Source organism: Duganella sp. GW821-FHT07G03, from assembly GCF_059418605.1.
Window position 1 is genome coordinate 1 of the sequence record NZ_JBWKQE010000002.1, and the last position, 54966, is coordinate 54966.

53 protein-coding genes and 1 tRNA gene (1 of these 54 only partly in view) are annotated in these 54966 nt (G+C 66.5%); 28 read left to right on the forward strand and 26 right to left on the reverse strand.

Translation table 11 applies throughout. The features are described 5' to 3' along the window. Positions 1-83: 83 nt before the first annotated feature. Positions 84-635, reverse strand: coding sequence for a carboxymuconolactone decarboxylase family protein (locus AC07OK_RS03805; RefSeq protein ID WP_494689031.1), 552 nt, complete (start codon positions 633-635; stop codon positions 84-86). A 119-nt stretch (positions 636-754) separates the two neighbouring features. On the opposite strand from AC07OK_RS03805, the gene AC07OK_RS03810 reads away from it, so the two are divergent. Next, positions 755-2086: an aspartate aminotransferase family protein gene (locus AC07OK_RS03810; protein WP_494689032.1), complete on the forward strand. Its 1332-nt coding sequence runs from the start codon at positions 755-757 to the stop codon at positions 2084-2086. Positions 2087-2103: 17 nt separating this feature from the next. On the opposite strand, the gene AC07OK_RS03815 is transcribed toward AC07OK_RS03810, so the two are convergent. The 4 genes from AC07OK_RS03815 to AC07OK_RS03830 are packed head-to-tail and all read right to left on the reverse strand — an operon-like array spanning position 2104 to position 6656. Then, complete coding sequence (locus AC07OK_RS03815) at positions 2104-2958, reverse strand: fumarylacetoacetate hydrolase family protein (protein ID WP_494689033.1); 855 nt, start codon at positions 2956-2958, stop codon at positions 2104-2106. Positions 2959-3010: 52 nt separating this feature from the next. Beyond that, complete coding sequence (locus AC07OK_RS03820; protein WP_494689034.1) at positions 3011-3892, reverse strand: 2OG-Fe(II) oxygenase; 882 nt, start codon at positions 3890-3892, stop codon at positions 3011-3013. Further along, positions 3889-5163: an MFS transporter gene (locus tag AC07OK_RS03825; protein WP_494689035.1), complete on the reverse strand. Its 1275-nt coding sequence runs from the start codon at positions 5161-5163 to the stop codon at positions 3889-3891. The genes AC07OK_RS03820 and AC07OK_RS03825 overlap by 4 nt, the downstream gene beginning before the upstream one ends. A gap of 8 nt (positions 5164-5171) precedes the next feature. After that, a complete protein-coding gene (locus AC07OK_RS03830) occupies positions 5172-6656 on the reverse strand; it encodes a KamA family radical SAM protein (protein WP_494689036.1) in 1485 nt (494 codons plus the stop codon). A gap of 230 nt (positions 6657-6886) precedes the next feature. Here AC07OK_RS03830 and AC07OK_RS03835 point away from each other — a divergent pair, with 230 nt between their 5' ends. Continuing rightward, positions 6887-7360: a cache domain-containing protein gene (locus AC07OK_RS03835; protein WP_494689037.1), complete on the forward strand. Its 474-nt coding sequence runs from the start codon at positions 6887-6889 to the stop codon at positions 7358-7360. A 28-nt stretch (positions 7361-7388) separates the two neighbouring features. Next, complete coding sequence (locus AC07OK_RS03840; RefSeq protein WP_494689038.1) at positions 7389-9047, forward strand: methyl-accepting chemotaxis protein; 1659 nt, start codon at positions 7389-7391, stop codon at positions 9045-9047. Here the strand turns inward: AC07OK_RS03840 and AC07OK_RS03845 are convergent. Beyond that, positions 8952-9521, reverse strand: a complete 570-nt coding sequence (locus AC07OK_RS03845) for a DNA-3-methyladenine glycosylase (RefSeq protein ID WP_494689039.1) — start codon at positions 9519-9521, stop codon at positions 8952-8954. The two genes, AC07OK_RS03840 and AC07OK_RS03845, sit on opposite strands and share 96 nt — an antisense overlap. A 229-nt stretch (positions 9522-9750) precedes the next feature. Here AC07OK_RS03845 and AC07OK_RS03850 point away from each other — a divergent pair, with 229 nt between their 5' ends. The 4 genes from AC07OK_RS03850 to AC07OK_RS03865 all read left to right on the forward strand — a co-directional run bounded on the left by AC07OK_RS03850 (position 9751) and on the right by AC07OK_RS03865 (position 15866). Then, positions 9751-10617, forward strand: coding sequence for an HDOD domain-containing protein (locus AC07OK_RS03850; protein ID WP_494689040.1), 867 nt, complete (start codon positions 9751-9753; stop codon positions 10615-10617). Between the two features lie 7 nt (positions 10618-10624). After that, a complete protein-coding gene (locus AC07OK_RS03855) occupies positions 10625-11842 on the forward strand; it encodes a DUF2863 family protein (RefSeq protein ID WP_494689041.1) in 1218 nt (405 codons plus the stop codon). Between the two features lie 122 nt (positions 11843-11964). Beyond that, entirely contained in the window at positions 11965-13149 is a 1185-nt protein-coding gene (locus AC07OK_RS03860; RefSeq protein WP_494689042.1) for a tetratricopeptide repeat protein, read from the forward strand. A gap of 125 nt (positions 13150-13274) precedes the next feature. Continuing rightward, positions 13275-15866, forward strand: a complete 2592-nt coding sequence (locus AC07OK_RS03865; RefSeq protein ID WP_494689043.1) for a BACON domain-containing protein — start codon at positions 13275-13277, stop codon at positions 15864-15866. Positions 15867-15872: 6 nt separating this feature from the next. Here AC07OK_RS03865 and AC07OK_RS03870 read toward each other — a convergent pair whose 3' ends face one another. After that, positions 15873-16250, reverse strand: coding sequence for a Rossmann-fold NAD(P)-binding domain-containing protein (locus AC07OK_RS03870; RefSeq protein WP_494689044.1), 378 nt, complete (start codon positions 16248-16250; stop codon positions 15873-15875). 109 nt (positions 16251-16359) lie between these two features. On the opposite strand from AC07OK_RS03870, the gene AC07OK_RS03875 reads away from it, so the two are divergent. The 5 genes from AC07OK_RS03875 to AC07OK_RS03895 are packed head-to-tail and all read left to right on the forward strand — an operon-like array spanning position 16360 to position 19127. Beyond that, the gene (locus AC07OK_RS03875) at positions 16360-17046 is read left to right on the forward strand and encodes a GNAT family N-acetyltransferase (protein ID WP_494689045.1); all 687 of its coding nucleotides are present in this window, start codon (positions 16360-16362) and stop codon (positions 17044-17046) included. A gap of 1 nt (position 17047) precedes the next feature. Then, positions 17048-17599, forward strand: a complete 552-nt coding sequence (locus AC07OK_RS03880; protein WP_494689046.1) for a cysteine hydrolase family protein — start codon at positions 17048-17050, stop codon at positions 17597-17599. A gap of 2 nt (positions 17600-17601) precedes the next feature. Further along, complete coding sequence (locus AC07OK_RS03885) at positions 17602-18342, forward strand: metallophosphoesterase family protein (protein WP_494689047.1); 741 nt, start codon at positions 17602-17604, stop codon at positions 18340-18342. A gap of 54 nt (positions 18343-18396) precedes the next feature. Then, a complete protein-coding gene (locus AC07OK_RS03890; RefSeq protein ID WP_494689048.1) occupies positions 18397-18699 on the forward strand; it encodes a CopG family ribbon-helix-helix protein in 303 nt (100 codons plus the stop codon). Next, positions 18696-19127, forward strand: a complete 432-nt coding sequence (locus tag AC07OK_RS03895) for a TA system VapC family ribonuclease toxin (protein WP_494689049.1) — start codon at positions 18696-18698, stop codon at positions 19125-19127. Before AC07OK_RS03890 ends, AC07OK_RS03895 begins: the two co-directional genes overlap by 4 nt. A 101-nt stretch (positions 19128-19228) precedes the next feature. Here the strand turns inward: AC07OK_RS03895 and AC07OK_RS03900 are convergent, their stop codons facing one another. Both AC07OK_RS03900 and AC07OK_RS03905 read right to left on the reverse strand, forming a co-directional pair. Further along, positions 19229-19729: a DNA-deoxyinosine glycosylase gene (locus tag AC07OK_RS03900; protein ID WP_494689376.1), complete on the reverse strand. Its 501-nt coding sequence runs from the start codon at positions 19727-19729 to the stop codon at positions 19229-19231. A 10-nt stretch (positions 19730-19739) separates the two neighbouring features. Continuing rightward, a complete protein-coding gene (locus AC07OK_RS03905) occupies positions 19740-20765 on the reverse strand; it encodes an alpha/beta hydrolase (RefSeq protein WP_494689050.1) in 1026 nt (341 codons plus the stop codon). 119 nt (positions 20766-20884) lie between these two features. Here AC07OK_RS03905 and AC07OK_RS03910 point away from each other — a divergent pair, with 119 nt between their 5' ends. After that, positions 20885-21322 carry an Mpo1 family 2-hydroxy fatty acid dioxygenase gene (locus AC07OK_RS03910; RefSeq protein WP_494689051.1) on the forward strand — a complete coding sequence of 146 codons (438 nt, stop codon included), beginning with the start codon at positions 20885-20887 and terminating at the stop codon, positions 21320-21322. Here the strand turns inward: AC07OK_RS03910 and AC07OK_RS03915 are convergent. Continuing rightward, positions 21319-21456, reverse strand: coding sequence for a hypothetical protein (locus AC07OK_RS03915; protein ID WP_494689052.1), 138 nt, complete (start codon positions 21454-21456; stop codon positions 21319-21321). The two genes, AC07OK_RS03910 and AC07OK_RS03915, sit on opposite strands and share 4 nt — an antisense overlap. 159 nt (positions 21457-21615) lie before the next feature. Here AC07OK_RS03915 and AC07OK_RS03920 point away from each other — a divergent pair, with 159 nt between their 5' ends. The 3 genes from AC07OK_RS03920 (at position 21616) to AC07OK_RS03930 (ending at position 23270) form a co-directional block, all read left to right on the forward strand. Continuing rightward, positions 21616-22536, forward strand: a complete 921-nt coding sequence (locus tag AC07OK_RS03920) for a DMT family transporter (RefSeq protein WP_494689053.1) — start codon at positions 21616-21618, stop codon at positions 22534-22536. Next, positions 22536-23027 (forward strand): GNAT family N-acetyltransferase, encoded by a 492-nt coding sequence (locus AC07OK_RS03925; protein WP_494689054.1) that lies wholly within the window; start codon positions 22536-22538, stop codon positions 23025-23027. Before AC07OK_RS03920 ends, AC07OK_RS03925 begins: the two co-directional genes overlap by 1 nt. Positions 23028-23093: 66 nt before the next feature. After that, the gene (locus AC07OK_RS03930) at positions 23094-23270 is read left to right on the forward strand and encodes a hypothetical protein (RefSeq protein WP_217946056.1); all 177 of its coding nucleotides are present in this window, start codon (positions 23094-23096) and stop codon (positions 23268-23270) included. Here the strand turns inward: AC07OK_RS03930 and AC07OK_RS03935 are convergent. The 8 genes from AC07OK_RS03935 to hutU all read right to left on the reverse strand — a co-directional run bounded on the left by AC07OK_RS03935 (position 23256) and on the right by hutU (position 34829). Next, positions 23256-24806: a glycine betaine ABC transporter substrate-binding protein gene (locus tag AC07OK_RS03935; protein ID WP_494689055.1), complete on the reverse strand. Its 1551-nt coding sequence runs from the start codon at positions 24804-24806 to the stop codon at positions 23256-23258. The genes AC07OK_RS03930 and AC07OK_RS03935 overlap by 15 nt on opposite strands. Positions 24807-24845: 39 nt before the next feature. Then, positions 24846-27512, reverse strand: coding sequence for a zinc-dependent metalloprotease (locus AC07OK_RS03940; RefSeq protein ID WP_494689056.1), 2667 nt, complete (start codon positions 27510-27512; stop codon positions 24846-24848). An 84-nt stretch (positions 27513-27596) separates the two neighbouring features. Further along, entirely contained in the window at positions 27597-28808 is a 1212-nt protein-coding gene (gene hutI / locus AC07OK_RS03945; RefSeq protein WP_494689057.1) for an imidazolonepropionase, read from the reverse strand. 14 nt (positions 28809-28822) lie between these two features. Next, positions 28823-29398, reverse strand: a complete 576-nt coding sequence (locus tag AC07OK_RS03950) for a HutD/Ves family protein (protein WP_494689058.1) — start codon at positions 29396-29398, stop codon at positions 28823-28825. Next, on the reverse strand, positions 29395-30771 hold the full coding sequence (locus tag AC07OK_RS03955) for a formimidoylglutamate deiminase (protein WP_494689059.1): 1377 nt from the start codon (positions 30769-30771) through the stop codon (positions 29395-29397). The genes AC07OK_RS03950 and AC07OK_RS03955 overlap by 4 nt, the downstream gene beginning before the upstream one ends. Next, positions 30768-31556, reverse strand: a complete 789-nt coding sequence (gene hutG, locus AC07OK_RS03960; RefSeq protein ID WP_494689060.1) for an N-formylglutamate deformylase — start codon at positions 31554-31556, stop codon at positions 30768-30770. The genes AC07OK_RS03955 and hutG overlap by 4 nt, the downstream gene beginning before the upstream one ends. An 11-nt stretch (positions 31557-31567) precedes the next feature. Then, complete coding sequence (gene hutH / locus AC07OK_RS03965) at positions 31568-33112, reverse strand: histidine ammonia-lyase (protein ID WP_494689061.1); 1545 nt, start codon at positions 33110-33112, stop codon at positions 31568-31570. Positions 33113-33125: 13 nt separating this feature from the next. Continuing rightward, positions 33126-34829, reverse strand: a complete 1704-nt coding sequence (gene hutU / locus AC07OK_RS03970; protein ID WP_494689062.1) for a urocanate hydratase — start codon at positions 34827-34829, stop codon at positions 33126-33128. A gap of 299 nt (positions 34830-35128) precedes the next feature. Here hutU and AC07OK_RS03975 point away from each other — a divergent pair, with 299 nt between their 5' ends. After that, the gene (locus AC07OK_RS03975; protein WP_494689063.1) at positions 35129-35353 is read left to right on the forward strand and encodes a TA system antitoxin ParD family protein; all 225 of its coding nucleotides are present in this window, start codon (positions 35129-35131) and stop codon (positions 35351-35353) included. Then, on the forward strand, positions 35350-35646 hold the full coding sequence (locus AC07OK_RS03980; protein ID WP_494689064.1) for a type II toxin-antitoxin system RelE/ParE family toxin: 297 nt from the start codon (positions 35350-35352) through the stop codon (positions 35644-35646). Before AC07OK_RS03975 ends, AC07OK_RS03980 begins: the two co-directional genes overlap by 4 nt. A 13-nt stretch (positions 35647-35659) precedes the next feature. On the opposite strand, the gene AC07OK_RS03985 is transcribed toward AC07OK_RS03980, so the two are convergent. The 3 genes from AC07OK_RS03985 to AC07OK_RS03995 are packed head-to-tail and all read right to left on the reverse strand — an operon-like array spanning position 35660 to position 39045. Then, entirely contained in the window at positions 35660-37354 is a 1695-nt protein-coding gene (locus AC07OK_RS03985) for an amidohydrolase (RefSeq protein WP_494689065.1), read from the reverse strand. A 60-nt stretch (positions 37355-37414) separates the two neighbouring features. Then, on the reverse strand, positions 37415-38578 hold the full coding sequence (locus AC07OK_RS03990) for a hypothetical protein (RefSeq protein WP_494689066.1): 1164 nt from the start codon (positions 38576-38578) through the stop codon (positions 37415-37417). Positions 38579-38613: 35 nt separating this feature from the next. Beyond that, entirely contained in the window at positions 38614-39045 is a 432-nt protein-coding gene (locus tag AC07OK_RS03995) for a type 2 periplasmic-binding domain-containing protein (RefSeq protein WP_494689067.1), read from the reverse strand. A 201-nt stretch (positions 39046-39246) separates the two neighbouring features. On the opposite strand from AC07OK_RS03995, the gene msbA reads away from it, so the two are divergent. Beyond that, positions 39247-41073 carry a lipid A export permease/ATP-binding protein MsbA gene (gene msbA, locus AC07OK_RS04000; RefSeq protein ID WP_494689068.1) on the forward strand — a complete coding sequence of 609 codons (1827 nt, stop codon included), beginning with the start codon at positions 39247-39249 and terminating at the stop codon, positions 41071-41073. Here msbA and AC07OK_RS04005 read toward each other — a convergent pair. After that, positions 41058-41960: a 2OG-Fe(II) oxygenase gene (locus AC07OK_RS04005; protein ID WP_494689069.1), complete on the reverse strand. Its 903-nt coding sequence runs from the start codon at positions 41958-41960 to the stop codon at positions 41058-41060. The genes msbA and AC07OK_RS04005 overlap by 16 nt on opposite strands. Positions 41961-41968: 8 nt before the next feature. Continuing rightward, the gene (gene ada / locus AC07OK_RS04010; RefSeq protein WP_494689070.1) at positions 41969-43075 is read right to left on the reverse strand and encodes a bifunctional DNA-binding transcriptional regulator/O6-methylguanine-DNA methyltransferase Ada; all 1107 of its coding nucleotides are present in this window, start codon (positions 43073-43075) and stop codon (positions 41969-41971) included. A 149-nt stretch (positions 43076-43224) separates the two neighbouring features. Between ada and hutC the strand changes: the two genes are divergently transcribed. The 7 genes from hutC (at position 43225) to AC07OK_RS04045 (ending at position 53084) form a co-directional block, all read left to right on the forward strand. Then, positions 43225-43947, forward strand: coding sequence for a histidine utilization transcriptional repressor HutC (gene hutC / locus AC07OK_RS04015; protein ID WP_020701017.1), 723 nt, complete (start codon positions 43225-43227; stop codon positions 43945-43947). A 104-nt stretch (positions 43948-44051) separates the two neighbouring features. Next, positions 44052-48338, forward strand: a complete 4287-nt coding sequence (locus AC07OK_RS04020; RefSeq protein WP_494689071.1) for a PAS domain S-box protein — start codon at positions 44052-44054, stop codon at positions 48336-48338. A gap of 9 nt (positions 48339-48347) precedes the next feature. Beyond that, the gene (locus tag AC07OK_RS04025; RefSeq protein WP_494689072.1) at positions 48348-48764 is read left to right on the forward strand and encodes a response regulator; all 417 of its coding nucleotides are present in this window, start codon (positions 48348-48350) and stop codon (positions 48762-48764) included. A gap of 219 nt (positions 48765-48983) precedes the next feature. Continuing rightward, complete coding sequence (gene trxA / locus AC07OK_RS04030; protein ID WP_020701014.1) at positions 48984-49310, forward strand: thioredoxin TrxA; 327 nt, start codon at positions 48984-48986, stop codon at positions 49308-49310. A 120-nt stretch (positions 49311-49430) separates the two neighbouring features. Next, complete coding sequence (gene rho / locus AC07OK_RS04035; protein ID WP_026334025.1) at positions 49431-50693, forward strand: transcription termination factor Rho; 1263 nt, start codon at positions 49431-49433, stop codon at positions 50691-50693. Between the two features lie 282 nt (positions 50694-50975). After that, positions 50976-51245: a type B 50S ribosomal protein L31 gene (locus tag AC07OK_RS04040; protein ID WP_116991849.1), complete on the forward strand. Its 270-nt coding sequence runs from the start codon at positions 50976-50978 to the stop codon at positions 51243-51245. Positions 51246-51359: 114 nt separating this feature from the next. Beyond that, entirely contained in the window at positions 51360-53084 is a 1725-nt protein-coding gene (locus AC07OK_RS04045; protein WP_494689073.1) for an ArnT family glycosyltransferase, read from the forward strand. A gap of 139 nt (positions 53085-53223) precedes the next feature. Here the strand turns inward: AC07OK_RS04045 and AC07OK_RS04050 are convergent, their stop codons facing one another. The 3 genes from AC07OK_RS04050 to AC07OK_RS04060 form a co-directional block, all read right to left on the reverse strand. Further along, positions 53224-53637, reverse strand: coding sequence for a hypothetical protein (locus AC07OK_RS04050; RefSeq protein ID WP_494689074.1), 414 nt, complete (start codon positions 53635-53637; stop codon positions 53224-53226). A 62-nt stretch (positions 53638-53699) separates the two neighbouring features. Continuing rightward, positions 53700-54083: a gel scht gene (locus AC07OK_RS04055; RefSeq protein ID WP_494689075.1), complete on the reverse strand. Its 384-nt coding sequence runs from the start codon at positions 54081-54083 to the stop codon at positions 53700-53702. A gap of 27 nt (positions 54084-54110) precedes the next feature. After that, complete coding sequence (locus AC07OK_RS04060) at positions 54111-54383, reverse strand: hypothetical protein (protein ID WP_494689076.1); 273 nt, start codon at positions 54381-54383, stop codon at positions 54111-54113. A 32-nt stretch (positions 54384-54415) separates the two neighbouring features. Between AC07OK_RS04060 and AC07OK_RS04065 the strand changes: the two genes are divergently transcribed. Together AC07OK_RS04065 and AC07OK_RS04070 are read left to right on the forward strand one after the other, a co-directional pair. Then, a tRNA-Leu gene (locus tag AC07OK_RS04065) sits at positions 54416-54500 on the forward strand. Positions 54501-54794: 294 nt separating this feature from the next. Further along, on the forward strand, positions 54795-54966 hold the 5' end (the start) of the coding sequence (locus AC07OK_RS04070) for a choice-of-anchor J domain-containing protein (RefSeq protein ID WP_494689077.1). It continues 539 nt past the right edge of the window; only the first 172 of its 711 coding nucleotides appear in the window; its start codon is at positions 54795-54797; the stop codon falls past the right edge of the window.

A 54966-nucleotide genomic window follows, 5' to 3' on the forward strand; every position in this document is an offset into this window, starting at 1 on the left:
ACCATCGCTCTTGGCGAGCTGAGATCGTTAATCGCTATCTTCAAAATTTGAGGGGAAGGTTCAGGACTTGACCCCCGGTTTATTTACGGCAGCGGCGCGGCCGGCGACGCCGGCACCGCCGTCTGCGCGGCGTTCATCACCATCGCCAGGAAGGTGTAGTAGCCGTTGATCCCCATCAGGTCCACCACCCCGTGCTCGCCGAAGGCCGCCAGCGCCGCCGCATAGGTCGCGTCGTCGACCCGCTGCCGCTGGTGCAGCTGGATGCAGAAGTCGTGCACCAGCGCCTCGTCGGCCGCCATGCCGTCCGGCCGCCGGCGCGCCGCCACCGCCGCGATCACCTCGTCTGACATGCCGTACTGGCGCGCGATCGGCTCGTGGATCGCCCACTCCACCTGCTGGCTCCACTGGCGCGCCGTCACCAGGATCGCCAACTCCGTCAGCCGCGTGCCGATCGCGCTGCGGTAGCGCAGGTACTCGCCCATGCGCTGCGCCGCCGCCATCAGCTCCGGGCTGCGGATCAGCGGCACGAACGGCCCGTACAAGGCCCCGCGCGGCCCGTCGATCACGGCCTGCGCCGCCACCTGCTGGGCCGCGCTCATGTCGGCAAACGGAATAGCTTCCAATCGGTCGGTCATCGTTGTCACTCCTGCTGGCGTCCTGGTCAATTATTCGCACATGGTGCGGGATAGATCAACAGAACACAAGCCGATCGCGGCTATCGTCTGCTCTTCGTCACCCTGACCGAAAGGACGCCATGAGCCACATCATCCACCGCAACCTGCGCCGCGCGCCGCCGCTGGCCATCGGCGCCGCCGGCCTGACCGTGCGCGACAGCCAGGGCCGCAGCTATCTCGACGCCAGCGGCGGCGCCGCCGTCTCCTCGCTGGGCCACGCCCATCCCGACGTGCTGGCCGCCATGCACGCCCAGGTCGACCGCATTGCCTACGCCCACACCGCCTTCTTCAGCTGCGACGCCGCCGAGGAACTGGCCAGCCGCCTGGCCAACGACGCCCCCGGCGACCTCGATCACGTCTACCTGGTCTCGGGCGGCTCGGAAGCGATGGAGACCGCCCTCAAGCTGGCGCGCCAGTACTGGGTCGAAGCGGGCCAGCCGCAGCGCGGCATGTTCATCGCCCGCCGCCAGAGCTACCACGGCAACACGCTGGGCGCGCTGGCCATCGGTGGCAACGAGTGGCGCCGCCGCCCGTTCGAGTCGATGCTGATGGCGGTGCCGCGCGTCGCCCCCTGCTACGAATACCGCGACCGCGCCGACGGCCAGAGCACCGAGGACTACACCGCCGCCCTGCTGGCCGAAGTGGAGGCGACCATCGTCGAACACGGCCCCGAGCACATCATCGGCTTCGTCGCCGAGACGGTGGTCGGCGCCACCGCCGGCGCCGTGCCGCCCACGCCCGGCTACTTCCGCGGCGTGCGCAAGCTGTGCGACAAGTACGGCATCCTGCTGATCCTCGATGAAGTCATGTGCGGCATGGGCCGCACCGGCACGCTGTACGCGTTCGAACAGGAAGGCGTGCTGCCTGACCTGGTGGTGCTGGGCAAGGGCCTGGGCGCCGGCTACCAGCCGATCGGCGCGGTGCTGGCGCGCCAGCACGTGGTGCGGCGCCTGCGCGACGGCAGCGGCGCCTTCCAGCACGGCCACACCTACATGGGGCATCCGGTGGCCGCCGCCGCCGCGCTGGCGGTGCAGAAGGTGATACAAAGGGATAGTTTGCTGGGCGCCGTCACGGTGCGCGGCGCCGCCTTCCGCCGCATGCTGCGCGAGGCGTTCGGCAACCACCCGCACGTGGGCGACATCCGCGGGCGCGGCATGCTGCTGGCGCTGGAGCTGGTGCGCGACCGCGTCAGCAAGGAGCCCTTCGATCCGACCTGCCAGCTGCACGCGGCGGTCAAGGAGCAGGCCATGGCGCTGGGACTGATGGTGTATCCGATGGGCGGCACCATCGACGGCCGGCGCGGCGACCATATCCTGCTGGCGCCGCCGTTCATCGCCACCGAGGCCGAGCTGGCGGAGATCACCAGCCGGCTGGCCGACGCCCTGGCGCGGGCGCTGGCCAGCGCGACTTAGACTTAGCTACGCCGCGATTATTTCGACGCCGTCCAGGCGACGACGTCCTGCTGCTGCTCGCCCAGGCCGGCGATGCCCAGCCGCAGGACGTCGCCCTTCTTCAGGAAGCGCTGCGGCTTGCGCCCCTGACCCACGCCCGGCGGCGTGCCGGTGGCGATCACGTCGCCCGGCTCCAGGGTCATGAACTTCGACAGGTAGCTGACGATCTGCGCCACCGAGAAGATCATGGTGTCGGTGCAGCCGGTCTGCATGCGCTTGCCGTTCAGTTCCAGGTACAGGTCCAGCTGCTGCACGTCGTAGATGTCTTCCTGCGTCACCAGCCACGGGCCGACCGGGCCGAAGGTGTCGCAGCCCTTGCCCTTGTCCCATTGCGGGCCGCGCTCGAGCTGGAACGAGCGCTCCGACAGGTCGTTGACCACGCAATAGCCGGCCACGTACTTCAGCGCGTCCTCCTCGCTGACGTACTGCGCGCGCGAGCCGATCACCACGCCCAGCTCCACTTCCCAGTCGGTCTTCTTCGAGCCTTGCGGCAGCATCACCGGATCGTCCGGACCGGACAGGCAGGAAATCGCCTTCATGAAGACGATCGGCTCCTTCGGGATCGGCATGCCCGCTTCGGCCGCGTGGTCCGAATAATTGAGGCCGATGCCGATGAATTTGCCGACGCGCGCGAGCGGCACGCCGTAGCGCGGATTGCCGCGCACCAGCGGCAGCGAGGCTTGCGGGATCTTTTCCAGCTTGCGCAGCGCCTTCGGCGCCAGCTGCGCCGCGTCGATGTCGGCGATCACGCCGGACAGGTCGCGCAGCTTGCCTTCGTCATCGATCAGGCCTGGTTTCTCTTTGCCGGGACGGCCGTAACGAACGAGTCTCATAGGGTTCCTAGGTTAAAAACAGTGGGCAATGTCTATGCCGATGCCCGCCATTCTAACCGTAGCGCCCTTGCCGCAGCCATTTGTTGGCGATGATCTTGGTGCCGCTGACCACCGGCGCGCCGCCGTGCAAGGTCTGCTTGTCCGGCTGGTGGTTGTCGTCGGTGTTGAGGAACCACAGCGCGTTGCCCTTCTTCGGATACACCTCCAGCCCCAGGCCGGGGAACACCGTGCCGCCGCCCTGCTCCACATCGCTCAGGTACAGGATGAAGGTGGCCAGCCGCTGGCCGCCGCGCGCCAGGTGGCTGCGATGGCCGCTGCTGTCCGGGTCCAGCCAGTCGTAGTGCGGCCGGTACTCCTGCGTCACGCCGTACTTCTGCAGCTGGAACGGTTCGCTGCACTCGGGCGGCCAGTGCGCCAGCGCCGCCAGCCGCTGCTCGATGCGCTCGGCCACCTCGGCCTCGCCGCGCTGGATGAAGGCCATCTCGCTGGTGCGGCCCTCGTGCACCACGCTGGCGCCGTCGGCCTCGCCGGTGACGGTGGAACGGGTGTAGCGGGTGCCGCAATGGGCGACGATGGCGTCGCACTCTTCGTCGCTGAGCACATTCCCCAGCAGGATGATCTGCGGCTGCTTCAGCACGAACAACACCTCCACCGTGCGGTCCGGCGCGGCGACCAGGTTGCGTTCCAGGTCAATATAGGGCATCTGCTGCGGCGCCACGAACACGCTGGCCTGCGGCGCCGGCGCGTGGTCGGCCGCCGCGCGCAGCGCCAGCGCCTCGTCGATGGCGGCGCGCGCCACCGCCATGCTGTGCTGGCCGGAGGCCGCCATGCTGTTGGCCATGTCCAGCGGATTGCAGGCGCGCGCCAGGTTTTGCATGATCCAGTCCTGCCATGCGGCCGGCAGGGAGACAAAGACGTTGCTTGCTGTAGTCATCGCGCGATCGGTGGGCTGGTTGCCGGGCTGCCGGATTGGTGGTCGATTTTACCGGATTGCGCGCCCGCGCCCCAGCGCCGGCGCGCGAATAACAACAGTCCGCGCAACTGCAACAGCACCAGCACCGCGAACGCCACCTGGTAGGCCTGCGCCGGATAGTGCTGCAAAAAGTCCGGCCGCCAGCAGCCGACCACCAGCCCGAAGCCCGCCTGCACCGCGAACGCGCCCAGGAAGATCAGCAGGTTGAGGCAGGTGGCGCCGCGCCCCGTCAGCGCGGGCGGCAGGCTTTGCGCGACGATCGCATACTCGATGCCGGTCACCGTGCCCACCAGCGTGAAGACCACCGACAGCAGCTGGTAGCTGGGCGCCCAGTTGCACACAAAGCCCAGCTGCACCGCGATGAACAGCGCCACCCCGGCCGCCGCCACGCTGATCGGCGCCACGCCGCGCCGCCCGGCCCACTCGGTGAGCATGCCCACCGCGATGGCGCCGAAGATCACCGCCGCCATGCCCAGGTACAGCAGGTAGGTCACCGCCGCCTCGGAGTAGCCGGCGACGTCGCTCAGCCAGCGGCTGATCCACAAGCCCTGGATGCCGAAGAACACCATGTGCGGCACCAGCACCAGCTGCGCCACTTCGCGGAAGGCCGGATGCCCCAGCACCTCGCGCAGCACCGCCAGCCCGGCCGGCCGCGCCGCCGCAGCCGACGGCGCGGCCGGCGCCAGCAGCCGTATCAGCAGCGCCAGCGCGGCCGCCGCCGCGGCGAAACCGACGAACAGGCCGCGCCAGTCGGTGTAGTGCAGCGCCAGCCGCACCGGCAAGGTGGCCGACGCCGCCCCCAGCCCGCCGGCCGCGATCAGATAGCCCTGCACCGATGGCAGCCGCGCCGGCGCCACCCAGGTCGACACCGCCTTCACCGCCGACATGAAGCAGCCGCCCAGGCCCAGCCCGATCAGCGCGCGCGCCGCCAGCAGCTGGGCGAAATCGCGGCCGCCGGAGAAGGCCAGCGCGCCCAGCGCCGCCAGCAGCAGCATCGGCGGCTGCACCCGCGCCGGCCCCCAGCGGTCCAGCGCCATGCCGACCGGCAGCTGCACCAGCGCGAACGCCAGGAAGAAGGCGCTGGTCAGCAGGCCAAGCTGGGCGGGGCTCAGCGCCAGCGCCGCCATCAGCTGCGGCGCCAGCGTCGCGTTGACGGTGCGGATCAGGCTCGACAGATAGTGGCCCAGCGCGAACGGCAGGAACACCAGCACGAACACCGCGCGGCCGGACATGGCGCCGCCTACGCCGGACTGTGGGCGCCGCAGCCGGCCGCGCTGGCCACGGCCGCGCCAGCGCCGCCGGTACCACGCTGCGCCTCGTCCTGGCGCGCCGTGATCAACGGGATCACCTTGCGCTGGCCCGGCGGCTCGGCGCCGTATTCGCTGCGGCTGCCGCCCTCCTCCTCGAAGAAGAACTTGTCCTTGCCGAAGGCCGGCTTGAGTTCGTCCATCCAGGTCGCCTTCGGATCGAACTTGGCATAGAACGGCTTGCGCACCCAGTCGGCGTTGCGGGCCTGCAGGAACTGCAGCGCGAACACCTTCTCGCCGCCGATGTTGACGATACCGTCGATCACCACCTTGCCGGGGAAGGCGCTCATCGACGGCCCGCGCACCGTGCGCGACAGGCCCGACACCATCTGGTAGGCCTGCTGGAAGATCTCGTGCGCGCGCGCCAGCGGCAGCTGGAAATACTCGCGCGGCCCGGTGTCGCGCTCGACGAACATATAGTAGGGGATGGCCCCCAGCCGCACGCCGGTCTGCCACAGCTCGGCCCAGCTGCGCGGGTCTTCGTTGATGTGGCGGATCAGCGGCCCCTGCATGCGCAAGGTGGCGCCGGTGCCGACGATGCGCTTGACCGCCTGCTGGGCGATGGCCGGCCGCAGCTCCACCGCGTGGTTGTAGTGGCCCATGATGGCCATGTTCTTGCCGCTGCCGACCACCCGCTCGAACAGGCGCAGCAGGTCGTCGGCGTCGCGGTCGGTGACGAAGCGCTGCGGCCAGTACGCCACCGACTTGGTGCCGATGCGGATGTTCTGGATGTGCGCCAGGTCCGGCGCCAGCAGCGGCTCGATATACGCCTCCAGCGAGCGGGTGTTCATGATCAGCGGATCGCCGCCGGTGATCAAGACATCGGTCACCTCGGGATGCAGGCGCAGGTAGTCGGCCAGCTGGTGCGACTCCTTGGCGTCGAACTTCATGTCGTCCATGCCGACGAACTGCGGCCAGCGGAAGCAGAAGGTGCAGTAGGCGTGGCAGGTCTGGCCGGCGCTGGGGAAGAACAGCACTGTCTCCTTGTACTTGTGCTGCAAGCCCTTGAGCGGGGCGTCGTTCACGCGCGGCACGTTGTGCGTCATCTGCCCGGCCGGATGGGGATTCATGCGCAGGCGGATGCGCCGCACCAGCTCGGTCAGCGCCGGCTGGTTGGCGCGGCCCAGCACCAGCTCGCGCAGCTGGGCGTAGTCGTCCGGCGCCAGCATGTCGCGGTGCGGGAAGGTCAGGCGGAAGATCGGATCGTCCGGGATGTTGCTCCAGTCGATCAGCTGCTCCAGCACGTACTCGTTGGTGCGGAACGGCAGCACGTGCGACACCACCTGCACCGCTTCCTGCAAATCGGGCGTGAGCCATTCCCATTGGCGGGAATGGGGGATGGTCTGGCGGATGAAGGGCTTGAACTTGGGCGCCTGGGCGGCGGCGCTGTTCCAGGAGGCTATCGGAGTGGAGGTCATCGCAGGTTCCTATCGCAATAAAAGGGGGGGGCGGAAACTGCATGCTAGGCCCCTCGCCGGAATGGCGATTGCCGTAAATCAACTGACGTACGGAAATACATTTTTCCTTGACGCCGGCCGCGTGCAAAATTGCCACACGGCCAGACCTTGCGGCAACGCAATTCCCGTCCTGTGCGCCGGCGTAAAGTTCATGGGAGCAAGCCTCCCCGCCCCCACCACAAGGAACCGCCATGAAACAGACCGCCATGCTGGCCGCCATCGCCACGATAGCCGCGCTTGCCGCCCCCCTGCTGCCGGCCCCGGCCTTCGCCGCCGAGCCCACCGAAAAAGACGCCATCGCCATCGTGGAAAAAGGCGCCGCCTTCCTCAAGGCCCACGGCAAGGACGAGTTGATCAAGAAAGTGGCGGCCAAGGACCCGGACTTCGTGCAGGGTTCGCTGTACGTCGACCTGCGCGACCTCAACAGCGGCATCGTGCTGGCCCATCCGTTCAACCCCTCCATCGTCGGCAAGGACCTGACCGACGTGCCCGACGCCAGCGGCAAGAAATACCGCCGCGAGATCATCGAGCTGGCCGCCAAGAAAGGCCACGGCTGGGTCGACTACCAGTACAAGAATCCCGGCAGCGGCAAGATCGAACCCAAGACCACCTACGTCATGCGGGTCGGCGACGTGGTGCTGGAAGCGGGCATCTATAGAAAATAACGGCGAAAAATAACGGCGGGAGAGCACCATGCTGAGCAAACTGCGTATCGGTCCCAAACTGCTGCTGGCGCCCGGCCTGGTGCTGTTGCTGCTGATCGTCACGGCGGGCGCCGCCTACTACGGCATGGTGCGCCAGAACGCCTCGCTGGAAAACCTGGTGCAGGTGCGCGCCGCCCGCCTGCGCACCGCCGCCGACGTCACCGGCGAAACCCGCTACGCCCACGCCCATATCTACCAGCTGCTGGCCTGGGTCAACGGCAGTTTTTCCCAGCCACGGCTGGACGCGCTGGCCAGGCAGATCAAGGCCGGCCACGCCGCCATCGAGACCGAGCTGCGCCAGCTCGACGCGCTGGCGGCGGCCGACGACAACGCCGCCGAGCGCAAGATCGTCGAGCAGACGCTGCAATCGCTGGCCGCCTACCGCAAGGCCGTGCGCGACACCATGGAGATGGCCAGCATCGACCAGAGCATCGCCACCAACGCCATGGCCCACGGCGAAAAGCAATTCCTGGCGCTGAACGAACAGCTGGCGCAGCTGTCGGCGCTGGAGAAAGCCCTCAGCGAGCAGGCCTACGCGCGTGCGCGCGCCGAGTTCCACACCCTGGGCACCAGCATGGCGCTGATGGTGCTGCTGTCGATCGCGCTGTCGCTGGGGGTGACGATGGCGGTGCGCGGCGCCATGCTGCACGATATCCGCGCCATCGCCGACGTGGTGGTGGCGCTGGCCGCCGGCCGCCTGGTGGCCGGGCGCGGCGACAACCGCGGCCGCGACGAGATCGCCGACACCGCCCGCATGCTGGACCACACCATGCACAACCTGACCCAGACGTTGACCGCCATCCTGGCGGCGGTGCAGGCGATCGATTGCGCCGCCCATGAAATCGCCAGCGGCAACCTCGACCTGTCGAGCCGCACCGAGATGCAGGCCGGCTCGCTGGAGGAAACCGCCAGCGCCATGGCCAGCCTGACCCGCGCGGTGCAGGACAACGCCGCCGGCGCCCAGCAAGCCTGCCAGCTGGCGGCCGGCGCCGCCGACCTGGCCCAGCACGGCGGCGCCGCGGTGCGCCAGGCGGTGCAGACCATGGCCTCGATCCGCGCCAGCTCGCGCCAGATCGTCGACATCATCGGCGTGATCGACAGCATCTCCTTCCAGACCAACATCCTGGCGCTCAACGCCGCCGTCGAAGCGGCGCGCGCCGGCGAGCAGGGCCGCGGCTTCGCCGTGGTGGCCAGCGAGGTGCGCACCCTGGCGCACCGCTCGGCCGCCGCCGCCAAGGAAATCAAGGCGCTGATCGCGGCCTCGGTGGCCACCATCGACAGCGGCAGCGCCTCGGTGCACCAGGCCGGCGAGCGGATGGAGGCCATCGTCGCCTCGGTGCAGCAGGTCAACGAGGTGATCGCCCGCATCAGCAAGGCCAGCGCCGAGCAGGCCCAGGGCATCGCCGAGGTCAACCAGGCGGTCGGCCAGATGGACGATGTGACGCAGCAGAACGCCGCGCTGGTCGAGCAGGCCGCCGCCGCCGCCGCCAGCCTGCAGGAGCAGGCGGTGCAGCTGTCGCAGGCGGTGTCGGTGTTCAAGGTGGAGCCGCCGTCAGCGCATGGGCTTGCTCAAAAAACGCGAGCCGGCCAGGCCGAAGCGCCACGGCAGCTCCATCGCCTTGCTAATGCCGATGCGCGGGCCGGCTAGCACGTCGACCACGCCCCGCTCGGGCGCCAGCAGCACGAACGGCGCCGCGTCCAGCGTCAGGTTGTTGTGGGCGCGCGTGACGCCCAGCGCCTGGCACAGCCGCCCCGGCCCGGCGCACAGCAAGCGCTCGTCGTCCAGCCCGCGCCGTTCGCGCATCTGCGCCAGTCCCGCCAGCGGCTCCAGCGCGCGGATCAGCACGCCGGCGCCGTGGCCCTCCTCGCGGCAGACAAAATTCAGGCACCAGTGCAAGCCGTGCGAGCGGTAGACATAGCTGCGCCCCGGCGGCCCGAACATGGAAAAATTGCGCGGCGTCGGACCGTTGAAGCTGTGCGCGGCCGGCTCGCTGCGGTCGTAGGCCTCGGCCTCGACGATGCGCCCGCCGACGCCGTCCACCAGCAAGGTGACGCCGATCAAGCGCCGCGCCACCTCGGCCGAGGGCGCGCTGAAATCGATGTCAGCCAGATAGTTGTCCATGGCCGTATTGTAAATGCCCGTCCAGCCGAAAACACATAACAAATGATTATCGAATCGCCGCAATTAGCCGACATTAGCGACAAAATATGGCGGCCCCGGCAGAAATTCAGGATAAATTCACGCCCGCCGCGCGCGCTTGCGGCGATAATCGGGGTAAGCATGCCCAGCATGAGTAAGCGCTCCTGGTTTATAGTGCTGTATTGCATCGCCCACATCCCTGAAGAATACAATGACGACAGTTGCAGCCCCAGCCATGCCAGTTGAAAACGCGGTGGAAGAAGCGCTGATGCGCTCCATCCGTATTCCACCACGGCCCAGCCTGCTCGTCGACCTGCAGCGCGAGCTGGCCCAGTCCGACCCGTCGCCGCGCCGCATCGCCCGCATCATCGGCAACGACGTCGGCATGTCCGGCGCCCTGCTCAAGCTGGCCAACTCGCCCTTCTTCGGCGCCGCGCGCAAGGCCAAATCGGTCGAGCAAGGCATCAATTTCCTCGGCATCAACCAATGCGCGGCGCTGCTGACCGGGCTGCTGGCGCGCCAGGCCATCGACGGCAAGGACGCCGACCTGACGGCGTTCTGGGAAATCTCGGCGCGCCGCGCCCAGGCCGTGGTGTTCTTCTCGCGCAAGCTGCGCATCGCCCCGCCGGACATCGCCCACACCTTCGGCCTGTTCTGCGACATCGGCGTGCCGCTGTTGATGAACCGCTTCGCCGACTACGCCGCCACCTACGCCGACGCCTGCGACGACGCCGAACAAGCCTTCACCGTCATCGAGGACAAGCGCTACAGCACCAACCACGCCGCCATCGGCTGCCTGCTGGCGCGCAACTGGGGGCTGTCGCCGGACGTCTCCTGGGCCATCCTGCTGCACCACGACTACCGCGTGCTGGACGACCCGGCCACCGACGACGCCGTGCGCTCGCTGGTGGCGCTGGCGCTGCTGGCGGAAAAAGGCATCGCCCGCTTCCACGGCAGCAACCTGTCCTACGAATGGGAAAAAGGCGGCGACCAGGCCTGCCGCCACCTCGGCCTGTCCGAGGATGAAACCGCCGACCTGCTCGACGAACTGCACGAAGCCTTCCACACCGAACGATAAATAAAACATGCCAAAAAATAAGCGCCCGCAACCGCGCAAATCCGCGAACTCCCCGGAACTGAAAGACGAACAACAAACCACCGAATTGTGCGCCCTGGCGCTGGACCTGGCCGACGGCGAGTTCAACAATGACATCGTGGCCGACAGCACCCGCGCCGAGCTGGCCCAGAAGGCGCTGGACTTCCAGCGCCTGCTGCGCAAGCTGCTCAACCAGAGCAAGGACGAGGTGCTGTACGGCGCCATCGAGCTGGCGCGCGACGAATCGCGCGACGGCTACCGCTACCTGCGCAACGCCGTCGAGGAAGGCGCCGCCAGCCTGACGCTGCGCCGCGAAGGCGCGCCCGAGATGGAGATCGACGCCTTCGCCATTCCGGTGTTCGTCCACAGCCAGGGCGGGCTCGATCCGGCGTTCGACTTCCAGGACGGCGCCGCCTACGAAGCCCTGCTCGCCAGCTTCACCGACGCCGGCCTGGAAAGCCCCAAGGCCAAGGTGGTGCTGGTCAGCCACGCCTATGACCTGGAGGAATTCGAACGGGTCAGCTACGGCCAGCTGCACACCATGGTGCGCGAGGCGGCGCAGTCGCTGACCGAGAAAAAGATCAGCGCCGCGCCGGCGCTGGAGCGCAGCATGGCGGCCGGCTGGTCGGCCACCGGCTTCGGCGCCGACGACACCGCGGTCGAGCTGCGCTTCCTGCTCGGCTTCGCGCTGAAGCGCGCCGACGACACCTTCTACAAGGTGCCGGCCGGCGACAAGGCGGCCGACGCCTACTTCGCCCAGCGCGCCGAGCGCTACCAGCAATGGACCGCGCAGCACGCGCCGCTGGTGGCGCGCTGCCTGGGCCGCGGCCGCGGCGACGGCGCGTTGCGCCTGAACTTCTTGTACCAGGACCTGTTCTTCGGCGCCCGCGAACAGGGCCAGTCCGAGTACGCGATGCTGCAACTGCTGTCGGCGCTCAACCAGGCCATCGGCGGCCGCGCGCCGGCCGCACTGAACGCCGTCATCGCGCCGTCCGACGTCGACGACGAGATGGTGCTGCGGGTCCAGCTGCGCGACGGCGAGGCCGTGCTGGCCAGCGGCGACAAGCCGCTCGACCTCGGCGCCGACCTGGAACTGGAGGTCGACGACCTGCGCGACGCCCTGGCCAGCATCGGCGTCAGCGCGGTGCAGGTGGCGCTGCGCTTCGACGCCGACGGCCAGCCGCTGGAGCTACGCCCGCTGGCTTAAGCCGGCCGCAAATTCCCGTTTGACATCGCCCCACGAGCCGAGGATACTTTCCTCAAGCGGAACACAGAGTCCGCTGCCTGGTGCGGCGCCGGCTTGTGCTCCGCAGCAAAGGGAGACTCGTCATGAAAGCTTGGGCCCTGACCTTGAGCGCCGCGCTGCTGTGCGGCTGCGCCGGGCCGTCGCTGACGCCGCGTGCGGCCGCGCCGGTGGTATTCCACGACCAACTGTTCCAGCCGCCGGCGGCGCCGGTCGACACCAGCCACGTGTTTGCCGTCAGCCCGGCGATGCGCGACTACCTGAACCACCAGATCGGCCACAGCCTGACGCGCAAAGATCCCCGCCGCGAGCTGTTCGACGCCCTCTACCGCAAGGACAAGCTGCAACTCGAATACGATTCGGCCATGACGCGCGACGCCGCGCAAACCTTCGAGGCGCGCGCCGGCAACTGCCTGTCGCTGGCCATCATGACGGCCGCGCTGGCGCACGAGCTCAACCTGGTGGTGCAGTTCCAGCAGGTCGAGGTCGAGGAAAGCTGGAGCCGCGCCGGCAACCTGTATTTCGCCAGCAACCACGTCAACCTGGCGCTGGGCCGGCCGCGCCTGACCCATGGCGAGGTCTACAGCGTTGACATGTCGAGCGCGCTGACGGTGGACTTCATCCCCATCCCGCCCAAGGCGCGCGAAAATACCCGGCCGCTGGAAGAGCGCACCATCATCGCCATGTACCTGAACAACCGCGCGGCCGAGCTGCTCTCGCATGACCAGCTGGACGAGGCTTACTGGACGGCCCGCAAGGCGGTCGAGCAGGATCCGGGCTTCCTTAACGCCTACAACACGCTGGCCGTGGTCTACCAGCACCACGGCAACCTGGCCGAGGCCGAGCTGGCGCTGCGCTACGCCTTGTCGCAGGCGCCCGACAACACCATCTACCTGTCCAACCTGGTGCAGGCGCTGGCCGCCCAGCCCGGCCCGGACCAGCAGGCCGAGGCGGCCAGGCTGCGCATCCGCCTGGCCCAGCTCGAACCCGACCCGCCCTTCCATTTCTTCAACCTGGGCCAGGCCGCCATGCAGGCCGGCGACTACCGCCGCGCGCGCGACCTGTTCGCGCGCGAGGTGGAGCGGGTGCCGGACTACCACGAGTTCCACTTCTGGCTGGCGCTGGCCAATTACCAGCTGGGCAATCTGCGCGAAGCCGACGCCCACATGGCCACGGCGCTGGCCAACAGCACTACGCGCGGCGACCACGACCTGTATTCGGCCAAGCTGGACCGCATCCGCGCCTATGAGGCGCACGCGGCGGGCAAATAGGCGCGCGCGATGGTATTCTGGCCGGGGCGCGGCAGTGCGCGCGTACGACGCTTGACACATAGTTGCAAATACGCAACAATTGTAAAATGTGTAAATCAAGCTGTGCTTACCCCAAGGATACCGCCATGCTGAGACCCAGGTCCGTCTACCTCCTGCCATTGTTGCTGGCCGCCCTGCTGACCGGATGCGGCGGCGGTGGTGGTGGTGGTGGTGGCGGCAGCGCCGATCCTTCCACCCCGGCCGTCTCCCCCGCCCTCAGCTTCAATCCCGACACCGTCCGCGCCAGCCTCAGCGCCGGCACCTCGACCACCCTCAACGTCATCGCCAGCGTGACCCGGCCGGCCGACTTCGCCAATGCCGCCAGCGTGCTCGCCAGCGTGGTCGACAGCAATGGCGTGCTGCTGCCCAACGCCCAGCTGATACGCGACAGCGACACCCAGTACCACGCCGTGCTGCAAACCGCGCCGTCGCTGGCGGCCGGCACCTACACCGGCAGCTTCACGGTGCGCCTGTGCCGCGACAGCGGCTGCGCCACGCAATTCCCCGGTTCGCCGATGCAGCTGCCCTACAGCTTGCAGGTGGTGGCGGTCGGCCAGCTGGCCTTCAGCGCCACGCCGGCCGTCGCGCTCGGCGCCACCGCCCACATCGGCGCCGCCGCGCCGGCCGCGATCAACGTCGCCATCAGCAGCGAAGGCCGCAGCTGGACCGCCAGCAGCGGCGCCGCCTGGCTCAAGCCGGGCGCCGCGGCCGGCAGCGGCAACGGCACGCTCAGCGTCGCCTTCGATGCCAGCGGCCTGGCCGTGGGCGACTACCGCACCACGCTGACCATCAGCGCCAGCGACGGCCAGAGCGCCGTCCTGCCGGCCACGCTGTCGGTCCAGCCCAGCGGCCTGGTCACCGCCGGCAGCGTCACCTTCAACGCCATCAACGGCGCCCCGGTGCCGAACCAGGTGATCGCGCTCGACACCGACGACCAGCGCAGCGCCAGCTGGAGCGCCCTGGCCAACGCCGCCTGGCTGCGCGTCTCGCCCACCAGCGGCACCACGCCGGGCACCGCGGTGCTGACGGTCGATCCCACCGTCGGCACGCTGGCCAGCGCCAGCTACAGCGGCAGCGTCACGCTCAGCGCCGCCGGCCAGGCCAGCCGCAACCTGCCGGTCACGCTCAGCCTGAGCCCGGCCACCCTGAGCGCATCGCTCAACAGCATCACCCTGGGCGGCGCCTACGGCCGCGATTTCAGCGCCAGCCCGACCCTGGCGCTGAGCCTGAACACCGTCACCAATTCCTGGCCCTGGTCGTTTGGCGCGCTGCCCACCTGGGCCAACGCCAGCGTGCCCGGCGGCGTGGTCAACCAGGTCGCCAGCAACGTCGCCTTCAGCGCGCTGCCGGCCAACGCCCCGGTCGGCGTCAGCTCGACGCTGGTCAACGCCACCGCCCGCGTCAACGGCGACCGCGTGCTGGCGCCGGTGCTGCTGACCATCAACAAGGACCTGCACAAGCTGCTGCCGTCGGAAACCGGGGTCGCCCTCAGCGCCACGCCGTCCTGGACCAGGCTGACCCGCACCCTGACCGTGCGCGACAACTACGGCACCTTCGGCGGCATGAGCGCCACCTCCAGCCAGGGCTGGCTGGTGGCCGGCGTCAGCGGCAACAAACTGACGCTGACGGCCGACCCGACCACGCTGGGCGCGAACACCCTGAGCATCGCCACCGTCGCCCTGACCCCGCTCGACCCCGACGCCGGCGCGCCCGAGCCGATCCGGGTCGCCCTGTGGAAAGGCACGCGCACGCCGCAGGCCAACGCCAGCACCGCGCTGAGCTACGCCAACGTGGTCACCGATCCGATCCGGCCCTATGCCTACCTGCACAACGGCGGCGCCTACATCGACATCTACAACCTCTACAGCGGACAAAAGACCGGCACCATCACCGGCCTGGGCGCCAGCCTGGGCGACATGGCCACCAGCACCAACGGCGACTACCTGTACCTGTTGAACCTGAGCAGCCACGCGCTGGTCACCATCGACCTCGCCACCCAGACGGTGCTGTCGCAGATCGCGGTCGACGCCGACCAGGCCACCCGCCTCAAGGTGATACGCCCGAACGGCGTGGAAATGGTGGTGCTGAGCAACGGCGCCGCCTACCTGGCCGCCAACAACGCCCGCCTCAGCCTGCCGCTCGGCGGCGGCGGCACGCTGGCCGCCAGCGGCGACGGCACCCGTCTGCTGCAGCAGGCCGAGAACGCCGCCGTGGTGGCCATCACCACCCTCAGCGTCGACTATGCCGCGCTCAACGGCGGCACCCTGTACCCGGCCAAGATCCCGGCCGCCAGCCACGCCAACACCGGCACGCTGGGCCAGGACATCGCCGTCAGCCAGGACGGCACGCGGATCTACACCGCCAACAGCTCGCCCAAGCTGTGCAGCATCCTCAATCCGGCCGACCTGGGGGTGTTGGGCTATCTGGCGGCCGGCGACGGCACGCCCAATAACATCGAGCTCGGCAGCGACGGCCGCATCTATTGCGGCGCCGCCGTCAAGGCGGCCACCAGCGATGTGTGGATGTACGATACCACCGGCAAGCTGCTGAACCAGTACAAGCTGGTCGGCAGCGGCAAGCTGTTGTTGCCGCGCCAACTGGCGGTGTCCGGTGACGGCCTGCTCTTGATCGGCATCACCGACGATGGCGTCGCCACCATCGTCCCGGTGGGGCCGTAAGCAGCTTCAGTAGCCGGTGCTGCGGCCGGCGATGACCGGCAGGTCGTCGTCGCTGGTCATGGCCCAGATCAGGCGGGCGATGGTTTCCGAGGCGATCACCGTGTGGTGATTGCCCTGCGCCATCAGCTTTTCGCGGATCTCGCGCCGCACGGCGGGGATGCCGGTCAGGTCGAACAGGATGTCGACGCCGCTGCCCAGGGCGACAATCTGGTCCAGCGTCAGCACCGCCAGACCGGCGTCGAGCGCCAGCTGGCGGCCCGGCGTATCGCCGCTCTCGGCCACGCCCACCAGCTCCACGCCGCGCTCGCGGCGGCCCAGCATATTGCGCAGGAAGGCCGAGCCGATACGGCCCAGGCCGATGATGGCGATTTTCTGATGATCCATTTTGTCCTCAGCTAAGTTGAACTGCGATTGATACCCCTGTCAAATCTGTGTTAAAAAGAAAGTGTATTTAAAGCAAGCATAACCACGCTCCCTCGACAAGGCAAGCTGCATGGAACGCAACGACCTGCTGGACCACATTTTTTGGCACACCCTGACCGGTGCCCACGCGCGCCACGCCGACGGCAGCGGTGGCGCGCGCCGCTACACCCAGGGCTTTTCCCCCATCGTCGCCTTCGCCGATCCGGACCGGCCGGACTTCGCCGCGCTGGCGGCGGTGTGCGCGCCGGGCGAGCCGTTCTACTGCGACAGCTGGAGCGGCGCCGCCCCGCCCGGCTGGAAAATCGACGCCGAGAACACCATGTTCCGCATGGTCTGGACAGGCGCCATGCCGGCCGCCGAGCCGGCCCCGGAGGCGCAAGCGCTGGGCCCGCAGCACGCGGCGCAGGCGCTGGAGCTGGCCCAGCTCTGCAAGCCGGGCCCGTTCGGCCTGCGCACCATCGAGCTGGGCGACTACTTCGGCTACTTCGACGGCGAGCGGCTGATGGCCATGGCCGGCGAACGCCTGCGCGCGCCGGGGCTGTGCGAAATCAGCGGCGTCTGCACCCATCCCGACTACCAGGGCCGGGGGCTGGCGAAAAAACTGATGCTCAAGCTGGTGCGCCGCCATCTGCAGCGCGGCGATACTCCCTTCCTGCACGTCATGCGCAGCAATGACGCGCACCAACTCTACCTGCGCATGGGCTTCGAGGATTACCTGGAGTCGGTGGTGCGGGTAATCTCCCGCGAGGAACCCTGAGATGCAGGCCTTGATCATCATCGACATGCAGCAAGGCATGGCCAGCCCGGCCGCCGGCGCGCGCAACAACCCCGACGCCGAGCGCAACATCGCCGCCCTGCTGGACGCCTGGCGCGCGGCCGGCGCGCCGGTGGTCCACGTGCGCCACATATCGCGCACGCCGGGTTCGCCGTTCTGGCCGGGCCAGCCGGGCGCGGAATTCCAGCCGCGCCTGGCGCCGCGGGCGCACGAACACGTGGTGGAAAAGAACGTGCCGGACTGCTTCGTCAACAGTGGGCTGGAGCGCTGGCTGCGGGTGCGCGGCATCGAGCGCCTGGTGCTGGCCGGCGTGAGCACCAACAACTCGGTGGAGTCCAGCGCCCGCAGCGCCGGCAACCTCGGCTTCGCCACGCAGGTGGTGGCCGACGCCTGCTACGCCTACGCCAAGAGCGACTATGCGGGCGCGCCCCGCAGCGCCGACGATGTACACTACATGGCATTGTCCAACCTCGATGGCGAATACGCCGCCATCGTCGACACCGCCTCTTTGCTAGGCACATTCAAGGATAGCTAGTCATGCGCATCGCCATCGTCTCCGACATCCACGGCAACCTGGCCGCACTGGAAGCGGTGGCGGCCGACATCCGCCACCAGGGCGTGGACGCGGTGGTCAACCTGGGCGACAGCCTGTCCGGCCCGCTGCTGCCGCTGGAGACGGCGCGCTTCCTGATGATGCAGGACTGGACCCACCTGGCCGGCAACCACGAGCGGCAGATCCTGGAACTGCACGCCGGCTCCGGCGCGGCCGACGCCTACGCCCGTGCGCAACTGACGCCGCGCGAACTGGCGTGGATCGCCACCTTGCGGCCGGCGCTGCAATACAGCGAAGACGTGTTTTTGTGCCACGGCACGCCCACCAGCGACCTCACCGGCCTGCTGGAAACGGCCGAGCGCCACGCCGGCGCCGCCGACATCGAACAGCGCCTCGGCCAGGTCGACGCCAACCTGGTCGCCTGCGGCCACACGCACGTGCCGCGCAGCGTGCGCAGCGCGCGCGGCACGTTGATCGTCAATCCGGGCAGCGTCGGCCAGCCGGCCTATGCCGACGACCACCCGTATCCGCACGCCATCGAATCCGGCTCGCCCGACGCCCGCTACGCCATCGTCGAGCGCCGCCAGCAGCAATGGCAGGCCCAGCTGATCAGCATCCCCTACGACTACCGCAGCATGGCCGAACTGGCCTGCGCCAACGGCCGCGAGGACTGGGCCGTCGCGCTGATGACTGGCTATGTCTCTACATCAAAGCCGGCGGCTTGAGTCACTCCGCCGACGGTGCTACCCTGTTGACACACCATTGCCGGATCAGATGCCATGTCGACCACCACCCTGAAACTCCCTGACGAATTGAAGCAGAAAGCAGTCGCCGCCGCGCAAGACCTGGGCGTGACGCCGCACGCCTTCATGGTTGACGCGATTCGTCAGGCAACGGAGGCGGCTGAGCAGCGCAAGCAATTCGTGGAGGAGGCCAGATCGACGCGCATCCGACAGGCACTTCAACCGCCGGCATCCAGTTACACAGTACGCAATGGTGTGCCGCTGCTCCGACCACAAACGGGAACCCTGCCGGTTACACTTGAAATGGTCAACAAATTGCGCGATGAGTTCCCAGGATGACATACCTGCTTGACGTAAATGTCCTGATTGCACTGATGGACCCTGGCCACGTCCAGCACGACATTGCGCACGAGTGGTTCGCGAGGGATGGGATGAGCGCTTGGGCCACCTGCCCCATCACCGAAAACGGTGCAATGCGCATTATTGGTCACGCTAGCTATCCCAACTCACCAGGGAATCCGGCCGCTGTAGCGCCGTTATTGCGGACCATGCGCTCGCTCGACGGGCATGTATTTTGGAGTGATGACATCAGTCTGCTGGACGAAGAAAAAGTCGATACGACTCGCCTGCTCAGTTCAGCGCAGACTACAGATAGTTATCTGCTCGCGCTGGCGCAAGCCCATGGCGGTCAACTAGCGACATTGGACCGCCGCCTTGTCGCCACCGCAGTTCATGGCGGGGCTGACGCTCTTTGCCTGATCGGCTAATGGCCGTCTGTGCCGACAAAGTCGGACGTGAACGAAATCAAGTGCCCCCTGTCGTCAAAACGACTGAGTTTCGCACCATCGCGCATTGAAACCTGGACGGACTACGGCAGCACTTTCCACTGCTCCAACTTTTGAGCCAAAGTAAGCGAGGCATGTGCCGGAGATGTCGAGGGCAGCACCAGCGTCCGATAACCCTCGGCGGCGAACTGCGGCGCGAACTTGCCCGAGGTCTGGCCATTGAACCCCACCGTTTCCAGCAGCGGGCACAGCTCCCGCAGGCGGGCGAAATCGTTGGCGGCCGGCTTGCGGATGGCGGAGTCGAGACTGCCTTCGCGCTCGCAAGCGCCCAGCACATCCCACAGGCCGAAGCCGTGCGCCAGCAGACGCGGCAGGCGTTCGTCGTACGGCAGCGCGGCCAGCGGCTCCCCCGTCAGCGCCGACAAAATCGGCCACAGCAGATTGCGCGGATGCGCGTAGTACTGCTGCGCCGCCAGCGAGGCGGCGCCGGGAAAACTGCCCAGCACCAGGATGCGGGTGCGCGCGTCGATTACCGGCGCCAGGCCGGTCAACGCGGAGCGAGCCGGGTCGGCATCGTTGGCCATCATGCGCCGCCTATCCGCCGTCGGCGTCGGGCAACGCGTCGGAAATCGCGCGGAAGGAGCGGTCGAACCGATATGGTATGTTCAGGTGGCTATCGACAAATTCCTCGTGCACGAACGGAATCCCCAAGCTGCGCAAGCGTTGCGCGAAGACGCGCGCGCCGTATTGCAGGTTGAATTCATCCAGCGACCCGGCGTCGAGGTAGAGCAGCCGCAAGCTGCGCAACGCGGCAGCGTGGCGCTCGGCGATGTGCACGGGATCGCTGCACAGCCAGCGCTGCCACACGGCCTCATGCAATTCACCGGTGTGCGTATCGAAAGGCAGCACGAAGCCCGGCGCCATAATCGGGTCCGGTGAGTAGCAAGCCGCCATCGCGACGGTATTGACGGTGGCGTAAAAGTCGGGGTCGCGCGGACGAATGTCACGCAGCCGCTCCACGAAGCCGGCCAGTCCGCCGTGGCGTTCCAGCACCGGCAGGCAGCGTACAAAAGCCGGCTTGTAGCACAGCTCGAAGTACAGGTCGCCGCTGTGCGATGCGGCGATGCTGAATACATGCGGACGCCGCATCGCGAACATCAGCGCCCCGTATCCGCCCGAGCTCTTACCGGACACGGCGCGCCAGTCGCGCGTGGCGACGGTACGATAACGGGCGTCCACATGGGGCACGATTTCGTCGGCGACATAGTCTTCGTAACGCCCGGTCGCGCTGGAATTGATGTACTGGCTGCCGCCGTAGCGCGTCAGGCAGTCCGGCATCACCACAATCATCGGGCGTATGCATCCACTCCCGATCAGGCGGTCCAGACGTTGGGGCAGGTTCTCGTCCCAGGCGGAATCGTTCAGCAGGGTAACGCCACGCCCGCCAAAACCAGCCAGCACGTAGACGCTGGGATAGCGCGCGGCGCCCGCGTCATAACCCGGCGGCAGGTAAATTGCCAGTTGCCGGCACGCGGGATCGCCAGCCGCGTTGCCTGCCAACAGCTGGCTGTCGATCGTGTCCAGGACCACCCGGCCTGCGGGATACTGCGTACTCACCATATTTGAAGTTCCTCCTGCCACTCGGCCATGCCCACATTGTACTCAAGCGTCGCCACGCCGCGTTTCAGGTGTAGAATTTACCGACGGCACGACCGTACTAAAAAAAACCGGAGACACCCATGTCGCAACCCCGCACCATCGATACGCTGCTGGCCCAGTACAGCGAAAGCCACCTCAACCCCATCAACGAAGTGATCCACTTCATCTGCGTGCCGATCATCGTCTTCACGCTGCTGGGCTTGCTGTGGGCGGCGCATCCGCTGCTGGCGGTGGCGGTCACGCTGGCCTCGCTGGCCTACTATTTCAAGCTGTCGAAGCCGTTCGCGGTCGGCATGCTGCTGATGAGCACGCTGATGCTGGCCCTGCTGGCCGCCCTGCCCGACCGCGCCATCCTGCCGCTGTCGCTGGCGATCTTCGTGCTGGCGTGGATAGGACAGTTCATCGGCCACAAGATCGAAGGCAAGAAGCCGTCGTTTTTCGACGACCTGCGCTTCCTGCTGATCGGACCGCTGTTTGTGCTGGGATTTTTGTACCGCCGGATGAAGCTGGCGTATTAATGGAAGCCTGAAAACGCCAACAAAGTCTGGGCGGCGCTCTGCATCTCTTCGTCGGCCAGCAACAGCACCAGCGCGGTGCTGAGGGCGACATAGCCCAGCAAGCTGACGACTTTGATTTGCAACGCGGTACTCATGTCGCACTCCCCTGATTGATGTGTCATTCCATCATACTTGCATTTTCAACAAAATGCTCAAAATTTACGCAACGATACACACAAATGCGCCGATCTGTTGCGCCGCAACAAAATCATAGCCGCTAGGCAAGGAATCGTCCGGGCGGCTATACTCGTCCGATGTCCTCTCCACTCCTGTTTATCATTGCCTGCCTGATCTGGGGCTCCACTTTCTTCGCCATCACGCTGCAACTGGGCGAGGTCGCGCCCGCCGTGTCGGTGGTCTACCGCTTCGCGCTGTCGGCGGCGGTACTGTTCGCCTGGTGCCTGGCGCGCGGCGACAAGCTGATCCTGCCCTGGCGCACCCAGCGCTGGATGTTGCTGCAAGGCTGCGCCACCTTCGGCCTGAGCTACATCTGCACCTACACCTCCGAGCAATACCTGGTCTCCGGCCTGGTCGCCGTGCTGTTCGCGCTGATGGTGTTCTGGAACCCCATCCTCAACCGCATGGCCTTCGGCACCCCGATCGGCTGGCGCACCTGGAGCGCCGGCGCGGTCGCCATCTGCGGCGTCACGTTGCTGTTCTTCGAGTCGATTCGTGGCGCCTGGAACGAGATCCTGTCCGGCGGCAACGGTCACTTTCTGCTTGGCCTGGCACTGGCGCTGACCGCCACCATCGCCAGCTCGGTCGGCAACGTGGTCGTCATCAAGGTGCGCGAGCAATCGTCCAACGTGCTGCTGACGATGGCCTGGTCGATGCTGTGGGGCAGCCTGCTGGTGGCCCTGTGGGTGCTGGCCAGCGGCCAGTCCTTCACCATGCCGGCCGGCCTGCCTTACTGGGGCGGGCTGCTGTACCTGTCGCTGTTCGGCTCGGTGATCGCCTTCGCCGCCTACTTCACGCTGATCCACCGCATCGGCTCGCACAAGGCGGTGTACATCGGCGTCGTCACGCCCGTCATTTCAGTGCTGCTGTCGATCCAGCTGGAGCACTTCCGCCCCGGACCGCTGCAATGGGCCGGCATGGTATTGTGCCTGTCCAGCGTCGCCTGGGCGCTGCAATCCGATTCCCCTTCCACCACAGAGAGCATAGTCGAAGCCTGATGAACACTTCCAACCTGACCATACGCCCGGCCCAGCCGGCAGACGTCGCCGCCATTTTCGGCATGATTTACGAATTGGCCGTGTTTGAAAAACTGGAACACATGGTCGTCGCCAACGAAGCCATGCTGCACGACAGCCTGTTCTGCGACAAGCCGGTGTGCGAAGCGCTGGTCGGCGAGACCGGCGGCGAAGTGGTGACCTTCGCGCTGTTCTTCCACAACTTCTCCACCTTCCTGTGCAAGAAAGGCCTGTACCTGGAAGACTTGTACGTCAAGCAAAGCCGGCGCGGCAAGGGCTACGGCAAGCAGATGCTGGTGGCGCTGGCGCAACTGGCGGTGGAGCGCGACTGCGGCCGCTTCGAATGGTCGGTGCTGGACTGGAACAGCAACGCCATCAAGCTGTACGAAAGCATGGGCGCCTCGCTGTTGCCGGAATGGCGCATTTGCCGCGTCACCGGCGAGGCGCTGACGCATATGTCTCAAGGGGCTTGATCTAGCGCAAAGCATGGCGTGGTCATGCTTGCAGAATGAATGTCAAACCTATCGCAGGAGACAGTCATGCCCAAATTGCCGCCCCTGGCCACCACGGTCTACAAAGCCTGGCTGCGCGCCCGGCTGGAACGCCACACGCAGGCGCTGGAAGCCATCGCCGCCCAGCGCGAGAACGATTTCCTCGCCGAGCGCCTGCTGCACAAGGAAATGGTGCTGCTGCGCTCCAAGCTACATTCGCTGTGACGCGGCCCGACCACGGCTGGCCAGCCGCTCCAGCAGCTCGAACGCGGCCTGCGTCAGCAGCGCCAGCAGCGCCGCCGGTATCGCCCCGGCCAGCAGCATGGCGTTATCGTTGAGCGCCAGGCCGATGGTGATGCGTTCGCCGTAACCGCCGGCGCCGATGAAGGCGGCGATGGTCGCCGTCCCCACGCTCATCACCGCCGCCGTTTTCACGCCGGCCAGGATCACCGGCAAGGCCAGCGGCAGCTCCACCTGCACCAGCCGCTGCATCGGCCGCAAGCCCAGCGCCTGCGCCGCCAGCCGCAAGCCGGCCGGCACCTGCAACAAGCCGGTGCAGGTGTTGCGCACGATGGGCAGCAGCGCGTACACCACCAATGCCACCAGGGCCGGCGCCGTGCCTATCATGCCCAGCAAGGGTATCAGCAGCGCCAGCAAGGCCAGCGAGGGCACCGTTTGCAGCACGCCCGTCAAACCCAGCACCACCTGCCGCAGGCGCGGAAACGCCGCCGCCAGCACGCCCAGCGGAATGCCGACCACGCACGCCAGCAGCACCGCCACCAACACCAGCGTCACATGCTGGCGCGTCAGCGGCCACAGGTTCTTGTCGAAGATCTTGGCCAGCAGGCCCTCACGTACCTGCGCCGGCGCCGCCTGCGCGGCCTTGCCGGCGGCGCTGGACGGCGCGCCGGCCGCCAGCGGCTGGTGCGCGGCCAGCCAGTCGCGCGCCACGTTGGCGAAATTCTGGCCGTCGATTTCGGCGGCGGCGTTCATCGCGATCATGTCGGCCGCGCTGATGCGGCCCTCCAGTTGCGTGATCGCCTTCCACGCGGCCGGGAAGCGTTCGGCGGCGTCGAGCCGGTACAGCAGCACCGCGTCGTAGCGCGGGAAGTAGGCGCGGTCGTCCTCCAGCACGCGCAGGCCGTACTGGCGGATCTTGGCGTCGGTGGAGTAGATGTCGATCACGTCGACCTGGCGCTGCATCAGCGCCTCGTAGGCGATGCCGTGATCCAGTCCTTCCGGCCGCTGCGGCAGGCCGTAGCGCTTGGCCAGGCCTGGCCAGCCGTCGGCGCGGCCGATGAATTCATGCGACAGGCCGAAGCGCAGGCGCGGCTGCGCGGCCAGCTCGCTGAGTTTCGTCAGGCCGTCGGCGCCGCCGCGCATCGCCAACGCGTAGGTGTTATTGAAGCCCAGCGGCACCGCCACGCCCAGTCCCATGGGCGCCAGTTCGCGGCGGATCTGCTCCAGCGGCGCGGCCTGCGTGTGCTTGAGGATTTCCAGGTCGATGGTGCCGAGGTACTCGGGATAGACGTCGATGCGGCCGGCCTGCAAGGCCGCCAGCACGATGGCGGTATTGCCCAGGCCTTGCAGGTGCTCGACCTTGGCGTTGGGTACAGCCTGCGCGGCGGTCTGCGCCAGCACCTCGCCCAGGATATAGGATTCGGTGAAGCGCTTCGACCCCACGTGCAGCGTATCGGCCGGCGCGGCGCACGCCGCGCCGGCCCACAACAGGGCCAGCCAAACTAGCAATCGTCCTTGCACACGCGCTCCGAAATGATGGTCAATCCGGAGAGCTTACCATCAAGCGCCTGCGCGCAACATGGCCGCCTTCAAGGCCTGGCTCAGCGTTTCATACGACTCCGCCAGGTGCGCCTTGGCCTCGCGGCTCATCGGCCTTGCCATCGCGCCGCGGAGATCGCGTTGCAGCGCCAGCGCGTTCTCGCGTTGCAGGCTGCGCGCGTCGGCCGGTGTGGTGGGCGATGCGCGCAGCAGGATCGCGGTCAGCCGCTTCAAATGTTCACGCTGAAGATTGCGGCGCATGCCGTTGATGTCCTTGCCGGTTTTCAGCTCGCTCCACACCGCGTCCTGCACGGTGATGTACAACTCGTCGAGGCTGAGCGCCTGCTTGCGATCGTCCAGCTTTTCCTGCGAATCGAGCAGGCGCACCGCCACCGCGTCGGACATCAGCTGGTCCAGCGCGCCGGACTGCAAGAACAATACGCGGCCGCCGACCGACACGTCGGCCCTTCCGCGCGGTTCAAAATGGTCCGCTCCCAGGCGGCTGATCATGGCCGGCGAGAATTGGAAGCTGTCCGACTTGAACAGGCTGGTGGTCAGCATCTGCAAGGCGGCCCTCTGGCGCGCCAGCGGCACCGGCGTGAAGGTGGCGCGGCCGGTGCCGGCGTGGTCGCGCAGGTAGGTCACGCCGCCCACGTACTTGACCACCACCGGCATGGTGCGCGCAAACTGCTGGAAGCCGTAGTCGAAACTGCGGCGCAGCGTCTCATAACTCTCGCCCGGTTTCAGCGTGCGGTTTTGCAGGCGGTCCCACAGCTCGCGCGAGATCGTCAGGCGGCGCTGGAAGTAAGCCAGCGGATCGCTGCCCAGGTCGAACATATTGACATCGGGGTCGGAGTTGAATCCGCCCGCATCCTGGTCGGCGCCGAAGGCCAGCAGCGGCTCGTTCGAGCGCGCGGCGATCTTCGCCAGCTCCTCCTTCTCCTGCGCCGGCTCGATGGTCTTGTAGGCGTACTCGATGGCCCAGTAATCGTAAGGCCCCAATGTCGACGCCACGTACTCGCCCTGCGTCTCGCCCTTGAGCGACAGGTTGAACGGCGTGTAGTCCATCACCGATCCGGCCAGGCCGTTCTTCTTCGTGAACTCTGGGTCCTGCAATTGCTTCAGGCTGTAGACGGTCGACGAGCGGAAGTTGTGGCTCAAGCCCAGCGTGTGGCCGATCTCGTGCATCATCAGCGCGCGCACGTAGGCTTGCGCCAGCGCTTCCGCCTCCGGACTGTCCATCGCCAGCTCGCCGCGCGCCTCCAACAGCCCCATGGCGAAGCCCATCTCGGAGGCCGACTCCATCATGTAGTTGCAGTGCGCCTGCTGCCCCGGCATCGACAACGGCGCCTGCAGCGGCATGCTGTCGTTGCCGATGATGCTGCTGCGCGCGCCGCGCGCGAACACGTCGGGCATGGCGACATCCGCATCGAGTATCTCGCCGCTGCGCGGATCGACCTGGCTCGGCCCGATGGCGACGGCGACATCCGTACCGACGTACCAGCGCACCGACGCATGGCGCGCATCCATCGTATCGAAGCGGTCCTTCTCGGTCTGCTGCTTGACGACGATGGCGTTCTTGAAGCCGATCCGCTCGAACGCATCGTTCCAGGCCAGGATGCCCTGCTTCACCGACTCGCGGTACTTCTCCGGAATGTTCGCATCGAGCCAGTAGACGATGGGCTGCTTCGGTTCCGACAGCGCCTGCGCCGGGTCCTGCTTTTCCAGGCGCCAGCGCTGGACCACATGCCGGGCCGTGGTCGGCGTCACATCGTCCGAATAGTCGTGCGTGGTGTAGGCGAAGTGGCCGATGCGGTCGTCCGCGACGCGGCCATGCATGGGCTGCGCCGGCAGCGGCATGAAGCTGTAGTAGAAGCCGAGGAACATGCTGCGCGGGTCCGGCAGCGTGGTCGGCGGACTGGCGATGGCGGCCGGCACCGGCGTGTTCGGCATCACCACCGGCGCCGCCGCGATGCGCGGCACGTAGAAGTGGGCGTTGACCTGGAAGCCGGTCATGGACTCGTCGGAACGGATGGTCAGGAAGCTGCTGTTGCGCGCATCCATCGCATATGGCATGCGGAAGGCCGCTTCCAGCCGGGTGGTAAAGCTTGGGATATCGCCGAACAACAGGATATTCGCTTCGACCAGGATCGCATGGCTCTGCGGATGCGGGCCGCTGGCCACCGGCGCGATCGCCAGCAAGCTGTCGGAGAACGCCTGCGACACCGCCAGCGCCTGCGGCGTGCCGGCCTTGGCGCCGTAGTCGGTATTCTTGGCGATCATCTGCACCAGGTTGCCGATGCGGTGGAACACCACCACCTGGCTCAGTCCCATCTGGCTGCCGTAGATACCGCGCTCGCCTATCCCGTTCGGCATGTTCACGGTCATGAAGAGAGGACGGTCGAACTGGTCTGGCCGCAGCTCGATCCAGACCTTTTCCTCTTTCTGGTACAGGTTCAGGAAGCCCTGCACCTGGGCGGCGCCGCGCACCACCTCGGCGTAAGGCCTGGGCGCGGAGGCTGCTGCTGCGGCTGCGGCCAGCGCGGCGGCCGGCGGCACAGGCGCGCTGGCGATGACGGGGGCTTCAGGTGTGTGGGGGACCGGCGTGGGCGGCACCGGCTCCTGGGCCAGTGCCTGCGCGCCGAGCGTCAGCAAGACGGCGGCGCGGAGAGAATTCAAGGCAAACATGGATATCCTGTTACGTTAGAAAAGGCATCCCGGTACTGTAACCGAAACAATAACTAACGAAACAGAATTTCCCGAGGCTCCCCTCTAAACCTGCGGTGTACGCAACACGCCCGCATTGACCACGCCCCGGCAGGGATTGAGGCCGATGGCGTAGGACAGGTCGGCCGGGCGGGCGATGCGCCACAGCGCGAAGTCGGCGCGCTTGCCCACTTCCAGGCTGCCGATCTGCTGTTCGCGGCCCAGCGCGCGGGCGGCGTGCACGGTGCAGCCGGCCAGCGCCTCCAGCGGCGTCAGACGCCACAGGGTGCAGACCATATTCATCGCCAGCAGCAGGGACGTCATCGGCGAGGTGCCGGGATTGCAGTCGGTGGCCACGGCCATCGCCACGCCGGCGGTGCGCATGGCGGCCACCGGCGGCGGCGTGGTGTCGCGCAGGAAGTAGTAGGCGCCGGGCAGCAGCACCGCCACGGTGCCGACGGCGGCCATCGCCGCGATACCGGCCTCGGTCAGGTGCTCCAGATGGTCGGCGGACAAGCCGTGGTAACGCGCCACCAGCTCGGCGCCGCGCTGGTCGGACAGCTGTTCCGCATGCAGCTTGACCGGCAGTCCCTGCGCGCGCGCAGCCTGGAACACGCGCTCCGTCTGCTCGTGCGAGAAGCCGATGCGCTCGCAGAAGGCGTCCACCGCGTCGACCAGGCCTTCGGCGGCCAGCGGCGCGATCATCGCGCACACTTCGGTGACGTAATCGTCGGCGCGGCCGGCGAACTCCGGCGGCACGGCGTGCGCGCCGAGGAAGGTGGCGGCGACGCTGACCGGCAGCTCGCGGCCGATGCGGCGCGCCACGCGCAGCATATTGGCTTCCGATTCCAGCGTCAGGCCGTAGCCCGATTTAATCTCCAGCGTGGTCACGCCCTCGGCCAGCAGGCTGCACACGCGCGGCAGGCTTTGCCGCAGCAGCTCGTCCTCGGACGCGGCGCGGGTGGCGCGCACGGTGGACATGATGCCGCCGCCGGCGCGCGCGATGTCCTCGTAGGTGGCGCCGTTGAGGCGCGCCTCGAATTCGTCGCTGCGGTTGCCGGCGTGGACGATGTGGGTGTGGCAGTCGATCAGGCCCGGCGTCAGCCAGCAGCCGCCGCCATCGTGCACGGTGACGGCCTGCTCGCCCGCCGGCATCTCCGCCTGGGGCCCCAGCCACGCGATCTTGCCATCCTTGACGGCGATGGCGCCATCGCGGATTTCACCGTAGCCATCGGCCATCGTGGCCAGATGCACGTTCGTAAACAACACATCCCACATGCTTGGAGCTTTCTTTAATTGTTGATGATGTCGACCACGAACACGGTTGCGCGCTGGGCTTCCATCGACCATTCCTCTTCGGCCTCCAGCACCAGCAAGTCGTAGCGCACCATGGCGATGCGTTCGCGCGCGCTGCTCACCGTCAGGCTTTCGCCGTCGGCCAGGAACAGCAGCGTGGTGCCGCTGCGGCGCGTGAGCTGCTCGGCGCCGTTTACCAGGACCGACTCAAGCCGATGGCGGCAGCGGCCACGCCGCGACATCACGTTGAAATCGGTGGTCAGCCCGCCGACGACGGTGGCGTGCACCGCCGCCTCGCCGTCGAATTCGATCAGCGGCTCGCTGGGGCTGAGCACAAAACGCTCTTCGCCGAAGTCCAGCAGGACGCCATCGCCGTCGACCAGCGCCAGCGAACGGTCGATGCCGGGAAAACTGGAAAAAGGCCCGCTCTGCGAAATGGTCGCCAGGCTGACGCGCCAGTCGAATTCATCGAAGCCGGTGCCGGCGGGAGCGACGGCGATTTCCGTCGTGCTGCCGCCGCCGTTCTTCCACGGCGCCGGCCGCAGGCTTGCATACTGGATTAGCTGGGTCATTGGAACTCCCTCAGTTCGGCCAAGGTCTGCTTGAAGCGCGCAGCGATCGCCTGCTGCGCAACGTGCTGCTGATTGCGTACTACCCACTGGCCGCCGACCATGACGTCCTTGACCAGATTGTCATTACCGCAGAAGACGAAGCTGCCGAGCACCTCGTCCAGCGCCAATCCATACAAATTCGGGTGCTGGTCGTCCAGCACGATCATATCGGCGCGGCGGCCCGGCCCCAACGCGCCCACCGGCCGTCCGCTGGCCTGCGCGCCGCCCTGCAAGGCGCCCTGCCACAGGAAGTCGCCGACATTGCGCTGCTGCGCCGACACCGCGATATTGCGGCGCTGGTGCTGCAGGCGCTGGCCGTATTCCAGCCAGCGCAGTTCTTCCACCGCGCTTTGCGAAATATGGCTGTCGCTGCCGATGCCGAACCGTCCGCCCGCCGCCAGGAACTCCTCCAGCGGGAACAGGCCGTCGCCCAGGTTGGCCTCCGTGGTCGGACACAGCCCCGCCACGGCGCCGCTCTGCGCGATGTTGTCCACCTCGTCGCGCATCAAGTGCGTCGCGTGGATCAGGCACCAGCGTTGATCGACTTCCACCTGGTCCAGCAGCCATTGCACCGGGCGGCGTCCGCTCCAGTCCAGCGATTGCTGCACTTCCTGCTTCTGTTCCGCGATGTGGATATGCACCGGACGGTCGCCCGGCAGCGTCACCAGCACCTCGTTAATCTGCGCCACCGAGGCCGCGCGCAGCGAATGCGGCGCCACGCCCACTTCGGTCTGCCCGTCGCGCAAGGGCTCCAGCGCCTCGATCACCCGCAGCACATCCTGCGGATCGGTCTTGAAGCGCTGTTGCTCCGGCTTCAAGGCGCTTTCGCCGAAGCCGGAATAACTATACAACACTGGCAGCATGGTGATGCCGATTCCCGCCAACCGTGCGGCGGCGATGACACGTTCCGCCGTTTCCGCCGGGCGCGGATACATGGCACCGTCCGGCGCACGCTGCACGTAATGGAATTCGCACATCGACGTGTAGCCGTGGCGCAGGCATTCCGAAAACAGCTGGGCCGCTATGGCCTCGATATGCTCCGGCGTGATATTGCGGGCGAAGCGGTACATCAGGTCGCGCCAGGTCCAGAAGCTGTCCTTGGTTTCGCCGGCCTTTTCCGTGCGGCCGCCCAGCGCCCGCTGGAAGCTGTGCGAATGCAGGTTGATCATGCCCGGCAAGATGTACTCCACCACCGGCGCGATCAGCTGCGCGCCGGCCGGCGCAAGCACGCCGGCGTCGACGCGGACGATGGTGCCGTCCGCGTCCCACTCGACCAGCACATCCTTGCGCCAGCCCTCCGGCAGCAGCGCGTTGCGCGCGAACAGCCGGTTCATGCGCGCCCCCAATCGGCGGCGGCCTGCGTCATTTGCTGCAACAGGCCTTGTACCTGCTGCGCGCGGTCCGCGCGGTAGCCGTACGGCGCTTCCTCATCCATGTAGGTCGACTGGCACATCTCCAGCTGGATCGCATGGACATTGTTGGCCGGCTGGCCGTAGTGACGGGTGATATGCCCGCCCTTGAAGCGGCCGTTGACGGCCACGCTGAACTGCTGCTGCGCCTGCGCGCGCGCCACGATGGCGTCGCTCAGGTCCGGCGCGCAGCTCTTGCCGTCGGCGGTGCCGAAGTTCAGGTCCGGCAGCTTGCCCTCGAAGAAGCGCGGCACCACCGACGCGATCGAATGCGCGTCCCACAGCACCACGCGGCCGTGCAGCGCCAACAGCCGGTCCAGCTCCGCGCGCAATTGATCGTGATACGGCTTCCAGTACGCGGCCAGGCGGCGCTGCACTTCAACCTCGCTCGGCGTATGGCCATCGCGGTACAGCGGCTCGCGGTGGAAGGTGTCGATCGGGCACAGGCCGGTCGTATCCTGGCCCGGATACAGATTGGTGTTTTCCGGCGGCCGGTTCAAATCGATCACGTAGCGCGACCAGCGCGCCGACAAGGTCGACGCCCCCATCTCGCCGAGGAACTCGTACAGGCGCACCAGGTGCCAGTCCGTGTCCTGCTTGTCGACGGCGGCCGGCGTCATCGCCGCCGCCACGTCGTCGGGAATATCGGTGCCCACGTGCGGCATGGACACCAGCAAGGGAATACTGCCTGCTTTGAACTGATAGTCCATGACGCCTCCTCTTATGGATGCAAGGACGTGAACAAACCTTTGCACGACGCGCTCAACTCGCCGCGCATGACCATGCCCTTGGCCGCTTCGATATCCGGCGCGAAGAAGCGGTCGGCGTCGAAGAACGGCACCTTCTGGCGCAGCTGCGCATGCACATGCTCCAGATGCGGCGAGGTTTTCAGCGGACGGTGGAAGTCAATGCCCTGCGCGGCCGCCAACAGCTCGATGCCGATGATGACGGCGGTGTTGTGCGCCATGTCGTCCAGGCGGCGCGCGGCGTAGGTCGCCATGCTGACGTGGTCTTCCTGGTTGGCCGAGGTCGGGATCGAATCGACGCTGCCCGGATGGGCCAGCGACTTGTTCTCCGACGCCAGCGCGGCAGCGGTGACGTGGGCGATCATGAAGCCGGAGTTCACGCCCGGATCACGCACCAGGAACGGCGGCAAGCCGGACAAGGTGGCGTCGATCAGCAGCGCGATGCGGCGTTCGGAGATCGCGCCGATTTCGGCGATGGCCAGCGCCAGCGTGTCGGCGGCGAAGGCCACCGGCTCGGCGTGGAAGTTACCGCCCGAGACCACCACCGACAGCTCGCCGTCCTTGAACAGCAGCGGATTGTCGGTGACGGCGTTGGCTTCGATCAGCAAGGTGCGGGCGGCGTTGTTGATGATGTCCCAGCAGGCGCCCATCACCTGCGGCTGGCAACGCAGGCAGTACGGATCTTGCACGCGCTCGTCGCCGACCAGGTGCGAGGCGCGGATCGCGCTGTTGCTCACCAGTTGACGATAGATCGAGGCGGCGGCGATCTGGCCCGGCTGGCCGCGCACTTCATGCACGCGGGCGTCGAACGGCGAATCGGAACCCTTGGCAGCGTCCAGCGACAGCGCGCCCGACACCATGCCAGCTTCCAGCAGGCGCTCGGCCATGAACAGGCCATGCAGCGCCAGCGCGGTCGACACCTGGGTGCCGTTGATCAGCGCCAGGCCTTCCTTCGCGGCCAGCACCACCGGCGCGATGTTGGCGGCTTTGAGCGCGTCGGCGGCGGGCATGATTTCACCGTTGACGCGCACGTCGCCCACGCCCAGCATCGCCAGCGTCATGTGCGACAGCGGCGCCAGGTCGCCCGAGGCGCCGACCGAACCCTTGGCCGGAATGGCCGGCATGATGCCGGCGTTGTACAGCGCGATCAACGTGTCGATGATCAAAGGACGCACACCGGAGTAGCCGCGCGCCAGGCTGCCGATCTTCATCAGCAGGATCAGGCGGCAGACGGCATCCGACAGCAGGCCGCCGGTGCCGACCGAGTGCGACAGGATCAGGTTGCGCTGCAGCTGCTCCAGCTTCTCGTCCGGGATGCGGGTCTTGGCCAGCAGGCCGAAACCGGTGTTGATGCCGTAGGCGGCGTCGCCCTTGGCGACGATGGCGCGCACGGCAGCGGCGGAGGCTTCGATGACAGGGTAGGCTTCGGCGGCCAGCGCCAGCGGACCGGCGGCGCTCCACACGGCGCGCAGTTCGGTCAGGGTCATCGCGCCCGGTTTCAGGGTCAGTGCATTTTTCATAGAGGTTCTCAAATTATTTAATCATTGGGAGATTGAGGCCGTTGCGCTTGGCGCAGGCGATGGCCGTCTCGTATCCCGCATCGGCGTGACGCATCACGCCCGAACCGCTGTCGTTGACCAGCACGCGCGCCAGGCGCTTGGCGGCGGCGTCGGTGCCATCGGCCACGATCACCACGCCGGAGTGCTGCGAGTATCCCATGCCCACGCCGCCGCCGTGGTGCAGCGACACCCAGGTCGCGCCGCCGGCGGTGTTGAGCAGCGCGTTCAGCAGCGGCCAGTCGGAGACGGCGTCGGTGCCGTCCTTCATGCTTTCGGTTTCGCGGTTAGGGCTGGCGACGGAGCCGGTGTCCAGATGGTCGCGGCCGATGACGACCGGCGCTTTCAGCTCGCCGTTGCGCACCATCTCGTTGAAGGCCAGGCCGGCGATGTGACGCTCGCCCAGGCCCAGCCAGCAGATACGCGCCGGCAGGCCCTGGAAGGCGATGCGTTCGCGCGCCATGTCCAGCCAGCGGTGCACGTTGGCGTGGTGCGGGAACAGCTCCTTGATCTTGGCGTCGGTCTTGTAGATGTCTTCCGGGTCGCCGGACAGCGCCACCCAGCGGAACGGGCCGCGGCCTTCGCAGAACTGCGGACGGATATAGGCCGGCACGAAGCCAGGGAAATCGAAGGCGTTCTTGACGCCGTGGTCGAACGCCACCTGGCGGATGTTGTTGCCGTAGTCGACGACCTTGGCGCCCAGCGTCTGGAAGTCCAGCATCGCCTGCACGTGGACCGCGCAACCTTCGGTGGCGGCGGCCTTCAGTTCCTCGTGGCGCGCGGCGTCGTGCTGCGCGGCCTTCCACTGCTCGACGGTCCAGCCTTGCGGCAGGTAGCCGTTGATCAGGTCATGCGCGGAGGTCTGGTCGGTGACGATGTCCGGAACGACGCCACCGGCTTTGGCGCGGCGCACCAGCTCCGGCAGCACGTCGGCCGCGTTGCCCAGCAGGCCGATGGAGATGGCGTCGCCATTGGCCTTGTGCAGTTTGATCATCTCCAGCGCCTCGTCGATGCTGGCGGCCTGCTTGTCGAGGTAGCGGGTGCGCAGGCGGAAGTCGATGCTGCTCTGCTGGCATTCGATGGTCAGCGACACGGCGCCGGCCATGGTCGCGGCCAGCGGCTGCGCGCCGCCCATGCCGCCCAGGCCTGCGGTCAGCACCCAGCGGCCTTTGAGGTCGCCGCCGAAATGCTGGCGGCCCGCTTCGGCGAAGGTCTCGAAGGTGCCCTGCACGATGCCCTGGGTGCCGATGTAGATCCACGAGCCGGCCGTCATCTGGCCATACATGAACAGGCCTTTGCGGTCCAGTTCATTGAAGTGTTCCCAGTTGGCCCACTTCGGCACCAGGTTGGAGTTCGCGATCAGCACGCGCGGCGCGTCTTCGTGGGTCTGGAACACGCCGACCGGCTTGCCGGACTGGATCAGCAGGGTTTGATTGTCTTCCAACTCGCGCAGCGAGGCCAGGATCTGGTCGTAACATTCCCAGTTGCGGGCCGCGCGGCCGATGCCGCCGTAGACCACCAGGTGTTTCGGGTTTTCCGCCACTTCCTTGTCCAGATTATTCTGGATCATGCGGTAGGCCGCCTCGGCGCCCCAGTTTTTACAGGTACGCTCCGGTCCGCGGGGGGCGCGGATTTCGCGGCTGGCGTCAAAACGTGGATCGCTGTCTAAATGGGTCGTCATGGTGGCTCCTGCTCCTGAGTGAGTGGGACCGGCCAAGCACGCAACAACGCACGCACGGCCAGCGCATCCTCAAAGGATAAGTTGTATATACAACCAAGTCAATCAGTTTTTAAGCGGTGCGAGGGGAACGAATAATTCCTGAGCTTGTCAAATAGGTCATCAGCGCTTGATATCTTGCCAGCATACGCCTGCACATGCCGAATATTTTGCGCCGATCAGTTTCAGAGGCGATTTCACGTCAAAATGGTTGCAAAAGGTCGCAATAAGTGGCACGTTAACACCTACTACTTAGAGGTGACATGATGGCGATTTCCTTGAAATTATCAGACGAGCTAGTCGAAATGGCTAAGCCACATGCTGCGGCCGAGCACCGTTCGATTCCCAAGCAGATCGAGTACTGGGCGCGACTGGGAAAGGCTGTCGATGAAAACCCCGGTTTGCCGCTCCAGTTCATCAAAGATACCTTGCTTGCCACTCAAGAGGCTAAGGCCGGCATGCTCACGCCATATCAGTTCGGGACATGACTGTGCTTGACGTTCTTGTCACCCCGAATTTTATAAAGACCGTCAAAAAGCTCCGCGCCAAAGATAAGGCCATCGTAGATAGAGCGGTGAAGGCGATCGCCACCGATCCAACCATCGGGGAGGAAAAGAAAGGTGATCTGGCCGGAATTTTTGTGCACAAGTTCAAGATTAACAAGCAGGAGATTCTGCTCGCGTATCAGCTACACCCCACTAAATTCCAGCCGATTTCGGTAGTACTCCTGAGCTTAGGCTCGCATGAGAATTTCTATGCAGAATTGAAGCGACAAAATTAGGGAACAGCGGTGCTTAATCCGGCCGCTTGTCTTTCTTGTACACCCGCTTGCCGCCCATCCAGGTCTGCAGCACCTGCGTCTTGCCGATCTGCTCGGCCGGCACCTTGAACAGGTCGCGGTCGATCAGGATGAAGTCGGCCCACTTGCCCGGCTCCAGCGTGCCGATGACGTTTTCCTGGTGCGCCGCGTAGGCCGCATCCAGCGTGAAGCAGCGGAACGCTTCGATCAGCGTCATCGCCTGGTTCTTGTACCAGCCGCCGGCCGGCACACCGGCGTTGTTCTGCCGCGTGACCGCCGCATGCAAGCCTTCGAACGGATTCGGCGACTCCACCGGGAAGTCCGAACCGCAGGCGATGCGCGAACCCTGGTCGAGGAAGGTGCGCCACGCATACGCGCCCTTGATGCGCTCATGCCCCACGCGCTGCTCGGCCATGTTCTGGTCCGAGGTCGCATGCGTCGGCTGCATCGACGGGATGATGCCCAGCGCCTTGAAGCGCGGGATGTCCTCCAGCGCCACCACCTGCGCATGCTCGATGCGGTGGCGCAGTTCGACGTTGTTATATTTCGGGATCAGCTGCGCGTAGGCGTCGAGGATCTGGCGGTTGCCGGCGTCGCCGATGGCGTGCACGTTGACCTGGTAGCCGGCCTTCATGGCCTTGTTCATCTTGGCCAGCATCTCGGCGTTCGGATAGAACAGCAGGCCCCTGGTCGACGGCATGTCGCTGTACGGCGCCAGCAAGGCCGCGCCGCGGCTGCCCAGGGCGCCGTCCGAGTACAGCTTGACGGCGGCCAGCGCATACACATCGTTGCCATAGGATTTGAGCGGACCTTCCTTGGACAGCTCGTCGAAATCGGCCGTGGTGTCGCCGATCATCGCGTACACGCGGGTGGTCAGCTTGCCGTGGTCGGCATAGTCGCGATACAAGTCGTCCTGCACCACCTTGATGCCGGCGTCGTGCACGCTGGTCAGGCCAACCTTGGCCAGTGCGGCCAGCGCGTTGTCCAGCATGGCGCGCGCCTCGTTGGGCGTGGCCAGCGGCACCACCTTGGCGACCAGCTCCATCGCCGCGTCCACCAGCACGCCGCTCGGCTTGCCGGAGGCGTCGCGTTCGATCTTGCCGCCCTTCGGGTCCGGCGTATCCTTGCCGACGCCGGCCATTTCCAGCGCCTTGGTGTTGACCCAGATGGCATGGCCGTCGACCCGATGCAGCAGCACCGGGCGGTCGCCCACCACCGCATCGAGTTCGGCGGCGGTCGGGAAGCGGCCCAGCTTCCACACTTCCTGGTTCCAGCCGAAGCCGATCACCCAGGCGTTCTTCGGGTGCGTGCGGCTGAACTCCGCCACCGCGCGCACCGCCCCGCCCAGCGAGGTGGCGCTGAACAGCTCCACGCCGGAGGTGATTTCGCCCAGCTCGAACACGTGGCCGTGGGCGTCGATCAGGCCAGGCAGCAGGGTCTTGCCCTGCACGTCGATGTGCTCCGCCTTCGGCAGCCGGATCGCCGTCTCGCGCTCGCTCCCCACCGCGACGATGCGGCCCAGGTCATCGAAGGCCAGCGAACTGAATCGCTGCAAGGTGCCGGCCGCGTTCAGCGTATAGCCGTTGGCGTGGTCGATGATGGTGTCGGCCCGCGCCAGCGGCAGCACGGTGGACAGGGCCAGGCTGACGGCGGCGGCCAGCGGGGCGGGCGAAAAACGGGATGTGCGCATCGATACTCTCCATTCGGAAGCAAGAACAGAGTGTAGCGCACAACCCGCCGAACGCAACGTCTAGAACAAGCCTTGCAGCGACACCGACAACAGGCGCGAGTCGCCGAAGAACGGATAGCTGTAGTGCGACTTGTCCTTGCTGACGTCGTACTGCACCTTGAGCGCGGTGTTCTTGCGGAAATCCCAGCGCAGCGACAGGTACTGCGTGTTGCGCGCTTCGATAGGCTCGTTGATGGTGGTGTAGCGCGAGAAGGTGTACATCGGCGTCCACGCCTCGTACTGGTAGCCGACGGCGACCAGCGCGTACTTGTAGACGTTGTTGAGCCCCTTGCCGAGGTCGACCTGCTCGTAGCGATCCAGCTCGGACTTGACCAGCCAGTTCTTGTAGTCGACGTTGGCCGACAGCCCGGCGATGCGGGTGCTCTGGTCCTCCACGAAAAACACCTTGCCCGCCGGGCTGTCCTGCCAGGTCGAGTCCTTGTAGTGCATCAGCATGGCGCGCACGTCGAAGATGCCGTTGTTGGCCGACACATAGCCGCCCACCATGCTCTTCCACGATTCATGGGTCGGCGTGGCGTAGTAGATCTGGGTGTCGTAGGTGTCGTTGTGCTGGGTGTAGCCGCCGGCCCACATGTGGAAGGTGGCCGCCCAGTCGGATTGCCCCAGCTGCGTGCGGTAGCTGGCGTTGGCGCCCTGGTAGGCGTAGATCGGCCAGCCGTAGACGTCCGGCGCCGGCCGCACCCACGGATAGGCATAGCCGATGTACAGGTAATCGCTGTAGTAGTACAGCGGAATGCGGAACTGGCCGGCCTGGAAGGTCCAGGCGGAATCGGCGGACGGCTGCCAGGTCAGGTAGGCCCAGTCCAGCGTCGGCTTCAGGCCGTGGCCGGGATTGTGGGCGCGCACCAGCACCTGCGCCGTGGCCGACAGGGTCGGCGAGAACTCCTTCTTCAGCTGGAAACCGACCGACGACTCCTGGTTGAACTGCCAGCCCTCGCTGCGTTCGTAGACGGCCGCGTATTCCCAGTTCTGTACCGTGCAGGGGCATTTCCACTGCATGTAGTCCCACGGCGTGCCGCTGCCCTGGGCTTTGCCGCTCAGCACGCGGGCGCCGGTCAGGTTGTAGAAACCGGTCAGCTTGAGCGTGCCGTCGTCGGTCAGGTCGGTGGCGCCGGCCAGGCCGGCCAGCGCGGCCAGTGCCATCGCTATCAGTGTTTTTTTCATTGAGCAGACTCCAGTAGAGGGAAGGACACGCCAGTTCAAGGAACGATCGCCACGACCTTGACCGTGTCGTCCACCGCCGATTTTTCGATATAACCGATGGCGTTGACGTTGTCGGCCACCGCCTTCTTGACTTCGGCACTGCTCTTGTATTCCTTCGGGGGCTTGCCCTTGGCGGTGAAGACGATCTTGGACCAGATGGCCTCGACCTGGGCCGGCGACTTCTCCAGCACTTTTTTACAGAACTCGGCGCGCAGCGGCGAATTTTCCGCCTGTTCCACCGGCGTGAACTGCACCGAGCCGCCGAGGAAGAACTGCGCCGCCTGGGACGGGAACATGCGCGTGGCCGGGTTTTGCGGATTGACGATGATGGCCAGTTCGGCCTGCGCCGTCAGCGTCGCGCCACCCAGCGTCACCGCGGCGAGCAGCAGCGCCAGGCGCCGCCGCGTAAAGAGCAATTGCAGATCCATATCACCTCTCTGGATTAGTACAGAAGGAAACTATCACCGTGCGAATGCATTCTAGCTCGCGCTTTTTTGCATCATAGTAATTTTTTACCAGGTAAAGGTTTTCCTGACCCAGGATGTTTCGATAGAACAACGCCCTGCCTTGCGTTCGCGGCCGGGCAAGCCGGTTACAATGCAGTCTTTGCCGCCCGATAAGCACCTCTCGTGTCCAGCCGACTACTTTACTTACGCCTGCTCAAGCAGTTCTGCCCCTACGCCTGGATCGGCGTCGTCACCCTGTTCGCGGTCGGCCTGGCCGCCGCCACCGACGTGATGTTGATCCAACAGTTGCAAAACGTGGTAGACGCGTTGGCTCCCAACCACAACCTGGCCGCCGTTCGTCCCACCGCCGGCCTGTTGGCCGAAGTGCAGGGATGGCTGAAGCATTTGCTGCCGCACGATCCGGTCAACGCGGCGCTGTGGTCGATCCCGGCGGTGATCTTCGGGCTGGCCGTGATGCGCATGTTTTCCAGCTTCGCCGGCGAATACGGCGCCGCGTGGCTCAGCAGCCGGGTGCAGGCCAATCTGCGCGAGCTGATGTTCGCCCGCATCATGCGCCTGCCGAACGGCTATTTCGATCTATCCTCCACCGGCACCACGCTGTCGCGCGTGGCCTTCGACGCCGCCCAGGTGGCGCAGGCCGGCCTCACCGTGGTCAACGTCGCGGTGCGCGATTCGGTCGCCACCATCGGCTACCTGGCCACGCTGTTCATCGTCGACTGGCAACTGGCCCTGTTCTGCCTTGGCCTGCTGCCGATGGTCGCGATCATCGTCACCTTCGCCGGGCGCCGCATGCGCCACCTGAGCAAGAGCGCGCAGGCGGCCATGGGCTACCTGACCAATGTGCTCGACGAAAGCATCAGCGGCCAGCGCGTGGTCAAGATCTTCGGCGGCCAGAAGTACGAACAGGCCCGCTTCGACGGCGTGGTCAAGCTCAATCGCCAGCTGGCCGTCAAGCACGCGGCGACGTCGGCGCTCAACTCCGGCATCATCATGCTGCTGATCGGCACCACGCTGTCGTCGGTGATCTACTTCGCGCTGCTGCGCGCGCAGGCCGGCGCGCTGACGCCGGGCGCCTTCGTGGCCTTCATGTCGTCGCTGATGGCGATGCAGTCGCCGATCAAGAACCTGACCAAGATTAACGAACCAATGCAGCGCGGCCTGGCCGCCGCCGAATCCGTGTTCGGCCTGATCGACACCGAGGCCGAAGCCGACACCGGCACCAAGAAAGTGGAGCGCGCCGTCGGCCGCCTGGCGCTGGAGGAAGTCAGCTTCCACTACAGCACGGACGCCGACGCCAAGCCGGCGCTGGACCGCGTGTCGCTCGACATCGCCGCCGGCGAGACGGTGGCCCTGGTGGGCAGCTCGGGCAGCGGCAAGACCACGCTGGCCGGCCTGCTGCCGCGCTTCTACGATGTCAGCGCCGGCAGCATCACGCTCGATGGCGTCGACCTGCGCAACTACACCCTGGCTTCCCTGCGCCAGCAGATCGCGCTGGTCAGCCAGGATGTGGTGTTGTTCAACGACACGCTGGCGGCCAACATCGCGTACGGCGATCCGGAGCCGTCGATGCAGCGCATCGAGGCGGCGGCCCGCGCCGCCCACGCGCACGAATTCATCGAACGCCAGCCCAACGGCTACCTCACCTCGGTCGGCGAGAACGGCCTGCGGCTGTCGGGCGGCCAGCGCCAGCGCCTGGCGATCGCGCGCGCGCTGTACAAGAACGCGCCCATCCTGATCCTCGACGAAGCCACCAGCGCGCTGGACACGGAATCGGAACGCCTGGTGCAGGCGGCATTGGAGGTGCTGATGCAGGGCCGCACCACGGTGGTCATCGCGCACCGTCTGTCGACCATCGAAAACGCCGACCGCATCGTGGTGCTGGACGGCGGCCGCATCGCCGAAGTGGGCAGCCACGAGGCGCTGCTGGCGCAGCACGGCATCTACGCCCGCCTGTATCAAACGCAGAAGAGCGTTCAGGTGGCGTCGTGAAAAATCAGTCCCAGCGTATGCCTCGCGGTTGGAGCTGACTGCGCGGCGCGGATCCGGCTCACGCCATGCCGCATGGCGACCCGGTAGACGCCGCGCGCGCCCTGCGCCGGCCGGTGGTTGACCGGGAAGATCACCATGTCGCCGCGCTTGAGCGGCACCACCTCCACCCGCGACTGCATGCGCGGGCGCTGCTCGGTCAGCACGAACTCCCCTCCTTCGAAGTCCTTGCCCGGTTGGCTCAGCAAGATCGCCGCCTGCAGCGGGAACACGTGCTCGCCGTACAGGTCCTGGTGCAGGCAGTTGTAGTCGCCGGCGCCGTATTGCAGCATCAGCGGCGTCGGACGCTGCTGGCCGGCGGCGTGGCAGCGCGCCAGGAAGTCGGCATGGTCGGGCGGGAAGCGCGCCTCCATGTCCATCAGCTCATGCCAGCGGTTGGCGATGTCGGCCAGCGGGCCATACAGCGATTGCCGCAGCGCCGAGATCATCGACGGCAGCGGATAGCGGAAGTACTGGTACTCGCCGCTGCCAAAGCCGTGCTGCGCCATCACCACCCGGCTGCGGAACAGCGAGGCTTGCCGGTACTGCGCCGCCGTGGCGATGCATTCGTCGGCGCTTAGCATGCCGGGCACGATGGCGTAGCCGTGCGCGTTCAACTCATCGGCGATGGCCTGCCAGTCCAACCCCGCCACGTGCACCGCGATGCCGGCCGCCGCGCCGACCGCCTTGCGGGCGTTGGCCAGCGCCAGCGCGTTGGCGGCGGCTTGGGCGGCAGCGTCGGCATCGGCCGGGGTGGCGCTGTCGGCGGGCGGCGCCACGCTCACCGGCAGCGTCTTGCGTGGCTTGCGCTCGGCCGCGCCGCCGCCGAAATCGAACTCGCTGTTTTGCATTCCACCTTTCATTTGCCCGCCTCCCGGTCCAGCAGCGCGGCCTTGCGGTCCACGCCCCAGCGGTAGCCGGAGATCGAACCATCGTTGCGCACCACGCGGTGACACGGTATCGCCACCGCCAGCGCGTTCGCCGCGCACGCCCCGGCCACCGCGCGCGCGCCCTTCGGCACGCCGACCAGCACCGCCAGTTCCGCATAGCTGACCGTGCGCCCGGCCGGGATCTCGCGCAGCACCTGCCATACACGTTGCTGGAAGGCGGTGCCGCGCACATCGAGCGGCAGGTCCAGGCCGATCTCCGGCCGCTCCACCATGCCGACCACGCGCGACACCACCTGTTCATATTCCGGCTCGGCGCCGATCAGCTCCGCCTTCGGGAAGCGGTCCTGCAGATCGCGCACCAGCACATCGGGATCGTCGTCGATCAGGATCGCGCAGATGCCCTGCTCCGTGCTGGCCACCAGGATCGCGCCCAGCGAACAGGCGCCGATGGCGAAGCGGATCTGCGCGCCGCGTCCACCGGCGCGGAAGGCGGTCGGCGTCATGCCCAGCACCGACGGCGACTGCGCGTAGAACCGTCCGCTGGAGTTGTAGCCGGCCGCGTACATCGCGTCCGTCACCGTGGCCTGCCGCGCCAGCCCGTCCTGCATGCGGCGCGCCCGCTGGGCGTTGGCGTAGGCCTTGGGCGTAATCCCCGTCACCGCCTTGAACATGCGGTGGAAATGGAAGCGGCTCACGCCGACCGCCGTCGCCAGGCTGTCCAGGTCCGGCGCGGTCTCGGCGTCGGCGGCGGCGGCGTCGATCAGGCGGCAGGCCTGCGCCACGATGGCGGCCTGGCGCTCGACCAGCGGCGGCTGGTCCGGCTTGCAGCGCAGGCAGGGTCGGAAGCCGGCCTGCTCGGCCGCCTCGCGGCTGTCGTGGAAGGCCACGTTCTTGCGCAGCGCCGGACGCGCCCCGCACGACGGCCGGCAGTACACGCCGGTGCTGCGCACCGAGTACCAGAATTCGCCGTCGGCGCCGGCGTCGCGCTGCCGCACGGCGGCCCAGCGCAGTTCGTCGCCCTGGTAGGCGGTGCGCGTCACTTCTTTATTTGCTGTCTTGCCCATCTCAGACTCCATGATCGGATAAGGAATGCAGCCATCCTATCCAGCGCCGCGCCGCGACGCACTCCGGCTCTTGCTTTTGAATTCCAGATTGTACGTCGGGCCGGCACGCGATGCTAAAATGTCCTCCTGCCGCCAGCCAGGCGCGCCCTCGGAGAAACCGTTTGGACGAACAAGCCCTGCAAGACACCACCCCCATATTCCAGCGCATCAAGGATTACCTGGTGGCGCAGATCGCCGCCGGCACCTGGAAGGAAGGCGACGTGATCCCGTCCGAGCAGGCGCTGGTCAAGCAGTTCGGCGTGTCACGCATGACCGTCAACCGCGCCGTGCGCGAGCTGACCGCCGACCAGATCCTGACCCGCCGCCAGGGCTCCGGCACCTACGTCGCGCAGCAGAAGTACCAGGCCACGCTGCTGGAAATCAAATCCATCGCCGACGAGATCCGCGCCCGCGGCCACGCCCACCGCAGCAGCCTGCATCAGCTGGAGCGGGTCAAGGCCAGCGAGTTGATGGCCAAGCAGTTCGAGCTGCCGGCCGGCCATCTGCTGTTCCATTCGGTGATCGTGCACTTCGAAAACGGCGTGCCGATCCAGGTCGAGGACCGCTGGGCCAATCCGCTGTGCGCGCCCGACTACATGGAGCAGGACTACGCCGCCATCACCCCCAACGAATACCTGATGAAATCGGCCCCGCTGCAAGGCGCCAGCTACAGCATCGAAGCGCTGGCCGCCCCGCGCGACATCGCCGAGATGCTGGCCATCGACACCAGGCAAGCCTGCCTGGTGCTCAAGCGCCAGACCCGTTCCAACGGCCAGGTCGCCTCGATCGCCACCATGTGGCACCCCGGCCACCGCTACCAGTTCGCCGGCAGCTTCGCGCAGTAGAAGTTCCTTTACAACTTAGTCGACTACAGGCAAGCCGTCGATGCTATAGTTGCCCGGCCACAGCACAAATACCAGCAATGCCTTGCGGATTGAAAGGGAAGCTCTTGTCGCACCGCCGTCCCAGGTCCGGCCGGACCCTCTTCTGGCGCCGTCTGCCACGCAGCCTGACGGCGGTTGCGCTCGTGCTGGCCGGCAGCCTGGCTGGCGCCCAGGCGGCGGAGAAGGTCAGCATCCAGCTCAAATGGATGCACCAGTTCCAGTTCGCCGGCTACTACGCGGCCCAGGACCAGGGTTACTACCGCGACGTCGGCCTCGACGTCACGCTGCTGGAAGCCCGCCCCGGCGTCGATCCCATCCAGTCCGTGCTCGACGGCCGCGCCCAGTACGGCGTCGGCAACACCTCGCTGCTGGTGGCGCGCGGACGCGGCCAGCCGGTGGTGGTGCTGGCCTCGATCTTCCAGCACTCGGCCAGCGCGCTGCTGGTGCGCCACGGCGCCGACGGCAAGCCGCGGCCCTGGCCCGGCAGCCGCGTGATGCTGGCGCCGAACAACGAAGAACTGCTCATCTTTCTCAAGAAACTCGGCGTGCGCTCCGACAGCCTGGTGCCGGCCGTGCACAGCTTCAATACCGAAGACCTGCTCGAAGGCCGGGTCGACGCCATGTCGATCTACATCACCGAAGCGCCGTATCTGCTCGAACGCCACAACATCGGCTACGAGATCCTGTCGGCGCGCTCGCTGGGCGACGACTTCTACGGCGACCTGCTGTACACCAGCGAAAGCGAACTGCGCGAACACCCGCTGCGCGCGCAGGCGCTGCGCGACGCCACCTTGCGCGGCTGGCGCTACGCGATGGCGCATCCGGGCGAGATCGCCGACCTGATACGGGCCCGCTATCCCGAGCGCCACAGCCGCGAACACCTGATGTACGAGGCCCAGCACATCGCGCCGCTGCTGGAACAGGGCTTGATCGAACTCGGCTACAGCAACCCGGAACGCTGGCGCGCCATCGCCCGCGCCTACATCGAGCAGGGCATGTTGCCGGCCGAGTTCAAGCTGGACGGCTTCCTGTACCAGCCGCAGGCCAGCGACCGCCTGCTGCGCTACACCGGCGCGCTGGCGGCGGCGCTGCTGCTGCTGTTGACGGCGGCCGGCCTGTGGCGCCTGCGGCGGCAGGCGGCGGCGCTGCGCACGGCGCGCGCGGAACTGGGCGACGCCGAACGCATCGCCAGCTTCGCGCTGGAGAGCACCGGCGAAGGCATGTGGGAATGGCGGCTCGACACCGGCGCGCTGATGCTGTCGCCGCGCTACGGCGCGCTGCTGGGCTACGGCGCCGGCGAATTCGCGCCGACGCTGGAACAGTGGCTGGTCCACGTGCACCCGGACGACCAGGCGCGCGTCGAACGCAGCATCCAGGACCACCAGGCCAGCAGCTCGGAACTGAACAACCAGATCTTCAGCGAACACCGCATGCGCACCAAGGACGGCGGCTGGATCTGGGTGCTGGCGCGCGGCATGATCGTCGAACGGGACGCCGCCGGCCGGCCGCTGCGCGCCACCGGCACCATGGCCGACATCAGCGAGCGCGCCGCCGCCGAGGAGGCGCGCATGTGCGCCGTGGTCGACGCCACGCCGGGCGCCATGCTGATCGCCGACAAGAGCGGCCGGGTGCGCTACGCCAATCCGGCCTGCGCCCGCAGCTTCGGCTACGAGGGCACGATGGCCGGGCGCTCGGTCGAGCAGCTGGCGCCGGAGGCCATGCGCAGCAACGGCCGCACGCGCGAACTGTTCTCGCGCCCCAACCTGCCGGGCCGGGTGCTGAGCGCGATCCGCGCCGACGGCAGCAGCTTCCCGGCGATGGTGCACATCGCGCCGGTGATGCTGGCCGGCCAGGAGCTGGTGGTGATGGCGCTGCGCGACATGACCCAGCGCCAGCGCGCCGAGGAAGCGCTGCACGCCAGCTCCGAGCGCTACCGCCTGATCGTGCAGACCGCCGCCGAAGGCATCTGGATGACCGGCGCCGACGACCGCACCAGCTTCGTCAACCCGACCATGGCGCGCATGCTGGACTACGACGTCGAGCAGATGCTGGGCCGCGCCATGACCGACTTCATGGACGACGACGGCCATGCGCTGCTCAAGCAGCACCTGCAACGGCGCCTGGCCGGCGAGGCCTGCCAGGGCGACGTCTGCTTCCGGCGGCGCGACGGCAGCGTGGTGTGGTGCCTGCTGTCGACCACCGTCATCAACTCCGACGCCGGCCACTACGCCGGCACCCTGGCGATGCTGACCGACATCACCGAACGGCGCCGCGCCGACAGCGCGCTGCGCAGCTCCGGCCAGCGGCTGGCGTCGATCTTCAACACCGTCACCAACGGCCTGGTGATGATAGACGGCGACGGCTTTATTTTGGAAAGCAACGCCGCCGCCGCGCACATGCTGGCGCACGCGCTGGAGGTCGACGGCGGCCGCCTGTGGCGCGGCGTGCGCGAGGACGGCACGCCGTTCGACGTCGCCAGCCATCCGGTGCAGCAGGCCATCGTCACCGGCGTCTCGGTGCGCGACGTGGTGATGGGCGTGAGCCTGGCCAGCGGCGACGTGCTGTGGCTGTCGGTCAACGCCGAACCGATACCCGACGAGCGCGGCGTGGTGCCGCTGGTGGTGGCCAGCCTGACCGACATCACCGACCGCAAGCGCGGCGAAGACCAGCTGCGCGAACTGAACGAACACCTGGAAGAGCGGGTGGCGATCCGCACCGATGAGCTGAACCAGGCGCGCATGCTGGCCGAGGAGGCCAGCCAGACCAAGGGCCAGTTCCTGGCCAATATGAGCCACGAGATCCGCACCCCGATGAACGGCGTGATCGGCATGGCCTACCTGGCGCTGAAGACCGACCTCGATCCGCGCCAGCGCGACTACCTGGAAAAGATCCGCTTCGCCGGCGAGCACCTGCTGGGCATCATCGACGACATCCTCGACATCTCCAAGATCGAGGCGGGCAAGCTGGAGATCGAGCAGGTCGACTTCGCGCTCGACCACGTGATCCAGACCTTGACCACGGTGGTGGCGCCGAAGGCGGCCAGCCGCGACCTGGAACTGGTGTTCGACCTCGACCCCACGCTGCCCAAGGTGCTGCGCGGCGATCCGCTGCGCCTCGGCCAGGTGCTGATCAACTACGCCAACAACGCCATCAAGTTCAGCGAGAAGGGCCGGATCGAAGTGCGGGTGCGCCAGGTGGTGGGCGACGCCCATGGCTGCCTGCTGCGCTTCGAGGTGAGCGACTGCGGCATCGGCCTGTCGGAAGCCGAGATCGACAAGCTGTTCCAGTCGTTCCAGCAGGCCGACACCTCGACCACGCGCGAATACGGCGGCACCGGCCTGGGCCTGTCGATCTGCAAGCAGCTGGCGCAGCTGATGGGCGGCGACGTCGGCGTGCGCAGCCGGCCGGGCCTGGGCAGCACCTTCTGGTTCACCGCGCGGCTGGGCATTTCCAGCGCGACGGTGCCGGCGCTGATCGACCGCGTCAAGGACGCCGCCGCCGAGCTGCTGGCCTTCTCGCGCAGCGCGGCGGTGATGGCGGCGCTGAAGGATGCCCGCATCCTGCTGGTCGAGGACAACACCTTCAACCAGCAGATCGCGCTGGAGATGCTGGAGGAAGTCGGTTCCTCGGTGTGCCTGGCCGCCAACGGCATGGAGGCGCTGGAGCTGCTGCGCCAGACCGTGTTCGACTGCGTGCTGATGGACGTGCAGATGCCGCTGATGGACGGCCTGGAAGCGACGCGCCGCATCCGCGCCGACCCCAGCCTGGCCGACATGCGGGTGCTGGCGATGACCGCCACCGCCACCAACGAGGACCGGGTGCGCTGCATCGAGGCCGGCATGGACGACTTCATCTCCAAGCCGATCCAGCCGGCGCTGATGTACCAGACCATCGCCAACTGGCTGCCCGAGCGCAGCGATGACGACGCCGCGCGTGCGGCGCCGGCCGTGGCGCCGCGTCCGCTGTTCAAGACCACGCTGGGCGGCGACCCGGCCGTGATCGATTTGTCGATCCTGGCCAAGCTGCTGGGCTATCATCCCCACAAGGTGCGCAAGTTCGCCTTCAAGTTCCTGCAAAACACCCAGGACGGCCTGAGCCAGCTGGAGCAGGCGCTGCAACGGGGCGACCTGGCGCGGGTGCGCGAGCTGGGCCACCGCCTGAAGTCGCCGGCGCGCACCGTCGGCGCGCTGGGCATGGGCGAGCTGATGCTCGAGATCGAGCAGTTGCCGGCCGACGCCCCGCCCGAGCGGGCGGCGCAGCGGGCGCGCGCCATCCTCGCGCAGCTGTGGCCGCTGCTGGAACAGATCACCGAACAAATCATGACCAATACCACTTTCGCCGACGATAACTAGGGCAAGACCATGCGGATACTGCTGCTCGATGACGACAAATTCATGCTGGACGTGCTGGCCGACATGATCGCCGGCCTCGGGCCGCACGAGGTGCTGCGCGAGACCGACGGCCGCCGCGCGCTGGTGGAGCTGCGCCTGCGCCCGCCGGAGTTGCTGATTTGCGACTTGAGCATGCCGGTGATGGACGGCATCGACTTCCTGCGCCTTGCGGCGGCGCAGCAATACCGCGGCTGCGTGGTGCTGTTGTCGGGGGTGGACGGCGCCGTGCTGAAGACCGCGGCCCGCCTGGCCGAGGCGCAGGGACTGGCGATCCTGGACGCCTGCGCCAAGCCGCTGGCGAGCGACACCCTGGCCGCGCTGATGGCCCGCGCCGCAACCCGCTGCCAGGCCCAGCCAGGGCCGCTGCTAGACAACAATGCCAAATAGTTTAGATGGTTTTGACAATCTGCCGCACATTTCTAAAAAATGGGTTATTATTTACGCCATCCCCGCCTGCCGACCTTGTTGCCATCCCTTCCAAGACATTGAATTCGCGCAATTGGCCACCATCTGCTGCCTGTAACCGGCAACGTTGAAGGCGATTGCGGACAACATGGCATAATCCCCAGGCGTTATTGACCCCAACAGACCTCGATAGAGGAATATATGAGCGAAAACATCAAACACATCACCGACAGTTCTTTTGACGCCGACGTCCTGAAATCCGACCGCCCGGTGCTGGTCGACTTCTGGGCCGAATGGTGCGGTCCTTGCAAGAGCATCGCCCCGATCCTGGAAGAAGTGGCCAAGGAATACGACGGCAAGATCCTGATCGCCAAGATGGACGTCGACGCCAACCAGGCGGTGCCTGCCAAGTTCGGCATCCGCGGCATCCCGACCCTGATCTTGTTCAAGAACGGCGTCGCCGCCGCGCAAAAGGTTGGCGCCATGGCAAAAGGCCAGCTGACCTCTTTCATCGACAGCAATATCTAAGTAAGATAGTATTACGCTGGACAAAAACGGTGCCGCGCCCGCGGCGCCGTTTCATAACAGAGACAACCACGCAGTTCCCTCCCCTACCTTTACTTTCCCGTCACGGGACACTCAACACATATGCATCTATCTGAATTAAAGGCCTTACACGTCTCGGCATTGCTGGAGATGGCCATCGGTCTTGATATCGATAACGCGGCGCGTCTGCGCAAACAGGAATTGATGTTTGCGATCCTGAAAAAGCGCGCCAAGACCGGCGAACAGATTTTCGGCGACGGCGCCCTGGAAGTGCTGCCGGACGGCTTCGGCTTCCTGCGCTCGCCCGACGCCAGCTACATGGCGTCCACCGACGACATCTACATTTCCCCGTCGCAGATCCGCCGCTTCAACCTGCACACCGGCGATTCGATCGAGGGCGAAGTGCGCACCCCCAAAGATGGCGAGCGCTACTTCGCGCTGGTCAAGGTCGACAAGGTCAACGGCGAATCGCCGGAAGCCTCGAAGCACCGCATATTGTTTGAGAACCTGACGCCGCTGCACCCGAACGAGCCGCTGCGCCTGGAACGCGACATCAACGGCAGCGAGAACATCACCGGCCGCATCATCGACCTGATCGCGCCGATCGGCAAGGGCCAGCGCGGCCTGCTGGTGGCGTCGCCGAAGTCCGGCAAATCGGTGGTGCTGCAGCACATCGCGCACGCGATCACCGCCAACCATCCGGACTGCACGCTGATCGTGCTGCTGATCGACGAACGTCCGGAAGAAGTGACCGAGATGCAACGCTCGGTGCGCGGCGAAGTGGTCGCCTCGACCTTCGACGAACCGGCCACCCGCCACGTGCAGGTCGCCGAGATGGTGCTGGAAAAAGCCAAGCGCCTGGTCGAGATGAAGAAGGACGTGATCATCCTGCTGGACTCGATCACCCGCCTGGCGCGTGCCTACAACACCGTGATCCCTGCCTCTGGCAAGGTGCTGACCGGTGGCGTGGACGCCAACGCGCTGCAACGTCCCAAGCGCTTCTTCGGCGCCGCCCGTAACATCGAGGAAGGCGGCTCGCTGACCATCATCGCCACCGCGCTGATCGAAACCGGTTCGCGCATGGATGACGTGATCTACGAAGAATTCAAGGGTACCGGCAATATGGAGGTGCACCTGGAGCGCCGCCTGGCCGAGAAGCGCGTCTACCCGGCGATCAACCTGAACAAATCGGGTACCCGCCGCGAAGAACTGCTGATCAAGCCGGACCAGCTGCAGAAGATCTGGATCCTGCGCAAGCTGCTGTACTCGATGGACGAGATCGAAGCGATGGAGTTCATCCTCGACAAGATGAAGGCCACCAAGAACAACGGTGAGTTCTTCGACATGATGCGGCGCGGCGGTTAAAACCGCCCACAGCTTCGTTGCCCCTCCTAGCCGTGCTATTCGCACTGTCTTCGTCGGGGCGCCTCGCTGCGAGCGGTTTTAACCGCCGCGCGATGCCGGGGTAGTAAAAGCGAAGTGCATCATGACAAACAGGCAACCTCCGTGGTTGCCTGTTTGCGTTAACGCCGGTATAATCGCCGATCGCATCAACTTTAACTCTGGCAAGTGAGCGGCAATCGGGTCAAGAAGCTGGACCGACCGACGAAGTGCTGTTTGGCTACCTAACTAACCGAAGGCTTCAAAATGAAACCAGAAATCCATCCAGAATACCGCGAAGTTGTGTTCCACGACCTGTCGTGCGACTTCAAATTCGTCACCCGTTCGACCATCCAGACCCGCGAAAAGATCGAGCACAACGGTAAAGAATACCCGCTGATCAAGATCGAGGTATCGGCTGAATCGCACCCGTTCTACACCGGCAAGCACAAGATCGTCGACACCGCTGGCCGCGTTGAGAAATTCCGCCAGAAATTCGGCGCAGTTGGCTCGAAGACCCAAGTCGCACAAGGCTGATTTTCGCCGCGATGAACAAAAAAGCAGCCTCTGGCTGCTTTTTTTGTTTGTTCGCCTCGCCGGCCGCCGGTTTTCCTTCATACTCCCGTTCACCTCTCACTTGCATACCGATCGATGAAGCCAGTCCGTCTTCCCGCCGCCGCTACCCTGGCACTGCCGCGCTGGGCGCTGTTCGCCCTGGGCCTGCTGTACATCCTGCCTGGCCTGATCGGCCGCGATCCATGGAAGAACGACGACGCCGCCAGCTTCGGCATCATGTGGACCATGGCGCACGGCACTTGGCAGGACTGGCTGTGGCCCAACATCGCCGGCCTGTCGATGCCGGACGAAGGCCCGCTGGCGTTCTGGCTGGGCGCGCTTGGCATCAAGCTGTTCGGCTGGCTGATGGGCGATGTGCTGGCGGCCCGCGTCGGCACCGTCGGCGTCTTCCTGCTGGGCGTGCTGTCGCTGTGGTACGCCACCTTTAACCTGGGGCGCCGCCAGGATGCGCAACCGCTGCGCCTGGCCTTCGGCGGCCAGCCCGAACCGAACGACTTCGGCCGCACCCTGGCCGACGCCGCCGTGCTGCTCTACCTCGGCTGCCTGGGCCTGCTGCTGCACAGCCACGAGACCACCTCGGAGGCGCTGCAAGTGTCGCTGGTGGCGCTGCTGCTGTACCGTACCGTGCGCTACGTGGAAGGCCCGTCGCTGCGCAACGCCGCCCTCAGCGGCCTGGCGGTCGGCCTGCTGACCCTGACGCGCGGCTGGGTCACGCCGGTGTTCCTCATGCTGGCCCTGTTCGCCTGCACCCGTTTCCTCGACCAGCCCGCCATCCGCGCGATGCGCGACCTGGGCGCCACCATCGCCGTCGGCGGCGCTGTGGCCGCGCTGTGGCTGCTGCCGGCGCAGCTGCTGCAACCCTACCACCAGCTGCCGCTGAACGCCTGGCTGGCGTGGAACCTCAACCTGTTCGACCTGCCGAGCGCGCTGTCGCTCAAATTCTTCTTCCGCGTCGGCGTCTGGTTCTTCTGGCCGGCGTGGCCGTTCGCCGGCTGGGCCGTGTGGGCCTGGCGCCGCCAGCGCCGCGCGCTGCACATCGTGGTGCCGCTGGCCTTCGTCACCATGGGCGCGCTGCTAACGCTGTTCAACGGCCAGCCCGAGCAGGGACAGCTGCTGGTGCTGCTGCCGCCGCTGGCCATCATGGCCGCGTTCGGCCTACTGACCATGAAGCGCGGCGCCATCAACGCCATCGACTGGTTCTCGGTGATGGCGCTGACCTTGTGCGCGGCCGTGATCTGGCTGTTCTGGATCGCCAAGCTGACCGGCTGGCCGGCCAAGGCCGCCAAGAACGCGCTCAAGCTGGTGCCCGGCTTCCATCCCGAGCTGGGCTGGATCGCGCTGCTGGTGGCGCTGGCCGCCACCGCCGGCTGGTTCGCGCTGGTGCACTGGCGCATCTCGCGCCAGCCGGCCGTACTGTGGCGCGCCGTGGTGCTGTCGTCCGGCGGCCTGATCCTGATCTGGATTTTGCTGATGACCTTGTTCCTGCCGGACGTCAACTACAGCAAGAGCTACGCCAGCGTGGCGCACCAGATCGCCGAGAAGCTGCCGGCCGGCGCGCGCTGCATCGAAACCAATGTCGGCCCGGCCCAGCGCGCCTCGTTCGCCTACTACGCCCAACTGCCGTTTGCCGGCGTCGAAAGCGACCGCTGCGACCTGCTGCTGCTGCAAGACAGCATCAAGCTGCGCGACGAGCGCGAGCTTCCGGCGCGCTACCGCGACCAGCAATGGCGCCTGCTGTGGGAAGGCCGGCGTCCGGCCGACCGCGACGAACGATTCCGCCTGTACCGCCGCGCTGATTAGTCCAAGGAATGGGAGTGGCCGATACGGCCGGAGGGGTGCTGCGGCACTGAGCGCCGGCCGAGCTGGTCATCCAGCTCAAGCCGGCACTGCCCGGAATGCGGCGCGACGGGTGCGGGACCCTGCGCCGATTGGCCCGTCATCAACGCTTGGCCATGACGATGGTGTTGGCCGGCAGCTGGGCCGTCATCGGCAGACGTTCGTAGTTGCTGACGGTAAGCGTGTCGCCGTCGTCGCCGAACGCCATGCGCGAACCGTTGCGGGTGATGAATTCCGCCGGCCCCACCGCGAAGATTTCCACCCGCGCCTGCCCCTGGATCTCGGTGTAGAAACGGCCGACCTGACGCGTGAAGCGCAGGGTGTCGCCGTTGCTGAGATGGTAGGAGGACTGGTAGTCGGCGAACTCCCGCGGCTCCATGTGGTAGCGCGTCGCGCTGATCTTCACGCTTTCGCTGGCGGCCTCGGTGGAGGCGGAGGCGGAGGCCGGCGCGGCGGACGCCACGGCGGCGATGGACAAAGCGGCGGCTACAGCCAGGCTCAACAGAGTGGTCTTCATGGTCTTGCTCCAATCAATTTTTTAGGGTGGGCAGCATGCCCGATGTGCTGAGTTGCCTAGGCTTAACGGCGGGCCATGACGATGGTGTCGCCGGTGGCCTGGGCCAGTGGCAGACGGCCGAAGTTGGCCACGCCGACGTTCTCGGCTTCATCGCTGAATTCAAAGCGGGTGCCGGCGTCGCTGATGAACTGGTCCTTGGCGATCGGGTAGATTTCCACGCGCTGCCCCTTGTCGAGCTGGGCGTAGAAGTGGGCCTGGCGCTGGCTGAATTTCAGGACCTGGCCATTGGACAACTGATACGAATTTTTGTAGTCCGCAAAGTCTTCCTGCATCATATGGATGCGCTTGTGGTCGCCTTTGATCTGAACGCTGGTGTCGTCCGCATGGGCGGCCGGGATGGCGGCGAAGGCCAGTGCGGCGACGAGGCCGAAGAGTGTAGTTTTCATGGTGTGCTCCGTAAGGGTATTGAGTCATTAAAACTGCCGGGGAGCCACCGCTGCATTTTTCGAATCAGCGGTAGACAGATGCAGATTAACAAAGACTTTGCGCAAGATCAGGCGTATGCGACGAGCGGCAAATCCGCGTGCGCCAAGCGTAAAAAAACGCGATGAACGGCGCCGCCGCCTCGGCGCCCACGGACGAACGCTATCGGCGCCGGCAATCCGGCCAAATTCCTCTGCGATGGCGGGGAATAGCTGCCCAAACCTTGCACAAATATAAAAATTCCGCGCGATGGCTTGCGACATGCAGGCAAATCAGTGATAATGCGGGTCGCGTTGCCGGGATGGCGGAATAGGTAGACGCACGGGACTCAAAATCCCGCGCCGCAAGGCGTGCCGGTTCGATTCCGGCTCCCGGCACCACCCAATACCGTAAAAAACCCGTTATGCCCGCCAGGCATAGCGGGTTTTTTATTGCCTGGCGCCGGCGCCGCCCACAGCCGCCTCGATGAGCTTGCGAAACAACAGCCACTGGACCGCTTCAGTGTAGTTTCCCGCTAAAACGGCATAAACCATATGCAAGATTATTCCGGTTTCTATATTTCCATTATGCATATGCTATCGTCATTTCACGCAAACCCGCCTGTACAGGATTGCGTGGCCCGGTGCGGCGGGGGCCCGCCGGTATTCTTTCGATAGTTTGATGGAGGTGTAGAAATGGCTGTATCGTTTAAACCTGCTGTGATGTCCACCCTGTTGCTGGCCATGGCCTTGAGCGCGGGCGCCGCGTCGGCCAACGCGCTGAGCGAAAATTTCGACGGCGGCGTGCCGGGCGGCTGGACGGTCGTCAACAACAGCGATCCACGGGGCGACGTCAACTGGTTCCAGG

What these genes read in the sequence shown, in the direction of transcription:
- AC07OK_RS03805 (WP_494689031.1), bottom strand. Translation starts at nt 635, where the DNA reads ATGACCGACCGATTGGAAGCTATTCCGTTTGCCGACATGAGCGCGGCC.
- AC07OK_RS03810 (WP_494689032.1), top strand. Translation starts at nt 755, where the DNA reads ATGAGCCACATCATCCACCGCAACCTGCGCCGCGCGCCGCCGCTGGCC.
- AC07OK_RS03815 (WP_494689033.1), bottom strand. Translation starts at nt 2,958, where the DNA reads ATGAGACTCGTTCGTTACGGCCGTCCCGGCAAAGAGAAACCAGGCCTG.
- AC07OK_RS03820 (WP_494689034.1), bottom strand. Translation starts at nt 3,892, where the DNA reads ATGACTACAGCAAGCAACGTCTTTGTCTCCCTGCCGGCCGCATGGCAG.
- AC07OK_RS03825 (WP_494689035.1), bottom strand. Translation starts at nt 5,163, where the DNA reads ATGTCCGGCCGCGCGGTGTTCGTGCTGGTGTTCCTGCCGTTCGCGCTG.
- AC07OK_RS03830 (WP_494689036.1), bottom strand. Translation starts at nt 6,656, where the DNA reads ATGACCTCCACTCCGATAGCCTCCTGGAACAGCGCCGCCGCCCAGGCG.
- AC07OK_RS03835 (WP_494689037.1), top strand. Translation starts at nt 6,887, where the DNA reads ATGAAACAGACCGCCATGCTGGCCGCCATCGCCACGATAGCCGCGCTT.
- AC07OK_RS03840 (WP_494689038.1), top strand. Translation starts at nt 7,389, where the DNA reads ATGCTGAGCAAACTGCGTATCGGTCCCAAACTGCTGCTGGCGCCCGGC.
- AC07OK_RS03845 (WP_494689039.1), bottom strand. Translation starts at nt 9,521, where the DNA reads ATGGACAACTATCTGGCTGACATCGATTTCAGCGCGCCCTCGGCCGAG.
- AC07OK_RS03850 (WP_494689040.1), top strand. Translation starts at nt 9,751, where the DNA reads ATGACGACAGTTGCAGCCCCAGCCATGCCAGTTGAAAACGCGGTGGAA.
- AC07OK_RS03855 (WP_494689041.1), top strand. Translation starts at nt 10,625, where the DNA reads ATGCCAAAAAATAAGCGCCCGCAACCGCGCAAATCCGCGAACTCCCCG.
- AC07OK_RS03860 (WP_494689042.1), top strand. Translation starts at nt 11,965, where the DNA reads ATGAAAGCTTGGGCCCTGACCTTGAGCGCCGCGCTGCTGTGCGGCTGC.
- AC07OK_RS03865 (WP_494689043.1), top strand. Translation starts at nt 13,275, where the DNA reads ATGCTGAGACCCAGGTCCGTCTACCTCCTGCCATTGTTGCTGGCCGCC.
- AC07OK_RS03870 (WP_494689044.1), bottom strand. Translation starts at nt 16,250, where the DNA reads ATGGATCATCAGAAAATCGCCATCATCGGCCTGGGCCGTATCGGCTCG.
- AC07OK_RS03875 (WP_494689045.1), top strand. Translation starts at nt 16,360, where the DNA reads ATGGAACGCAACGACCTGCTGGACCACATTTTTTGGCACACCCTGACC.
- AC07OK_RS03880 (WP_494689046.1), top strand. Translation starts at nt 17,048, where the DNA reads ATGCAGGCCTTGATCATCATCGACATGCAGCAAGGCATGGCCAGCCCG.
- AC07OK_RS03885 (WP_494689047.1), top strand. Translation starts at nt 17,602, where the DNA reads ATGCGCATCGCCATCGTCTCCGACATCCACGGCAACCTGGCCGCACTG.
- AC07OK_RS03890 (WP_494689048.1), top strand. Translation starts at nt 18,397, where the DNA reads ATGTCGACCACCACCCTGAAACTCCCTGACGAATTGAAGCAGAAAGCA.
- AC07OK_RS03895 (WP_494689049.1), top strand. Translation starts at nt 18,696, where the DNA reads ATGACATACCTGCTTGACGTAAATGTCCTGATTGCACTGATGGACCCT.
- AC07OK_RS03900 (WP_494689376.1), bottom strand. Translation starts at nt 19,729, where the DNA reads ATGGCCAACGATGCCGACCCGGCTCGCTCCGCGTTGACCGGCCTGGCG.
- AC07OK_RS03905 (WP_494689050.1), bottom strand. Translation starts at nt 20,765, where the DNA reads ATGGTGAGTACGCAGTATCCCGCAGGCCGGGTGGTCCTGGACACGATC.
- AC07OK_RS03910 (WP_494689051.1), top strand. Translation starts at nt 20,885, where the DNA reads ATGTCGCAACCCCGCACCATCGATACGCTGCTGGCCCAGTACAGCGAA.
- AC07OK_RS03915 (WP_494689052.1), bottom strand. Translation starts at nt 21,456, where the DNA reads ATGAGTACCGCGTTGCAAATCAAAGTCGTCAGCTTGCTGGGCTATGTC.
- AC07OK_RS03920 (WP_494689053.1), top strand. Translation starts at nt 21,616, where the DNA reads ATGTCCTCTCCACTCCTGTTTATCATTGCCTGCCTGATCTGGGGCTCC.
- AC07OK_RS03925 (WP_494689054.1), top strand. Translation starts at nt 22,536, where the DNA reads ATGAACACTTCCAACCTGACCATACGCCCGGCCCAGCCGGCAGACGTC.
- AC07OK_RS03930 (WP_217946056.1), top strand. Translation starts at nt 23,094, where the DNA reads ATGCCCAAATTGCCGCCCCTGGCCACCACGGTCTACAAAGCCTGGCTG.
- AC07OK_RS03940 (WP_494689056.1), bottom strand. Translation starts at nt 27,512, where the DNA reads ATGTTTGCCTTGAATTCTCTCCGCGCCGCCGTCTTGCTGACGCTCGGC.
- hutI (WP_494689057.1), bottom strand. Translation starts at nt 28,808, where the DNA reads ATGTGGGATGTGTTGTTTACGAACGTGCATCTGGCCACGATGGCCGAT.
- AC07OK_RS03950 (WP_494689058.1), bottom strand. Translation starts at nt 29,398, where the DNA reads ATGACCCAGCTAATCCAGTATGCAAGCCTGCGGCCGGCGCCGTGGAAG.
- AC07OK_RS03955 (WP_494689059.1), bottom strand. Translation starts at nt 30,771, where the DNA reads ATGAACCGGCTGTTCGCGCGCAACGCGCTGCTGCCGGAGGGCTGGCGC.
- hutG (WP_494689060.1), bottom strand. Translation starts at nt 31,556, where the DNA reads ATGGACTATCAGTTCAAAGCAGGCAGTATTCCCTTGCTGGTGTCCATG.
- hutH (WP_494689061.1), bottom strand. Translation starts at nt 33,112, where the DNA reads ATGAAAAATGCACTGACCCTGAAACCGGGCGCGATGACCCTGACCGAA.
- hutU (WP_494689062.1), bottom strand. Translation starts at nt 34,829, where the DNA reads ATGACGACCCATTTAGACAGCGATCCACGTTTTGACGCCAGCCGCGAA.
- AC07OK_RS03975 (WP_494689063.1), top strand. Translation starts at nt 35,129, where the DNA reads ATGATGGCGATTTCCTTGAAATTATCAGACGAGCTAGTCGAAATGGCT.
- AC07OK_RS03980 (WP_494689064.1), top strand. Translation starts at nt 35,350, where the DNA reads ATGACTGTGCTTGACGTTCTTGTCACCCCGAATTTTATAAAGACCGTC.
- AC07OK_RS03985 (WP_494689065.1), bottom strand. Translation starts at nt 37,354, where the DNA reads ATGCGCACATCCCGTTTTTCGCCCGCCCCGCTGGCCGCCGCCGTCAGC.
- AC07OK_RS03990 (WP_494689066.1), bottom strand. Translation starts at nt 38,578, where the DNA reads ATGAAAAAAACACTGATAGCGATGGCACTGGCCGCGCTGGCCGGCCTG.
- AC07OK_RS03995 (WP_494689067.1), bottom strand. Translation starts at nt 39,045, where the DNA reads ATGGATCTGCAATTGCTCTTTACGCGGCGGCGCCTGGCGCTGCTGCTC.
- AC07OK_RS04005 (WP_494689069.1), bottom strand. Translation starts at nt 41,960, where the DNA reads ATGCAAAACAGCGAGTTCGATTTCGGCGGCGGCGCGGCCGAGCGCAAG.
- ada (WP_494689070.1), bottom strand. Translation starts at nt 43,075, where the DNA reads ATGGAGTCTGAGATGGGCAAGACAGCAAATAAAGAAGTGACGCGCACC.
- AC07OK_RS04025 (WP_494689072.1), top strand. Translation starts at nt 48,348, where the DNA reads ATGCGGATACTGCTGCTCGATGACGACAAATTCATGCTGGACGTGCTG.
- trxA (WP_020701014.1), top strand. Translation starts at nt 48,984, where the DNA reads ATGAGCGAAAACATCAAACACATCACCGACAGTTCTTTTGACGCCGAC.
- rho (WP_026334025.1), top strand. Translation starts at nt 49,431, where the DNA reads ATGCATCTATCTGAATTAAAGGCCTTACACGTCTCGGCATTGCTGGAG.
- AC07OK_RS04040 (WP_116991849.1), top strand. Translation starts at nt 50,976, where the DNA reads ATGAAACCAGAAATCCATCCAGAATACCGCGAAGTTGTGTTCCACGAC.
- AC07OK_RS04045 (WP_494689073.1), top strand. Translation starts at nt 51,360, where the DNA reads ATGAAGCCAGTCCGTCTTCCCGCCGCCGCTACCCTGGCACTGCCGCGC.
- AC07OK_RS04050 (WP_494689074.1), bottom strand. Translation starts at nt 53,637, where the DNA reads ATGAAGACCACTCTGTTGAGCCTGGCTGTAGCCGCCGCTTTGTCCATC.
- AC07OK_RS04055 (WP_494689075.1), bottom strand. Translation starts at nt 54,083, where the DNA reads ATGAAAACTACACTCTTCGGCCTCGTCGCCGCACTGGCCTTCGCCGCC.
- AC07OK_RS04060 (WP_494689076.1), bottom strand. Translation starts at nt 54,383, where the DNA reads ATGTCGCAAGCCATCGCGCGGAATTTTTATATTTGTGCAAGGTTTGGG.